The following is a 57671-nucleotide window of genomic DNA, read 5'->3' on the forward strand; positions in this document are numbered from 1 at the left end:
CGGGGAGCGGGGAGCGGGGAGCGGGGAGCGGGGAGCGGGGAGCGGGGAGCGGGGAGCGGGGAGCGGGGGTGGGGAGCGGGGGCGGGGGCGGGGAGCGGGGAGCGGGGGTGGGGTGGGGTGGGGGTGGGTTAGGGGCTAGGTGGGAGCGGATGAGGAAGCGGAGGCCGTCGGGCGCTTCCAGGGAGAAGCCGCTGCCTCGGCCTGGGACCACGTCGACGGTCAGCCTCGTGTGCTTCCACAGCTCCCACTGGGACTTCGACATCCAGAAGTCCACCGCCTCCGGTACACCGTCGACAGCGAGCGATTCGAGCAGGACGTCGGACGAGCCGGTGCGGAACTCGCCCGCCGGGTAGCACATCGGGGCACTGCCGTCGCAGCAGCCGCCGGACTGGTGGAACATCAGCGGCCCGTGCCGCCCCCGCAGCGACCGGAGCAACTCGGCCGCGGCGGGGGTGACGGAGACGACCGGCATCAGAAGAAGCCGAGCTTCTTGGTGGAGTAGCTGACCAGCAGGTTCTTGGTCTGCTGGTAGTGCTCCAGCATCATCTTGTGGTTCTCCCGGCCGATGCCGGACTGCTTGTAACCGCCGAACGCGGCGTGCGCCGGGTAGGCGTGGTAGCAGTTGGTCCACACTCGACCGGCCTGGATGGCCCGCCCGGCCCGGTAGGCGGTGTTCATGTCCCGGGTCCACACGCCGGCGCCCAGCCCGTACAGGGTGTCGTTGGCGGTCTTGACGGCGTCATCGAGGTCGGCGAAGGAGGTCACCGAGACCACCGGTCCGAAGATCTCCTCCTGGAAGATCCGCATCGAGTTGTCGCCCTCGAAGATGGTCGGTTCGACGTAGTACCCGCCCGACAACTCGCCGCCCAGATCGGCGCGCGACCCGCCGGTGAGCACCCGGGCACCCTCCTGCCGGCCGATGTCCAGGTAGGACAGGATCTTTTCGAGCTGGTCGTTGGAGGCCTGCGCCCCGATCATCGTGGCGGTGTCCAGCGGGTGTCCCTGCACGATCTGCTGCGTGCGGGAGACCGCCGCGGCGAGGAAGTCGCTGTAGTGGCCCTGCTGGATCAGCGCCCGGGACGGGCAGGTGCAGACCTCGCCCTGGTTGAGCGCGAACATGGTGAAACCTTCGAGCGCCTTGTCCAGGAAGTCGTCAGAAGCAGCGCTGACGTCGTCGAAGAAGATGTTCGGGCTCTTGCCGCCCAACTCCAGGCTGACCGGCTTGATGTTCTCACTGGCGTACTGCATGATCAGCCGCCCGGTGGTGGTCTCGCCGGTGAACGCCACCTTCGCGACCCGGGCCGAGGACGCCAGCGGCTTGCCGGCCTCCACGCCGAAACCGTTGACGATGTTGAGCACGCCCGGCGGCAGCAGGTCAGCCACCAGCGACAGCCAGTAGTGGATGGACGCCGGGGTCTGCTCGGCTGGCTTGAGCACCACGGCGTTGCCGGCGGCCAGCGCGGGCGCCAGCTTCCAGGTCGCCATGAGGATCGGGAAGTTCCACGGGATGATCTGCCCGACCACGCCGAGCGGCTCGTGGAAGTGGTACGCCACGGTGTCGTCGTCGAGTTCGCCGAGCGAGCCCTCCTGAGCCCGGATCGCCCCGGCAAAATAGCGGAAATGGTCGATGGCGAGCGGGATGTCGGCGGCCAGCGTCTCGCGTACCGGCTTGCCGTTCTCCCAGCTCTCGGCCACGGCCAGCGATTCCAGGTTGTCCTGCATGCGGTCGGCGATCCGGTTGAGGATCAGCGCCCGCTCGGCCACCGAGGTGCGCCCCCAGGCGTCGGCGGCGCCGTGCGCGGCGTCCAGGGCCTTCTCCACGTCGGGGGCGGTGCCCCGGGCCACCTCGGTGAAGGTCTGCCCGGTGACCGGGGTGGGGTTCTCGAAGTAGTCGCCGCCGTGCGGCTTGACGTACTCGCCGCCGATGAAATGGTCGTAACGGGACTGCCAGTGGGTGGGCGCGTGGTAGCGCGTCATGGTTACCTCCGCCGTCGTTGTGCGGGTGTGCCGACGGCGACGCTAGTTTCAGCGACGTTGCAGCGACGTTGCGCGCGGTAGGTCGTACTCCCCGGCAAGCTGGTCGATGTGGGCGAGGGCGAGGGGCCGACGCGGGGCGCCCACCGGCAACGCCCGTGCCAGGGCCTGCCACGCGGCCAGGTCGTCCGCGCCAGCTGGCGTCGCGGTCCAGGCCGCGAGCAGCGCCGCGTCCGCGGTGGCCAGCACGGCCGCGCGGAGGTGGCCGTCGATCAGCCGGCGCAGTCGCGTCACTCCCGGTGCGTCCGAGCCGGGCAGCAACGGCCCGGGGTACGCGTCGAGCGCGCCCGCCGGATCGCCCTGGTCCAACCGGTCCGCCACGATGGTGAAGTCGGCCCGGACGGTGCCGCGCAGCCGGTACGGGCGGGAGTCGAGCAGCTCCGGCCCCAGCACCCGGCGCAGCCGGGACAGCTCCGCGCGCAGGGTGACCGGGTGCAGTCGGTCGTCGCCGTAGAGGTCGAGGCCGAGCTGTTCGCCGGTGCGGCCCTCGGGATGGTGCAGCAGCAGCACCAGCAGCTCGCTGTGCCGACGACCGAGCCGGATCCGCCGTCCGTCGATGCGCAGCTCCGCCTCGTCGCGGCCGAGCGCGGTCACGAAGGCGACGCCCGGCTCCACCGGTCGGTGGACGGCGAGCTGCGCCTCGGCGGCCCGGGCGGTGGCCCGGACCAGCGCCAGGCTCTGCGGGTTGGCCAGGTGGTCACCGCCGGTGATGTCGACCGCGCCGAGCAGCCGCCCGGTCGCCGGGTCGTGGATCGGCGCGGCGGCGCAGGTCCAACGCTGCACCGGCCGGCTGAAATGCTCGGTGGCGAAGATCTGCACGCTGTGCTCGACGGCCAGCGCGGTGCCCGGGGCGTTGGTGCCGGCGTGCCTCTCGTCCCAGAGGGCGCCGGGCACGAAGTTCATCCGCTCGGCGTGCCGGAGCACACCCGAATGCCCCTCCACCCAGAGCAGCCGCCCGTACGCGTCGCACACCGCCATCAGGTGCGCGCCGTCCTGGGCGATGCCGCCGAGCAGGTCCCGGAAGAGCGGCAGCACTCGGGCCAACGGGTGGGCGGCCCGGTACGCGGCCAGGACGTCGTCGGCGAGGTCGACCGGTGGGGTGGCCTCGGGGTCGAGCCGTGCCGAGCGTTCCCATGAGCGGCGGACCACCTCCCGCACCCGGTGCGGCGCGGCGCCCGCGGTGAGGAAGGCTTCGTGGGCGGCACCGACCTCCGCGATCCGCTCCGCCGGATCCACGCCGAACTCCAGGGCGAGCCACGGGTCAGCCATCGGGCGACCTCCTCGGCCCCCATCGTGACGCAGCTCACCCTCGATCGCCAACAGCCAGGGGTCGGTCGGGACGGATCGCGCAGACAGCATGCGCGGGGACGAAGGCGGCAGCGCCCGGGTTGCGATGGCTTGTCCGATGCGCGCTGCCGTGGAGGATGGCTTCGGCGGGTGCTTACAGAACCCTTAACCCTGGCCTGCGACGGTATGCAGGGTAATCCGAACTCGGGGGAGCGGAAATCGTGCGGGTGCTGGTGGCGGACGACGAGCGGTTGTTGGCGGACACGGTGGCCGAAGGCCTGCGCCGTCTCTCGATGGCGGTCGACGTCTGCTACGACGGCGACGGTGCGTTGGAGCGGATCGGGGTGAACCGGTACGACGTCGCGGTGCTGGACCGGGACATGCCCGGGCACACCGGCGACGAGGTGTGCCGCAGCATCACCGACTCACAGGTCGGCACTCGGGTGCTGCTGCTCACCGCCGCTGCCGGCATCCGGGACCGGGTGGAGGGTCTCGGCCTCGGCGCGGACGACTACCTGACCAAGCCGTTCGCCTTCGCCGAGTTGGTGGCCCGGGTGCAGGCTCTCGGTCGACGGTCCACCCCGGCGCTGCCGCCGGTGCTCGCCCAGGACGGCCTGGTGCTGGACGTGGGCCGGCACGTGGCCACCCGGGATGGCCGCCCGCTCGCGCTGAGCCCGAAGGAGTTCGCCGTGCTGCACGTGCTGTTGCGCGCGGACGGCCAGGTGGTCAGCGCCGAGGAGTTGCTGGAGCAGGCCTGGGACGAGTTCGCGGACCCGTTCACCAACGCCGTACGGGTCACCGTCATGACTCTGCGCAAGAAGCTCGGCGATCCGGCGGTCATCCACACGGTTCCGAAGGCCGGCTACCGCATCGGTGGCATGGCGTGAGCTGGACGCCCCGACGTCGAGTGTTGCTGGTTGGCCTGCTGGCACTGCTGGTCGGGCCGGTGCTGCCGGCGGTCGGCAGGTGGCTGTACGAGCTGATCTGGGTCCGTGGCCAGCAGGCCTGCGACCTGCCGGTGCCCGGGCTGATGTCGATGTGCGCGAGCGTGCGCCAGGGGGCGTTCGTGTTGCCCGTGTTGGCCGTGCTGTTCGTGGTCCTGGCCACTCTGATGGCGCTCTGGTTCGGCGCCGCGTGGTGCCTGCGCCCGGTCCGAGATCTGGCCGGGCCGATCGGGCACCTGGGCCCGCAGAACCTCGGTCACCGAATTCGGCCCCGGGGCCGCGACGAACTGGCCCTGCTGTCCCGTGCCATCGACGAGATGATGGAACGTGTCTCCGCCGGGTACGAGGGGCAGCGGCGGTTCGCCGCGAACGCCTCGCACGAGCTGCGTACTCCGCTGGCGGTGCAGCGGACGCTCATCGAGGTCGGCATGGCCCGCACGCTCAGTGACGAGCAGTTGGAGCTGTTGACCAGCCAGCTGCTGGAAACCAACGAGCGCAACGAGCGGCTGATCGAGGGCCTGCTCGCGCTCAGCGAGAGCGACCAGGGCCTGCGCTCACGGATACCGCAGCGGCTCGACACGATCGTCGAGGCGGTGCTCGCCGGATACCAGGACCGCGCCCGGGAGGCCGCGGTCACCATCGACACCCATCTCGTACCCCGGGTCGTCGTCGGTGAGCGGGTGCTGCTGGAACGCCTGATCACCAACCTGGTGGAGAACGGAATCAAGTACAACCGGCGCGGCGGTTCGCTGACCGTCGCGGTGAGCGGCGTGCCCGCGCTGTCGGTGGTCAACACCGGCCAGCCCGTACCGGCCGAGGCGGTGGCTGGTCTCTTCGAGCCGTTCCGCCGGCTCGCACGGGACCGCACCTCGCACGGCGGAGGCGCGGGCCTGGGCCTGGCCATCGCCCGCTCGATCACCCAGGCGCACGACGGCATCATCGCCGCCCGGCCCGCCGAGCACGGCGGCCTGCGGGTCGACGTCCAGCTACCCGACCCCACCTAGCGCTCCCACCCACCGTCCCCGGGGTCCGCGTACCGCTGGATCCCACCTGTGGTGTGCCCGAAAGGAAAAGACGATGTCACGCACCGTTGGGCAGGTCCCGGCCGATGTCGAGGAGGCCGCCCGCTGGCTTGCCGGCCGCGTGGTCCGCACACCCGTGCTGCGGTCCCCGGTGATCGACGGACTGGCCGGGGCTCGAGTCCTGTTCAAGGCGGAGAACCTCCAGTACGGCGGCTCCTACAAGATGCGGGGCGCGCTGCGGGCAGTTGGCCGGCTTGCCACGGCCAGCCACACCGGGGTGATCGCGCAGAGCACCGGCAACCACGCGGTGGCGGTGGCGTTGGCGGCCCGGCAGCACGGGCTCGCGGCGACCGTGGTGCTGCCGGTCGACGCGGCACCGACGAAGGTCGACCGGGCGCGCGCGGCGGGGGCACGGGTGGTGCTCGTCGGCACCGGCGTCGAGGAGCGGGTGGCGGTGGCCAACGGGCTCAGCGACGAGAGCGGTCACCCCGTCATCGACGCGTACGACCACCCGGACGTCATCGCCGGGCAGGGCACCGCCAGCCTGGAGCTGATCGAGGAGGCCGAGCGCGCGGGCACACCGCTGGACGCGTTGGTCGTACCGGTCGGTGGTGGTGGTGGGGTGGCGGGCGCGTGCCTGGCCGCCGCTGGCACCGGCATCGAGGTGTACGGCGTCGAGCCGGTGGGCTGTGACTCGCTCGCCCGCAGCCTGGCGGCCGGTGAGCGCGTCCCGGTCGCGCCGTCGCCCACGATCGCTGACGGGCTGCGGCCGTCGTGCGTGGGTGAGCTGCCGTTCGCCATTGTGCGCAACGCGCTGCGCGGGGTCGTCCGGGTCGACGACGACGAGATCGGGGCGGCGTTCCGGTTGATCCTGATGGAACTCAAGGTGCTCGCCGAGCCGTCCGGGGCGGCTGGCCTGGCCGGCACGCTCCGGCTGGCCCCGGGAGCTGGTGTGGCCCCCCGAGCTGGTGTGGCTCCCGATCGGCTGCGAACGGTCGGCGTGGTGCTGACCGGCGGAAACGTGGAGGCCGCGCTGGTGGCCCGGTTGACGGTCCAGCGGCCCGCCGAGATGACGACTGTGGAAGGGGTGGCGGCGTGAGCGCGCCAACTCGGATCGGAATTCTGTTCGGTGGACCGTCGGCGGAGCACGAGGTGTCCTGCGCGTCCGCGCTCGGGGTGGTCCGGGCGCTCGCTGGTGGCGGGTACCGCACGGTCGCCATCGGTGTCACCCGCAGTGGCGGGTTTCGGCTGCTGCCTGACGCGCTGTTGGCCGAGTTGCGCGACCGGCCGGCCGGCGAGCGGGCCATCGATGACCGTCTGACGGTGACCGGGCCGGCGGTCGAGTTGCGGGCCGGTCCGCGTCCGGGCGTCGTGCAGGTGTCGGCCGGTAACGCCCCCGGCGCGGTGCACGCCGAGCTTGACGTGATCTTCCCGGTGCTGCACGGCCCGTTCGGTGAGGACGGTGTGGTGCAGGGGCTGCTGGAGTCACTGAACGTGCCGTACGTCGGGTGCGGCATCCTCGCCTCCGCGGTGGGCATGAACAAGGTGGCGATGAAGCGGGCGCTGCGCGCTGAGGGCATCCCGGTCACCCCGTACGTCGCGTTCGACGCGCACACCTACCGGGCGGCGGATGACCCGGAGAAGCTGGTGGTCGGGCTGCGCCGGCCGCTCTTCGTCAAGCCGGCCAGCATGGGTTCCTCGATCGGCATCTCGCGGGTCGGCGAGGGCGGCGACCTGGCCGCCGCCGTTGAGCAGGCGCTTCGCCACGACCAGCTCGTCATGGTCGAGCAGGGGGTCAGCGGCCGGGAGTTGGAGTGCGCGGTGCTCGGCGGCTGGCGCCCCGAGGCGTCGGCGGTCGGCGAGGTGCGGGTCGCCGGCGGCTGGTTCGACTACCAGCAGAAGTACTTCGGCGACGCCGACCCGATGATCGTCCCCGCCGTGCTGCCGAACGAGGTGACCGAGCGGATCCGTGAGCTGTCACTCCGGGCGTTCGCCGCGATCGGGGGTTGGGGCCTGGCCCGGGTCGACTTCCTCTACGACGAGACGGCCGGCGAGCTGTACGTCAACGAGCTGAACACCATGCCCGGCTTCACCGCGCACTCCATGTACCCGAAGGTGTGGGCTGCTGCCGGCGTCGGCTACCGGGAGGTGGTGGACCGACTTGTCGAGTTGGCCCGTGTCCGGCACGCGGAACGGCCCGCGACCACTGTCGGGAGCCTTCGATGATCCTGCTCTCCGATCCCCGGGTGGCTGCCGTGCCCAACGCCGACGACGGCGACCCGCTGGTGGACCTGCGTGAGCTGCCGGACCTGCGGCTCGACGGCCGCGCGGCGGACCCCGCCGGGGCGTACGCCCGGCTGCGCGCCGGAGTCGTGGACCGTCTGCTGGCCGCGCAGCGTGCCCTGCCCAGCGGGGTACGCCTGCTGGTCGTCGAGGGATACCGGCCGTACCACGCGCAGCTGGCCGTCTTCACCGGTTACCGGGACGAGTTGCGCCGACGGCACCCGGACTGGTCCCCGGAGCGGCTGCACCGGGAGACCAGCAAGTTCGTCTCACCGGTCGAGGTGGCGCCGCACAGCACGGGCGGGGCGGTGGACCTGACGCTGTGCACCGACGACGGCATGGAACTGGACCTGGGCACTGCCATCGACGCCACCCCGGAGGACAGCGCGGACGCCTGCTTCACCGACGCGCCCGCCATCGGGGCGACCGCCCGCCGGCACCGGCAGATCCTGGTGGACGCGCTCGGCGGCGCCGGGATGGTGAACTACCCGACCGAGTGGTGGCACTGGTCGTACGGGGACCGTTACTGGGCGCTGACCACCGGGGCGCCGCGCACCCGGTACGGGCCGGTTGACCTGGCCGTCGCACGATCGATACCCGTGCCAGCTGAACGGTAGGGCGCTCCCGTCCGTACCAGGGGAGTGAAGGACACCACCGAGGACGGGAGTGACGGCGATGAGGGTGCAGCGCAGGCACGTGCTGGCGGCGACCGTGGCGGTGCTCGCCGCGGCGGGTGTGGCGGTGGGGACCAGCTTCGGGTTCGCCGACACCGCTCCGGCACGCTCGTCCGTCTGCTCCGGCTCGGTCACTTTCTCGGCGGAGGGCGGGGCGCCGGCGGCGACCAGCGACCGTTTCCCGGTGGGTACCCGGCTGCGGGTGACCAACCTGGACAACAACCGGGCGGCCACGGTCACGGTGGCCGGCCCGTCGGGTAGTTGTGTGCTGCTCAACGCCGCCGCGATGGAGCTGGTCCGCGAGCCAGGGAAGAACGTGATCCGCCGCAACGTGGTGGAACGCCTGGACGGTGCGGCCCCGCAGGTCGGGCAGCCGGCCGCCGGTACGGTCCGTCCCGGTGCCGCCTCGCCCGGCGTACCGGGTCCGGCGCCCGGCTCCGCCTGCTCGGGGTCGATCACCTTCTTCGCCGAGGGTGGGGCGCCGACGGCGACCAGCGGGCAGTTCCCGGTGGGCACCCGGCTGCGGGTGACCAACCTGGACAACAACCGGGCGACGACGGTGACGGTGACCGGCCCGTCGGGCAGTTGCGTGCTGCTCAACTCCGCCGCGATGGACCAGATCCGCGAGCCGGGCAAGAACCTGATCCGCCGCAACACGGTCGAAGTGCTTCGCTGATGTGAGGAAGGGCCCCTGTTCAGGGGCCCTTCCTTCGACTCAGCCGAAGGCGGCGTCGAGGATGTCGGCGCCGCGGGTGAGGTGTGCGTCGGAGATCACCAGCGGGGGCAGGAAACGCAGGACATTGCCGTAGGTCCCGCAGGTCAGGGTGAGCAGACCCGCGGCGTGACAGGCGGCCGAGATCGCCGCCGTGGCGACCGGGTCGGGGGTGAGCGTGCCCGGCTGCACCAGCTCCACGGCGAGCATCGCGCCCCGACCGCGCACCTCGGCGACCCGGGGATCCCGGTCGGCGATGGCCCGTAGCCGGGGGACCAGCACGGACTCGATCCGGCGGGCCGCGCCGGCCAGGTCCAGCTCGTGCATCGTCTCGATGGTGGCCAGCGCGGCGGCGCAGGCGATCGGGTTGCCGCCGTACGTGCCGCCGAGCCCGCCGACGTGCACCGCGTCCATCAGCTCGGCCCGGCCGGTCACCGCCGCCAGTGGCAGGCCACCGGCGATGCCCTTGGCCAGGGCGACCAGGTCCGGCTCGACGCCCTCGTGCTGGCAGGCGAACCAGTCGCCGGTACGGCAGAAGCCGGTCTGGATCTCGTCGGCGACGAAGACCACCCCCGCCGCCGTCGCCCAGTCCCGCAGTGCCGGTAGGAAACCCGGTGCGGGCACCACGAAGCCACCCTCACCCTGGATCGGCTCGATCAGCAGCGCGGCGACGTTCTCCGCGCCGACCTGCTTCTCGACCATCTCGATCGCCCGCGCCGCCGCCTCCGCACCGGAGAGCCCGCCGTCGCGCAGCGGGTACGACATCGGCACCCGGTAGATCTCCCCGGCGAACGGCCCGAACCGGTGCTTGTACGGCATGTTCTTCGCGGTCAACGCCATGGTCAGGTTGGTCCGGCCGTGGTACGCGTGGTCGAAGACCACCACCGCCGGTCGTCCGGTGGCGTGCCGGGCGATCTTCACGGCGTTCTCCACCGCCTCCGCACCCGAGTTGAACAGCGCCGAGCGCTTCTCGAAGCCGCCCGGCGTCAGCGCGTTGAGCTGCTCGCACACCGCCACGTACGACTCGTACGGCGCGACCATGAAGCAGGTGTGGGTGAACCGTTCGACCTGCGCCCGGACCGCTTCGACCACCTTCGGCGCCGAGTTGCCGACGCTGGTCACGGCGATGCCGGCGGCGAAGTCGATCCACTCCCGGCCGTCGACGTCGATGAGCGTCCCGCCGCTGGCGCTGTCCACGTAGGAGCTGATGACACTGCCCACGCCCCGGGCGACCGCCCCGCCGCGCCGCTTGTGCAGATCCTCCGAACTCGGCATGGGTCAGCCCTCGATGTTGTGCATGACGTGCTTGATCCGGGTGTAGTCCTCCAGGCTGTAGACCGACAGGTCCTTGCCGTGCCCGGAGTGCTTGAAGCCGCCGTGCGGCATCTCGGAGACGAACGGGATGTGCGTGTTCACCCAGACGCACCCGAAGTCCAGTCGCCGGGTCATCCGCATCGCCCGGCCGTGGTTTCTCGTCCAGACCGACGCCGACAGGCCGTAGTCGACGCCGTTGGCCCAGCGCACCGCCTCGTCCTCGTCGGAGAAGCGCTGCACGGTGATGACCGGGCCGAACACCTCGTCCTGAATGATCTCGTCGGCCTGGCGCAGCCCGGAGACCACGGTCGGCGTGTAGAAGTAGCCGCGTTCGCCCTGCCGGGAACCACCGGTCTGGATCGCCGCGTGGTCCGGCAGTCGGTCCACGAAGCCGCTGACCCGGGCGAGCTGGTTGGCGTTGTTCAGCGGGCCGTAGAGCACGTCGGCGTCGTCCGGGGCGCCGGTCTTCGTGTTGCGGGCCTGCTCGGCGAGCGCCGCCACGAAGTCGTCGTGGATGCCCGGCCCGGCCAGCACCCGGGTCGCCGCGGTGCAGTCCTGCCCGGCGTTGAAGTAGCCGCCCATCGCGATGGCCTCGGCCGCCGCCGCCACATCCGCGTCGTCGAAGATCACCACCGGGGCCTTGCCGCCCAGCTCCAGGTGGGTCCGCTTCAGGTCGGGGGCCGCCGCGGCGGCGACCTCCATGCCCGCGCGGGTCGAGCCGGTGATCGACACCAGCTGCGGGGTCGGGTGCGACACGAGGGTACGACCGGTGTCCCGGTCGCCGCAGACCACGTTGAACACCCCCGGCGGAAAGAACTCGGCGGCGATCTCGGCGAGCAGCAGTGTCGACACCGGCGTGGTGTCCGACGGCTTGAGCACCACCGTGTTGCCGGCGGCGAGCGCCGGGGCGATCTTCCAGACCGCCATCATCAGCGGGTAGTTCCATGGGGTGACCTGGGCGCAGACACCGATCGGCTCGCGCCGCACGTACGAGGTGTGCCCGGCCATGTACTCCCCGGCGGACCGCCCCTCCAACATTCGGGCCGCGCCGGCGAAGAACCGGAACTGGTCCACCGCCGGGGGAAGCTCCTCCTCGGCGGTGAGCTGGCGCGGCTTGCCGGTGTTGCGGACCTCGGCGTCGACCAGCTCGGCAGCACGCGCCTCCACGGCGTCGGCGAGCTTGAGCAGCGCCCTCTGCCGCGCGGCGGGGGTGACCTCCCGCCAGCTCTCGAAGGCGGTGGCGGCGGCACTCATCGCCGCGTCCACGTCGGCGGTGCCGGAGACCGGGGCGCGGGCGAACACCTCACCCGTGCAGGGGTCGATCAGGTCGGCGTAGCCGCCCTCGGCCGGGTCGACGTAGGAGCCGTTGACGAAGTTGCTCAGCTGCTGCTGGTCACTCATACGGGATCACTCCGAGGGGGGCGGGGGCGCGGTTCTGCGGCGGTTATCGCAATCTCTCTGCCATCTTCGCTACTGAATTCGCGGCAGACAAGGGTTCTGGCGACTGTTTCCGTCGGCTGCTCTCTCGTCTACGCTGCTCCGCGTGGAGCCCACAGCCTTCTTCGTCGCCTCCCGCCCCGCCTCCGGCGAGGGGGAGTTGACCGTCCACCACCCGTACGACGGTCGCCCGGTGGGGCGTACCACCTTTGCCACGACCGACCAGGTCGAAGCCGCCGTCGGCGCGGCGGCCGGGGTCGCCGCGCAGGCCGCGGCCCTGCCCGCGCACGCCCGCGCGGCGGCCCTGGACCACGTGTCCCGGCGACTCGCCGAGCGCGCCGAAGAGATCGCCGCCCTGATCACCGCGGAGAACGGCAAGCCGCTGAAGTGGGCGCGGGCCGAGGTCGGGCGGGCGGTGTCGACCTTCCGGTGGGCAGCCGAGGAAGCCCGGCGTTTCTCCGGCGAGTTGCAACGGCTCGACACCGACCCCGCCGCCAGCGGGCGGATCGCGCTGGTCCGGCGGGTGCCGAGAGGGCCCGTGCTGGGCATCGCGCCGTTCAACTTCCCGCTCAACCTCGTCGCGCACAAGGTGGCACCGGCCATCGCCGTCGGCGCGCCGATCATCGTCAAGCCCGCACCCGCGACGCCCCTGTCCGCGCTGCTGCTCGGCGAGCTGCTGGCCGAGACCGACCTCCCGGTCGGGATGTTCTCGGTGCTGCCGCTGCCCAACGACCGCGCCGCCGAGCTGGTCACCGACCCCCGGCTGCCGGTGGTGTCGTTCACCGGGTCCGGGCCGGTCGGCGCGGCCATCCGCCGCGAGGTGCCCCAGAAGCACGTGACGCTGGAACTGGGCGGCAACGCGGCAGCGGTGATCTGCGCCGACTGGGCGGCGGACGAGGACCTGGGATTCGCCGCGCAGCGCATCGCGACCTTCGCCAACTACCAGGCCGGCCAGTCCTGCATCGCCGTCCAGCGGGTGTACGTGCACCACGCGCTCTACGCCGACTTCCTGCCCCGGCTGGCGACGGCGGTGCGTGAGCTGCGGACCGGCGACCCCGCCTCCGAGCTGACGGACGTCGGGCCGATGGTGTCCGAGGACGCGGCCCGCCGGGTCGAGTCATGGGTGGCCGAGGCCGTCGCCGCCGGCGCCACCGTCGAGGTGGGCGGCGTCCTTGACGGCGCGACGTACCCCCCGACCGTGCTCACCGGCGTGCCGGCCGACGCCAAGGTCGTCGCCGAGGAGGTCTTCGGGCCCGTGCTGGTGGTCACGCCGGTCGCCGACGACCAGGCCGCGTTCGCCGCGGTCAACGATTCGGCGTACGGGCTGCAGGCTGGCGTGTTCACCCGCCGCCTGGACGTCGCCTTCTCCGCCGCGCGGACGCTGGAGGTGGGCGGGGTGATCGTCGGCGACGTGCCGTCGTACCGCGCCGACCAGATGCCGTACGGCGGGGTCAAGGGCAGCGGCGTCGGCCGGGAGGGGTTGCGCAGCGCGATGGACGACTACACCGAGCCGAGGGTCATGGTGCTGACCGGCCTCGCGCTGTGATCGGCGGCCTCGGGCTCTGAGCGGCCTCGTGCTCTAGTCGGCCGGCCAGGTGCCGTCGTCGCGTACCCGGGCGGGGGCGCGGCCGAGCAGCAGCGCCGTCAGTGCGGCGTCGATGGTGTCGCCGAGGAACCACTCGCCGGCCTGATCGAGCGCGAAGACCCGGCCGCGTTCGTCCACCGCCAGGATGCTGTCCTGTTGCTCGGTGCCGATCGGGAAGAGTCGTACGCCGAGCACCGCGCCGAAGTCCGCCAGGGTGTCGGCGGTGTGCGCGATGGTGTGCGGGCGGATGTCGAAACGGGAGATCCACACCTGCTCGCCCCGGCCGCGCCGAGCACCGACCAGGCTGGGAAACGCGGTCAGCGCCTCCACGGCGGCGGGAAAGACCGCGTGCTGATGGGTCAGACCCGGCACCGCCGTGACATCCCGCACGGCCGCGGCGGCCATGATCTGGTCCCCGATGTGCGGTGCCCACCCGGCGGCGACCAGCGCGTTGGCAACCTCCGGTGGGAAGCGCCCCGGATCGGGGTCGGGCTGTGTCGGCGCGCGCCAGGTCTCGGTGTAGGCCCGAGCCGACTCCGGCAACACGTTGGCGCGCACCAGGAAGGCGACGCACGAATCGCAGGGCCGGTCGGCGGGGCCACCCGCCGGATCACCCGGCTCACGGATCCGGAAGATCTCGAACCGGGCGCCGTCCAGCAGTGCCGCTGCCTCGGCCCGACCCATCGGCGCAATGCCCTCGGCGGCTCGGCGGTGATCGTATTCGTGCAGGACGTCGGAGACCACGATCAGCTCGGCATGAGCCTCGCCCCCACGGACCAGCTCGCCGGGAGGCAGCTGGTCCAGATAGGTGCGGACGAGCGGGTGATGGTTCAGCGGGACGTCGCTCTTCGTGCCCTGGGCCGTCCAGATTCGCCCGTCGATGGTCAGATGCGCAGCCGTGTTCGGGGTAGCTGCCCGATGGATCTCCCTGGCCAGCAGACTCGACGGATCGACGGTGCGGGGAGCGGTTGGCCCGGCGGGTTGGCTGCGTCGGTACATCTCCGCCACGACCGTGCTCGGCACGCGGGGCCAGGTGGTGACCGTGCCGGTCTGCTTGTCGATGACGGTCGTCGGCAGGTCACCGGGGACCGTCCGGACCTCGGTGGGCACGACGGACGTGATCACGTAGCCGAGGTCGAACTCGTCGACCATCGCCGTGCACTCGTGGCCGAGGCGCTGGGAGTCGCGGCGAGCCCAGGTGGCGGCGAGCTGCTCGGCCTGTTGACGGTCGATCACGTACTGAAACTACCGGACCACACGGATCGATGGCGGCCGGTATCGTCTCGCTCTACCGACGGTGACGGGAGGAGCGGCGGTGAGCGAACAGGTGGACCGGGGTGCCAATCGCGAGCTACGGGCCCGATTCGACGACGTGTATGGGCAATACCAGCAGCTCAGGTCCGGTTTGGACAGCCTGCAAAAGCGGCTCGCCGAGCTGCGGGTGACCCGGCGGTCGGCCGACGGGCAGGTGACGGCGACCGTGGGCGCCCAGGGCCAGTTGATCGAGGTCGAGCTGACGCCGGCCGTCTACCGGGATCGGGACGCCGGGGCGCTCGGCCGAAAAATCACCGAAACGGTCCGCGCCGCCGCGACCGCCGCCGCCGACGCCACCCGCGCCCTCGTCGCCGAGAGCATGCCGGCCGGCTCCGGGTCGGTGGACTTCCTGCGTACCGGCGATTACGCCGCGCTGCTCGGCCGGGCCGATGCCGTGCTCGGCAGGGGTGAGGGGACGGCATGACCGACGGGCAGCTCTGGCTCGATCCGTCCCGGGCCCGTCGGGGCGGTGCCGACCTGGCACTCGCCGGCGAGGCGGTGACGGCCCGTCGAGCGGCGGAGGGTGGTGCGATCGAGGCCGCCAGCGGTGCCAGGCCATGGGGCCGCGACGACATCGGCGACGCGTTCGAGCGCAGCTACCGTGGGTTCGAGCAGACCGTGCTGCGGGCCTGGACGGGCGTCGGGCACCGACTCACCGACCTGGGCAGCGACGTGGTTCGCGCGGTCGATGCGAGCGTGCAGACCGACGGGGCCAGCGCCGCCCGGTTCGGTCGGCCCGCCGACCAGCGCTGACGACCGGCGACCCCGATGAGCGTGCTGCCGAGCCCGATTCCGCACCCACTGGACCACGCACCCTGGGACGTGCCGGGCTGGATCTACGAGGCCCTCGACTGGGTGGTCGGCGTCCAGTGGCCGGAGGGCAACGAGCGGGCCGTCTGGGACGTCGCCGACCAGTGGTACGCGGTAGCGGCTGTGCTTGCCGGCCCACACGCCGACGCCGCGACAGCCGCCGTCGAGGTGCACAGTGGGTACGGAGGCGGCGGGGCGGTCGATGCCGCTTTCGAAGCGGCCTGGCGAGGGATCGCCGAGGGCGCCGACGCCCCGCTGCCCGTGCTGCTCGCGGTCACCGCCGACCTGGGCCGGCTGGTCGAGGAGTGCGGCTGCGACATTGAGGGCGCCAAGCTGGAAGTCTGGATCGAGCTGGGCATCCTCGTCATCGAGCTGCTCTCGGTGGCGGTGGCGGCGGTGCTCACCGCCGGGGCCGCGACCCCGGCCGCCGGCGCGGCGATCACCGCGACCCGGCTGCTGGTCCAACAGATCTTCAGGCGACTGATGGGCCAGCTGGCCAGCAAGTCCCTCAAACACGGGCTCAAGGAGGCCGGCGAGCGGGCCGCCAAGGAGGCCGCGCGGGGTGGCGTACGCGGGCTCGCCAAGCGGGCCGCCCATGAAGGGCTGGAGGAGGCCGCGGAGGAGTCTGGTGTCACCCTGGCCACTCAGGCATATCAGAACTCCACCGGGCGTGCGCACGGCCTGGACCTGACCGACCTCGGCGCATCGGCGGTCGGCGGGCTCGCCGGCGGGGCGGTGGCACCACTGGCCGGCCTGGGCCGGCACGCGACCGGGCGAGCGGCACGGGTCGGGGAGCACCTGGGGCGGGAGATGACCGGCGAGGTGCTCGCCGACAGCGCCGCCGGCCTGGCCACCGGTGGGGGCCTGACCTCGCTGGAGGACGCGGCACGCGCTGCCGCTTCCGGGGCCACCGGTTCGGCGACCGGCCAGACCGACCACGCGTTGCGCGCCCGGCTCGACGCGCAGGCCAACGCCCTCGCCGGAGCAGCACTCGCCGGTCCATCCCTCCCTTCCGTGGCACCTGTCGCGGGGGATTCAGCTGCCGCGGTGGCGTCCTCTGCTTCGTCGGCGGGCGCATCTTCGTCGGCGGGGGCGCTGTTTTCGGCGGCCTCGTCGCCGGTCGCCGCGAGTGCGGTGGGTTCGAGCGTGGTGGCGTCGAGTGGGGCGGATTTGTCTCCGGCCATTCCGGTGCAGGCGGCAACGGCCGTCGTCCCGTCGCAGCCCGACCACGCGGCGCCGCTACAAGCGGAGTTGCCGACCTACTCGGGCGGGGGTCTGTCACAGGCGACCGAGGTGCCGCCATCGTTGTCCGTCGTCTCCTCGTCCGAGGTGGACGGTTGGGGCCGTTCGATGCCCGCGTCCGAGGCGATGCCGTCGTCGGACGGGCCGGGCACGTCCAACCCGGTGGCCGCCGACCCCACGCTCTCGTCGGTCGCCGCCGACCCCACGCTCTCGTCGGTGGCCGTCGATCCGACGCGTTCGTCCGTTGTCGCACCCGTGGCCGGGACCCTCGAATCGACCAGCGGGCCGGCCACCGGTGCTGCTGTGCAGGGCCACCCGACCAGTTCACACCACCACACCACCACCGCCGGCCCAACCGCCTGGTCTCCGTCGGCTGGCCTACCAGCACCGACGACCGCACCCGGCCCGCCAGCGCCGGTCATGGTCGCCGCCCCGACCACGACCAGCGGTACGCCGCCGCCGGGCACCTCCACGCCACCGGTGGTGGGCCGATACGCCGTGCCATCGCGCGTCCCGCTGCGGGAGGCCCTCGCGCCGGTGCGGGCACCCGACCATCCGGCCCGCGGTCGGGCGTCCATCCCCGTCGACGTGGTGGCCTTCGGCGATCCGTCGGTGCCCGCAACCGAGACCAACGACTCGTACGCGGCCCGGTGGGCGGCCGAAGCGGAGGCTGCCGAGCGGCGGCGCTACCAGGGGCACTACGAATCGCAGCGGACCGGGTTCGAGAACAATCGCCGGCAGTCGGAGGCCACCCGACTGCGCGCCCGGGCCGCCGAGCACGACCGCAGAGCCGTCGAGTACGCCACCTACGCCCGACAGCTGCATCAGGCCGGCCACCGGCAGTGGGCCGACGGCTGGCAGCGGGCCGCGAACGACGAGACGCGCGCGTACGCCCAATGGCGTGACCTGGCCGACGCGGTGCTGGCCGGAGCCACGGCGCCCCCGGTCGTGGACATCGGTGCCACCGCCTTCGAGCATGCCAACAGGGACGTGGGCGCCCTCGCGCTCGGCGCGGTGGAGACGGCCGGCCCGTCCCGGCTCACTGGCGACGACGATCCCCCGCCGATCGATGACTCCCGACCGTACGGACGGCATGGAGGCCTGCGTCCACCACTCGCCCTGCACCAGGTCGACGTCGAACGGCAGATGCCCCGCGAGTCGGACGGCACGATGACACGCACCGCCGACCCCCGACAGGGCGGCTGGTTCCGGCTCCTGAACGACGGAGGTCCCAGGGCCGACGCCACCCGGGGGATCAACTGCCTCGACTGCACGCTGTCGTTGTTCGAGACGTGGGTGCACGGGCGGCCACGAGTGTCGGCGCCGCGTACCTTCGACGGCTACCTGGACGGTGACACCCGACGCCCGATCCGTGGTGAGGCCGGCGGCCCGGGCCGGGTGGAGGACGTGACCGGCGGACGCTTCCAGCAACTCCTCTCCCCGTCGTCCGGCCAGCGCCCGCACCCCGAGCAGGCGCGGCAGGCCGCCGACCGGGGCTACCGCAACCTGCACGACCAACTGCTGCTGGGAGGCCACGGCAGCTACGCGTTCCTGGTCACCGAGTGGTCACACGGTGGTTCGCACGCCTGGGTCGCGCTCAACCAGAACGGCACGGTGCTCTACGTGGACCCGCAGAATGGCGTGGTCCGGGACCGGCCGTTGTACCCCGATGTGGTCGGCATCGACGCGCTGGTGCTGAGCGGAGACGGCCGGCCGATGCCGCTCGGCGGGCTGCCCCGGGGCCGGTTCAGCGAGCGGCCCGACCTACCGGACCACCCGCCTGCGCACGACGACGGCGGCCACGGTGACCCGTACATCAACCGGATGTACCTGCTGCTGGACGGCCCAGGTTCGGCCTCGTTCTCGCAGGACGCCGAGCCTGCCGACACGTCGTCTCGAGCTGCTCGGGACCATCCCTCGCCGAGTGGCGGCACGGCCCACGTCGTCTCGATGGCCGGCAGTCTGGACGAGATCTTCGCGGCCGGCGTGAGTCCCCTTGAGTTCGCGACGGCGGTCGATCCACCTGCGCTCCGTCGCCTGGTACCGGATCTGGACGAGGCGTCGGCCCGGGATGTGGTGCGGCTGTTTGCCGACGTCCGGGTCCGCGACATGCTCGACCACGCCCGAAGGGAGCCGCCCGCGAACGAGCCGGAACTGGCTGAGAGCCTGGCCCGGCAGTTGGTGCGGCATCCGGATCTGGCGCGCATGATCCTGTCCACGCCCGAACTCGCGAACTCGCTGACCGCTCGCCCGTTGACTCTGTATCACCTCGCCAGTCATCAGCAGGCCATCGACGTCCTCGCCGAAGTACTCAACGACGTCGCTCAGCAGGAGGAGGAGGGACAGGGCACGGCCCCCCGGAAAGTGCCTCAACCAGAGCCCACACCCCTCACCGACGAGCAGCTGAGAATCAGCGCCAGCATCCAGGTGCGTCGGGGCCCCGTCGCGCAGGCAGGGTTCGATGACGTCCGGCGCGATGACGTTGCCTACCGGGGGCGTTACCTCGACAATCTCTACTCCGCGGCAGCTGAGGCGCAGGCAGATTTGAACGAGCTGGCGGTATCCCTAGCCCATGTCGATGGACTCCGTGTCGGAGAGCCTGGCTGGCGTCCTCAGCCCAAGGACCGACGGCGAGCCGAGGACAAGGTGAACAAGCATCAGGGTGACGCGTCGAAGCTGCTTGACCTCGCAGCCGCGAAGGTCGAGTTCCGATGTCTCGACGATCTCTACGCTGCGCTCGGGCGCATACGTGACCACCCTGACGTCGAGATTGTGAGTTGCCAGGACCGGTTCATGTCTCCCGAAGACAGCGGCTACCGGGACGTGCAACTCGTGCTGCGGACGCGCAACGAGCACCTCGCCGAGTTCCGTCTGCATCTGGCCGCGCTCGACGCGATAGCTCTCTGGGAGCATGCGTTGTATGAGGTACGCCGTGATGTGGATGCCTTGGCTCGAGCCGAGGGGCGAGCTTTGACGAGGCGCGAGGGAGCAATAGCAGATGGGGTCCTCCGTCGCGAGCAACAGTTGTTCTGGCAGGCATTGCAGTCGACCTACGAGGGGAACATCTGATGGCCCAAATGCCTGGTCTGGTGCTCCCGTCTTACTACCTCTACTACCAGTCGCCAGTAAAGATCGTGGAGACGCCCGACGGTGGCGCCAGGGTATGGCGTGTTTCCATCGATACCGGCGGCTGGCAGGAGAAGAACGACCTCTTCACCGATATCGTCTTCGACGTCGGGGGGGATGTATTCCGCCGCACTGCCGAGGATTTCGTTCAGGAAGTGGAGGCGTTCCGGGCTCATTACCTCAAGGGTGAAGGACCCATCTTCGCGCTCTACGAGACGGTGCGGTCGATCGAGGACCTGGCAGACGCCGAGACGCGTCACGAGACACCACGAGAGCAGGCCCTTATCCGGGGAATTCGGCAGCGGTCGTTCGTGATGTTCGAGGAACAACTCCGCGCGGCCGGTGATCCTGGCGCGGACCCCGACATAGGGAAGGCGGCGTAGGTATCGCTCCGCAAGCGAATCGACGAAAGGGCGGGTCGGTGATGGCCGAAGGGTTGGACGCTCGTTTGGTGCGGGCGCAGGAGCGTTACGAACTGGCGGTCTTCGGCGGCGACGCGAAGCCGCTGGACGAGGCCGAGCGGGATCTCGCCGCGCTGGACGCCGATGTGGCTCTGGCCCGGGGCCGGATCCTGCACGCCCGCTTCCTGGACACCGGGTTGGAGGACGCGGCGGAACTGCCGCTCTTCGAACGGGCGGCCGGGCTGTACCGCGAGCTGGGTGACGCCTGCGGTGAGGGCGAGTCGCTCTTCTGGGTGGGCGTGATCCACCAGGTGATCCGTCAGGACCAATCGACCGCTGACCCCGCCTTTGCCCGGGCGCGGGAGCTGGCTACCGCAGCGGGGGACGAGCTGACTCTGTCGTACGTGCTGCGGCACCTCTGCTTCGGTGAGCAGGCCGCCGGTCGCGTCGACGCGGCGCGGGAGCTGCTGACGGAGTCGACCCGGCTGCGCCGGAAGCTGTCCTTCACTCCGGGGGTCGCGGCGAACCTGATCGGCCTGGCGAGCCTGGCGGCGAGCGACGGTGATCGCGAGTCCGCCCGCGAGTTGCTCGACGAGGCGGCCGGGCTCGCGGCCGGCAGCGGTGCGCACGGGGTGGGCCAGTGGATCGAGGAGGCCCGCGAAGAGTTGGGCCTGGCCTGACCGTGGATCGCCGTGCTGCCGTCGGAAGTGAACGGTGTGGGGAGTATGCAGAGCCGAATAGCATCGGCGCATGGCGAGATCCGACACGGAAAGCACCAGGTCCAATGTCTGGGCGTGGCCGGTTGGCATCCTGATCGGCCTGGCGATCGGCATTCCCTCGTTCGGCGCGGCGGGCGGGGTCGCATTCGGTGTCGCCATCGGCGTTGCCTTCGCGGTCGCCTTCGGTGCGAACAGGAGTGGGGCCGCCGGTGGGAGGCCGGGACGGGACGTCAGCTCGGACGGCAGTGCCACCGGGGATGGCGCCGGCGGCTTGCGCCGAGGGTGATCGACTCCAGTTCGGCGACATTGGGGCATCCGGGTCCTGGGATAGCCCCATGTCGGTGATGTGGAGTGGATCATGGCGTGCGGCGGCGGTGCCGGGCAGTGTGGCGGTGCCGGGGAGTGTGGCGGTGCCGGGCAGTGTGGCGGAGGCGGTGGCCGTACAGGAGGAGTTGCGGCCGCTGGTCGACCTGGTTGGGCCGGGGCCGAGCGCGCCCGCGACGGTGGCTGGCCTGGACGTCGCGTACTCCCAGGACGGTGACCTGCTCGCGGCGGCCGTGACGGTGCTGGATGCCCGGACGCTGGCCGTGGTGGACTCCGCGGTCAGCGTGGGTCGGCCCTCGTTCGGCTATGTGCCCGGGTTGTTCGCCTTCCGTGAGTTGCCCGCGCTGCTCACCGCACTGGACCGCCTGACCACCCTCCCGGACCTGCTGGTCTGCGACGGGCACGGGCTGGCTCATCCGCGCCGGTTCGGGCTCGCCTGCCACCTGGGGGTGGTCACCGGGCTGCCCGCGATCGGGGTGGGGAAGACGCCGCTGGTCGGGACGTGGGATCCGCCGTCCGCCGAGCGGGGTGCCTGGTCGCCGTTGTGCGACAGCGGCGACGTCATCGGTCGGGTGCTACGAACCCGGGACGGGGTGAAGCCGGTCTTCGTCAGCGTCGGCCATCGGATGAGCCTGGAGAACGCGACCGCGCAGGTGCTCGCGCTGACCCCGCGCTACCGCCTGCCGGAGACCACCCGCACCGCCGACCGACTCTGCCGCGACGCCCTGGCCCGCACACAACAGCCGAACTGATCGCACGGACCAGCCCGACTGGAAACGCGGATCAGCCCGATTGGAAACGCGGAACAGCCCGACTGGAAACGCGGAACAGCCCGACTGGAAACGCGGAACAGGCAACTGGAAACGCGGACCAGCCCGACCAGAAACGCGGATCAGCCCGGCCGAGGAGGCTCCCACCGCAGGTCGGCGGGCTGGGCCGTAAACCGTAACGCGGCACACATCCGGGCCGCTCTATGACCGGTGGGGTGGGTGGGCCGGTAGTAGCCTGACCCGCGAACCCCACCCGGGGAGAACGGTGAGGTAATCATGACGGTGCGTCGACGCGCGGCACGGCTCGCGACGGTCTGCGGTCTGGTGGGCGGTCTGGTGATGCTCGGTGCGTCGCCGGCGCTGGCCGCCGACGACTCGGTCCGTGTGGGTGCGGCCAGCAGCTTCGCCGCAGGCGGCTCGCCGCAGGGGGTGAACGTCGCGGTGCGTAAGCGCTCCGACGGGTGCGTCCTGCTGCGTACCGCGCTGGGTCTGCGCCTTGAGGGTCTCGGGTCGGACCAGGTGACGGTCGAGGTCAACGCGGGCGGGCGCTGGTTCCCGGTGGCCGTCACCGGCGGTGGCGGCAGCGTCGCGACCGCGCAGACGTCGCCGGCGAAGCCGACCCTGTGCAAGGGCAAGGGCATCACCGTGCGGTACCGGGTGGCGTTCGCCGCGAGTGCCCCGGGTGGCCGGCTCGTCGTCACCGGCGCGGGTGTCAGCGCGGCCGGCCAGGAGTTGGGCCGAGGCAGTGACTCGGCGAAGGTGACCGGCGCTCGGGTCACCCCGTCGCCGACTCCGACGCCGTCGAAGAAGCCGTCGGCCACTCCGAGCCCGACCGAGGCCGCGATCGTTGATCAAGCGGTGAACCCGGCGGCGCCGGGTGGCGTGTCCGGCGCGCCAGACACCACGGCGACCGCCGCCGATTCGTCCGGTGGAGGATCGCCGGTGATGTTCTTCGGCATCGTGATGGTGGCGATCGGGCTGCTGCTCGTCGGGCTGCTGTTCCGTCGCTCGCGACAGGATCGAAAGCCGTCCGCCGAGCCGCCCGGCGTGCTGCCGGGCAACCCCGGCGGCACCACCTACCGCTCCGGCGGTGGGTCGCCGGCCGCGCCCGGTCGCCCTGGGCAGGTGTACGGCCAGCAGCCACCGGCCACCGGTTGGGATGCCGTGCCCTCCCCGCGGCCCGCCACCGGTGGGGTCTACGGTGCCCGGCCAGACAACCCCGGTTCGGTCCCGGAGGCGACGCAGCCGGTGCCGGGGCCGCCCGAGACCCGGCCGCTGCCCGGGGATCCGCCCACCGACGATGGCGGTCACACCGTGCTCATGCCCCGGCTCCCCGGCTGAGCGGGGTTCGACCCGGACCCTCCGTTAGGCTCAGGCTCGGTGTCTAACTTGCGGCCAAGGAGTGGAACACGTGTCTGATCTGTCCCAGATTGTGAAGGCGTACGACGTCCGAGGGACGGTGCCGGACCAGTGGGACGAACGGGTCGCGGAGGCGCTGGGAGCGGCATTCACCCAGCTGCTCAACTCCACGGACGAGCCGGGCGACGCGGTCGTCGTCGGGTACGACATGCGAGCCACCTCGCCCGGCCTGGCCGCCGCGTTCGCTGCCGGCGTACGGGCCGAGGGGCGCTCGGTGATCGAGATCGGGCTCGCCTCCACCGACCTGCTCTACTTCGCCTCCGGCTCGCTCGACCTGCCCGGTGCGATGTTCACCGCCAGCCACAATCCCGCGCAGTACAACGGCATCAAGATGTGCCGCTCCGGCGCCCGTCCGATCGGCCAGGAGAGCGGTCTGACGGAGATCCGGGAGCGGGCCCAGGCCATGCTCGACTCGGGCGAGACTCGCCCGGCCGGTGAGCCGACCCGTCCGGCCGAGCGGCGCGACCTGCTTCCCGACTACGCCGGCTACCTGCGCAAGCTGGTCGACCTCTCGGGCATCCGCCCGCTGAAGGTCGTCGTCGACGCCGGCAACGGGATGGGCGGCTTCACCGTCCCCACCGTGCTGGGCGACGCCGCCCTGTCGCCGCTGCCGCTGGAGATCGTGCCGCTCTACTTCGAGCTGGACGGCACCTTCCCCAACCACGAGGCCAACCCCCTGGATCCGGCGAACCTGGTCGACCTCCAGCGCGCGGTGGTCGAGCACGAGGCCGACATCGGGCTGGCCTTCGACGGTGATGCCGACCGGTGCTTCGTGGTGGACGAGCGCGGCGAGCCGGTCTCGCCGTCGGCGATCACCGCCCTGGTCGCCGCGCGTGAGCTGGCCAAGCACCCGGGTTCCACGGTGATCCACGGTCTGATCACCTCCAGCGCGGTCGCGGAGATCATCCGTGAGCACGGTGGGCAGCCGGTCGTGGCCCGGGTCGGGCACTCCTTCATCAAGGCGGAGATGGCCCGGACCAATGCCGTCTTCGGCGGCGAGCACTCCGCGCACTACTACTTCCGGGACTTCTGGTTCGCCGACACCGGGATGCTCGCCGCGATGCACACCCTGGCCGCGCTGGGCGAGCAGTCGCTGCCACTGTCCGTACTGGCCAGCGAGTACGAGCGCTACATCGCCTCCGGCGAGATCAACTCGACGGTGGCCGACCAGGCGGCGGCGGTGGCCGAGGTGCGGGCCGCGTACCCCGACGCGGTGGCCGACGAGATGGACGGGCTCACCCTGCGTTTCCCCGATGGCGCCTGGTTCAACCTGCGCGCCTCCAACACGGAGCCGCTGCTGCGGCTCAACGTCGAGGCGCCCACCCGGGATCGGATGGTCTCGCTCCGGGACGACGTGCTCGACCGCGTTCGCCGATAAGATCGCCTGCGCCGGTCGGCACCGCCGCCGGTAAGCCGCACACGTGGAAGGAGCCGTGCCATGGCCCTGGATCCGCAGTTGCTCGAGATTCTCGCCTGCCCGGACACGCACCACGCCCCGCTCACCTATGACGCCGAGGCGCAGACGTTGACCTGCACGGAGTGCGGCCGGATCTTCGAGGTCCGCGACGACGTGCCGGTGCTGCTGCTCGACGAGGCGCGTGGCGGCCCGGGGCAGCCCTCATGATCGACGGTACGGCCGGGGTCAGTGGACGTCGCGATGCCGACGAGGCCCTGCTCGACGACCCGGAGGCGCTGGCCGAGCGCGACCCGGGCGGCATGCTCCGGCACACGGCGTCGGCCGGTGCGCAGGTCCGCGAGAGCGCCGCACTGGCTGCCGAGGCGAACCTGGCGGTGCTCGCCGACGACGGGCGGCCCCGAGCCGTGGTGATCGCCGGCATCGGCACCGCCGGGCGGACTGGGGACGTGCTGGCTACGGTCGCCGGGCCACGCTGCCCGGTCCCGGTCATCGCGCACCGCAGTGCCGGCGTACCCGGTTGGGTGGGCGCGGCCGACGTGGTGATCGCGGTGAGCGCGTCCGGTCGTAGCCCGGAGGCGCTCGGTGCCGCCGAGGCGGCGCACCGGCGCGGTGCCCGACTGGTCGCCGTGGGTGCCCCCGACTCGCAGTTGCAGTCGATCGCCGAGCAGGCCCGGGCGCCGTTCATCCCGGTGCCCCGGCGCGCACCGGCCCGGGCCAGCCTCTGGGCGCTCACCGTGCCGGTCCTGCTCGCCGCCCGTTCGCTCGGGCTCGTGAAGGTCAACGAGGCGGACCTGGCGGAGACCGCGGCCCGGCTCGACGCGGATGCCGACCGCTGCCGGTCCGCCGCGGAGTCCTTCGTCAACCCGGCGAAGTCCCTGGCCCTGGCGCTGGCCGGCTCGATCCCGATCGTCTGGGGCTCGTCCCCGCTGGCCACCGTGGCTGCCCGCCGGTTCGGCGACACCCTCTCGGCCAACGCCCGCTACCCGGTGGTCACCGGAGCGCTCGGTGAGGCCGGTCGGGGTCGGGTCGGGCTGCTTGACGGCGTCTTCGGCGGCCTGGCCGAGGGGGAGCGGGACATCTTCGCCGACCCTGCGGAGGACGACGGCGAGGGCACCCGGCTGCGGCTGGTGCTGCTGCGCGACGGCGGGCTGAACGCCGAGGACGACACCGACGAGCCGCTCGCGGTCGAGGAGCGCCGCGCGGACGCGGTGCAGACCCTCGCCGAGCGCCGCGGCGTGCGGTGCGACGTGGTCACCGCCGAGGGCGGCTCCGCTCTGGAGCGGCTGGCCTCGCTGATCGCGGTCCCAGATTTTGCCTCGATCTACCTTGCCCTGGCCCATGGGCTGGACCCGATGGCCGTGCCGGCCATCACCGAGATGAAGGAGCTGTCGAACCAGTGAACGAAAGTAGGGGGCGGTGCGGCATGCGCGGACCGATCGGCTTCGTCGGGCGAAGCGGAGCGGTGGCATGAGCGCCAACGGTGGGACGAAGGCGATTGTCGCCGCCCTGCTGGCCAACGTCGGCATCGCCGTCACCAAGTTCATTGCGTTCCTGCTCTCCGGCTCGTCGTCGATGCTGGCCGAGTCGGTTCACTCGGTCGCCGACTCCGGTAACCAGGCCCTGTTGCTGCTCGGCGGCAAGCGGGCCAAGCGCGCGGCGACCCCGGAACACCCTTTCGGGTACGGCCGGGAGCGCTACATCTACGCGTTCATCGTGTCCATCGTGCTGTTCAGCATCGGTGGCCTGTTCGCCCTCTACGAGGCGTACCACAAGTGGGACCACGCGGAGGGGATCAAGTCCTGGCACTGGCTGCCCGTCGTCGTGCTGGTGGCGGCGATCATCATGGAGTCGTACTCCTTCCGGACCGCGATCAAGGAGTCCAACCAGATCCGGGGCAACCAGTCCTGGGTGCGCTTCATCCGCCGGGCCAAGGCACCCGAGCTGCCGGTGGTGCTGCTGGAGGACTTCGGCGCGCTGGTCGGTCTGGTGTTCGCGCTGTTCGGCGTCGGCATGACCCTGATCACCGGCAACGGCCGGTGGGACGCCGCCGGCACCGCGATGATCGGCGTGCTGCTGGTGATCATCGCCGTGGTGCTGGCCATCGAGACGAAGAGCCTGCTGCTCGGTGAGGGCGCCGAGGCGTCCGAGCTGGCTGCCATCGAGCGGGCCGTCACCGACGGCCCCGAGGTGGAGCGGATCATCCACATGAAGACGCTCTACCTGGGGCCGGAAGAGCTGATGGTGGCCGCGAAGATCGGCGTGCCGTCCTGTGAGAGCGCGCACGATCTGGCGCGCGGCATCAACGCCGTGGAGGCGCGGATCCGCGCCGCCGTGCCGACCGCCCGGGTGATCTACCTGGAGCCGGACATCTACAGCGTCGCCGCCGCCGAGGCCGGCACCGGCGCCGCCGCCGACACCGCTGTGCCGCAGCAACAGGATGCGTCGGGCGAGGCGGCCGGGCGGCCCGGGGGCTGACGGGTGGAGCCACTGTACGGACCGATCCGGGACTACGCCTGGGGGTCTCGCTCGGCCATCGCCCTCCTACAGGGGCGGCCGGTGCCCAGCGAAGGCCCGGAGGCCGAGCTGTGGTTGGGCGCCCACCCGGGCGCCCCGGCCAACGTGGACCGTGCCGGTCTGCGGGTGAGCCTCTGCGACCTGGTGCGTGACGAGCCGGGGCAGTGGCTCGGCCAGCGGGTGTCCGAGCGGTTCGGCAGCCGGTTGCCGTTCCTGCTCAAGGTCCTTGCAGCGGACGCGCCGCTGAGCCTGCAGGCACACCCGGACGCCGAGCAGGCCCGGGTCGGCTACGCGGCGGACGCGGAGCGCCCCGAGGGGGAGCGCAACTACTCCGACCCGCACCACAAGCCGGAGTTGCTGGTCGCGCTCACCCCGTTCGAGGCACTGTGCGGTTTCCGGGAGCCGGCGGAGTCGGCCGAGGCGCTCGCCGCGTTCGGCGTACCGGAGTTGGCGCCGGTGGTCAACGCGTTACGGACCGGGCCGGCGGGGCTGCGGACGGCGGTGCGGACGCTGCTCGGCTGGCCGGTCGCGGAACGCGCCACGTTGCTGGGTTCCGTGCTGGCCGCGTCGGCCGACGGCCCGGACGCGGAACTGGTCCGCCGGCTGGCCGAGGCGTACCCGGCCGATCCGGGCGCGCTGGTCGCGTTGCTGCTGCACCACGTGCGGCTGACACCGGGGCAGGCGATCTGGATGCCCGCCGGCAACCTGCACGCGTACCTGAGCGGGTGCGGCGTCGAGATCATGGCGGCCAGCGACAACGTGCTGCGCGGCGGCCTGACCCCGAAGCGGGTGGACGTCGACGAGTTGCTGCGGGTGCTGCGTTTCGAGGCGCTCGACGATCCGGTCCGGGCCGCGCAGCCGGTCGGCCCGGGTGTGGACTGGTGGCCGGTTCCGGTGGACGACTTCGCGCTGCACCGGGTGCGGGTCGGTGCGGCGGTGCCGTCGGTCACGCTGCCGCTGCCCGGTCCCCGGGTGGTGCTCTGCGGTGGCGGCTCGATCACCGTGGACGACGGTGCCGGCGCGTTGACGCTCACGTCCGGCGAGGCGGCGATCGGTACGGCGGCCGGCGAGCCGCTGCGGATCAGCGGTGCCGGCGAGGCGTACGTGGCGACCTCCGGATTGCGGTGACGCGGACGTTCTGGGCCGACACAAGTCCGACTTTCCCGGAATAGCTTGACGCTGACTTGCCTGAGTGTGACTCTATGGGTACGCAGCGTTATCGCGACGACGGTCCGACAACGTGCGGGGAACCAAACCGGGGGGATGCACGGGGCGGGCGGGACGTGGGCGGGAAAGTCTGTCCATCACCGACCGCCCCGTGCGCTGTCCGCGGACCGTCCCCCGATGCCCGTCGTCGACGCGCGTAAGGTGGAGGATCGGCGTAGACATCGTTCGACAGGAGCTTTCATGACCAGCACCCTCCCGGCGTCCGCCAGCGGTACGCCGTCCGAGGCTCGGCCGAGCACGCTCGCCGAGGGCGACTTCAAGGTGGCGGATCTGTCGCTCGCCGAGTTCGGGCGCAAGGAGATCCAGCTCGCCGAGCACGAGATGCCCGGCCTGATGTCGATCCGTCGAGAGTTCGCCGAGGCGCAGCCGCTCGCCGGCGCGCGGATCACCGGCTCGCTGCACATGACCATCCAGACCGCCGTCCTGATCGAGACGCTGGTCGCGCTCGGCGCGCAGGTGCGCTGGGCGTCGTGCAACATCTTCTCCACCCAGGACCACGCCGCCGCCGCGATCGTCGTCGGCCCGGACGGCACCCCCGAGGCCCCTGCCGGCGTCCCGGTGTACGCCTGGAAGGGCGAGACGCTGCCGGAATACTGGTGGTGCACCGAGCAGGTGCTCGCCTGGCCCGACGGGCAGGGTCCGAACATGATCCTCGACGACGGCGGCGACGCCACCCTGCTCGTGCACAAGGGCGCCGAGTTCGAGCTGGCCGGAGCGGTCCCGCCGGTCGAGTCCGCCGACTCCGAGGAATACAGCGTCATCCTCGAGCTGCTGCACCGCTCGCTCGCCGAGGACGGCCAGCGCTGGACCCGGATCTCCGCCGGCATCAAGGGCGTGACCGAGGAGACCACCACAGGCGTGCACCGGCTCTACGAGATGCACCGCGCGGGCACCCTGCTCTTCCCGGCCATCAACGTCAACGACTCGGTGACCAAGAGCAAGTTCGACAACAAGTACGGCTGCCGGCACTCGCTGATCGACGGCATCAACCGGGCCACCGACGTGCTGATCGGCGGCAAGATGGCCGTCGTGATGGGCTACGGCGACGTGGGCAAGGGCTGCGCCGAGTCGCTGCGTGGCCAGGGCGCCCGGGTCGTGGTGACCGAGGTCGACCCGATCTGCGCGTTGCAGGCCGCGATGGACGGCTACCAGGTCGCCACCCTGGACGACGTGGTCGAGCAGGCGGACATCTTCATCACCGCCACCGGCTGCTTCGACGTCATCACCAACGAGCACATGGCCCGGATGAAGCACCAGGCCATCGTCGGCAACATCGGCCACTTCGACAACGAGATCGACATGGCCGGCCTGGCCAAGCGCTCGGATGTCGAGCGGGTCAACATCAAGCCGCAGGTCGACCTGTGGCGCTTCGCCGACGGGCACGCGATCATCGTGCTCTCCGAGGGCCGCCTGCTGAACCTGGGCAACGCCACGGGGCACCCGAGCTTCGTGATGTCGAACTCGTTCGCCAACCAGACGATCGCCCAGATCGAGCTGTTCACCAAGACCGAGGAATACCCGATCGGCGTCTACGTGCTGCCCAAGCACCTGGACGAGAAGGTCGCCCGGCTGCACCTGGGCGCGCTCGGCGCCAAGCTGAGCATGCTGACCAAGGAGCAGGCCGCGTACCTGGGTGTCTCCACGGAGGGTCCGTTCAAGCCGGATCACTACCGCTACTGATCGACACTTCGGACCGGGTCGGCTGTTCGCAGCCGGCCCGGTTCGTCGTCTCCGCCTGTGGTCCGGTGTGCTCAGCCCGAACGAGGACCGCGGCGGGTGGGGCGGAACCACGTCCAGACGCACCAGGCCAGCCAGCCGACCGATACGACGGTGGCCAGCGCCCGTAGGCGCAGCGCGCTGAGCAGCAGCACCACGGCCAGCACCGTCAGCCACGGCAGGAATCCCTTCACGGCGGGGATCCTTCCACAGTCGAATGGGGGCGGCCCGCCGTCAGGTGGTCCAAGGGCCTGGTCGCGAGGTGAGTGAGCTTGTCGCGAACGACTTGACGAGGACCCTGAGCAGGAGGAAGGTATGGCTGCCCTAAGTTAGCTGAGGCGTGCCTAATGAACTCGGAGCCGGGATGTTCGCCACCTACCTGATCGGCCTGCGGGAAGGCCTGGAAGCCACCCTGGTGGTCAGCATCCTGGTCGCTTTCCTGGTGAAGTCGCAGCGCCGGGACCGGTTGCCACAGGTCTGGGCGGGCGTCGGCCTGGCCGTGGCGCTCTCGGTGCTCTTCGGTTGGCTGATCGAGTACACGTCGACCTCGCTGTTGGCCCGCTCCGAGGATCGGGAGCTGTTCGAGGCGATCACCTCCGTCGCCGCCGTGGTCTTCGTCACCTGGATGATCTTCTGGATGCGTCGGGCCGCCCGGACCATCGCCGGAGAGCTACGGGGCAAGCTCACCGAGGCGCTGGCCGTCGGGTCCCTCGCGGTCGCCGGCATGGCCTTCCTCGCGGTGATCCGGGAGGGCCTGGAAACCGCGCTGATCTTCTACTCGGCCGCCCAGGGTGCGGCCGGAGACAGCGGGCCGCTACTCGCGTTGATCGGCGGCATCGCCACCGCCGTGGTGCTCGGCGTGCTGCTCTACGCCAGTGCTCTGCGGATCAACCTCAGCAAGTTCTTCACCTGGACCGGCGCGCTGCTGATCCTGGTCGCCGCCGGCATCCTCAAGTACGGCGTGCACGACTTCCAGGAGGCCGGTGTCCTGCCCGGCCTGAACGACCTAGCCTTCGACATCACCAGCGTGCTCGACCCGAGCACCTGGTACGCCGCCCTGCTCGCCGGCATGTTCAACGTGACTCCCGCGCCCACGGTGCTGGAGACGGTCGCCTGGGTCGCGTACGCCGCGCCGGTCCTCCTGCTCTTCCTGCGCCCGACCCGTCGCAAGCCGGCACCCGTCGCGGCGCCGGCCGGGCCCGCGAGCGAGGCGGCCCCGACGACCGGCGCGAGCGACACCGCCGCGACCACCCCCACCACCGTCACCGAGCGCGGGGCCGACACCGGCACCGAGGCCGAGGCCGAGGCGGCGTCCACGCCGCAGCGTGCCTGACCCCACGAGGAGAGACAGCTCAGATGCGTAGCACCCAGTTTTTCGCGCTGGCCGCTGCCGGCGTGCTGGCGACGGCCGGTGTAACCGCCTGCTCCGACGCCGACAATGGTGATTCGGCTGCCGGCGGCCCGATCGTGGTCAAGGCCAGCGACACCGCCTGCGAGGTCGGTACGACCGACCTGGGCGCCGGCACCGCCACCTTCAAGATCACCAACTCCGGTGCGAAGGTGACCGAGTTCTACGTGTACGCCGACGGCGACCGCGTGATGGGCGAGGTGGAGAACATCGCCCCCGGGCTGAGCCGTGAGCTGCACGTGGAGTTGCCGGCCGGCACGTACCAGACGGCTTGCAAGCCCGGGATGAGCGGCAAGGGCATCCGGGGTGCGCTCAAGGTCAGCGGGTCGGCGCAGCCGCTCACCGCCGACGCCGCGTTGGGTGGTGCCACCGAGAACTACCAGCGCTACGTCAAGAGCCAGACCGCCGCGCTCCTGGACAAGACCGAGGAGTTCGTCGCCGCCGTCAAGGCCGGCGACGTGGCGAAGTCCAAGGCGCTCTACCCGGTCGCCCGTACCTACTGGGAGCGGATCGAGCCGGTGGCCGAGATCTTCGGTGACCTCGACCCCAAGATCGACGGCCGCGAGGAGGTCATCGAGGAGGGGATGGAGTTCACCGGCTTCCACCGGATCGAGAAGGACCTCTGGCAGTCCGGCGACATCAGCAAGGACGGCCCGATCGCCGATCGGCTGCTGGTCGATGTCAAGGAGATCGTGGCCAAGGCCAACGCCGAGAAGCTCTCCCCGCTCCAGCTCGCCAACGGCGCCAAGGAACTGCTCGACGAGGTGGCCAGCGGCAAGATCACCGGCGAGGAGGACCGCTACTCGCACACCGACCTGTGGGACTTCGCCGCCAACCTCGAAGGGTCCAAGGCCGCCGTGTCCGCTCTCCGCCCGGCGCTTGAGCAGCGCTCACCGGAGCTGGTCAAGCAGTTGGACACCGAGTTCGCCAACGTCGAGGCGCTGCTCGGCAAGCACCGCGACGGCGACGGGTGGAAGCTGCACACCGCGCTGAGCAAGACCGAGCTCAAGGAGCTCTCCGACGGCATCAACGCGCTCGCCGAGCCGATCAGCAAGGTCGCGGCGACCGTCGCCAAGTGACCGGATGGCAGAAAGAGTCGAGTCGATGAGCGGAAGCAGGTTCACCCGGCGACGGGCGATCACGCTCGCCGGTGCCGGGGCGGCCGGGGTCGCCGGGGTGGCGGTCGGCGCGGGGGTGTTGGTGAACGGCTCCCGTGGCCCGGCCGCGGCGAGCGACCACCCGGCCGGGGCGGTGCCCTTCCACGGTGAGCACCAGGCCGGCATCGTCACCCCTGCGCAGGACCGGCTGCACTTCGTCGCCTTCGACGTGATCACCAAGGACCGGGCCCGGTTGGCGGAGCTGCTCGAGGAGTGGACGGCCGCCGCCGCCCGGATGACCGCGGGGCGGGACGCCGGGGTGCTCGGCGCGGTCGGCGGGATGCCGGAGGCCCCACCGGACGACACCGGTGAGGCGCTTGGCCTGCCCCCGTCGCAGCTCACCCTGACGATCGGCTTCGGGCCGACGCTGTTCCGTGACGCCGACGGCCGGGACCGCTTCGGCCTCGCTGATCGGCGGCCGGCCGCCCTTGCCGAGCTGCCGAAGTTTCCCGGCGACGCGTTGCAGCCGCAGCTCTCCGGCGGCGACCTCTGCGTGCAGGCGTGCGCCAACGATCCGCAGGTGGCGGTGCACGCGATCCGCAACCTGGCCCGGCTCGGCATGGGCGTGGTGAGCGTCCGCTGGTCGCAGCTCGGCTTCGGCCGTACCTCGTCGACCTCCCGCGACCAGGCGACCGCGCGCAACCTGTTCGGGTTCAAAGACGGCACGGCCAACCTCAAGGCTGAGGACACCGACCTGCTGCGCGACCAGCTGTGGGTGCAGCCGGGCGACGGGCCGGACTGGATGACCGGCGGCTCGTACCTGGTCACCCGCAAGATCCGGATGCTGGTGGAAACCTGGGACCGGACCTCGCTGGCCGAGCAGGAGGAGATCGTCGGCCGGACCAAGGGCAGCGGTGCCCCACTCGGTCGGACCAACGAGTTCGACGAGCCGGACTTCGCCGCGCGGGGCGCGGACGGTGAGCCAGTGATCGCTGAGCACGCCCACGTCACGTTGGCCCACCCGAGTCGGAACAACGGCGCCCAGTTGTTGCGCCGGGGCTACAACTTCGTCGACGGCTCGGACGGCCTCGGTCGGCTCGACGCCGGCCTCTTCTTCATCGCCTACCAGCGCGATCCGCGCCGTCAGTTCGTGCCGATCCAGACCCAGTTGGCTCGGCACGACGTGATGAACGAGTACCTGCGGCACGTCTCCAGCGGGGTGTTCGCCTGCCCGCCGGGGGTACGCGACGGCGGGGACCACTGGGGGCGGGCGCTCTTCGGCTGACCGTCGTCCGGTTGGCGACACGGGGATCGGCTCGGGCTGCGGTGGCGCCGGGCGCCACCGAAGGGGGATCATGGTGGCAGCCTGGTCGGGGAATCCTCCGTGCGCCCGGCACCGCAGCACGTGGCGCCGCCGCCGTGGGTCGCGGGTGTCAGGTTCCTCGGCGACGTTATGCGTTACCGGCAGACGCCGGTCCCACCGAACTGAATGAGGATGCAATATTAATCCCATGAGAGCCCGCGTACTGGTGGTCGACGATGACCCCGCGCTCGCCGAGATGCTCGGCATCGTGCTGCGTAGCGAGGGTTTCCTGCCCTCGTTCGTAGCGGACGGCGAACGGGCATTGGCTGCATTTCGCGACAGTCGTCCCGATATCGTGCTGCTCGACCTGATGCTGCCCGGTATGAGCGGTATCGACGTCGCCCGGTCGATCCGTGCGGAGTCGGGCGTGCCGATCGTCATGCTGACCGCCAAGAGCGACACCGTGGACGTCGTGCTCGGCCTGGAGTCCGGTGCCGACGACTACGTGGTCAAGCCTTTCAAGCCCAAGGAGCTGGTCGCACGGATGCGGGCCCGGCTGCGCCGGGGCGAGGACGTGGCCCCCGAGATGCTGACCATCGGGCCGCCCGGCAACCAGATCACCATCGACGTGCCCGCGCACACCGTCAGCCGCAACGACGAGGAGGTGAAGCTGACGCCGCTGGAGTTCGACCTGCTGGTCGCGCTCGCCCGCAAGCCACGTCAGGTCTTCACCCGCGAGGTGCTGCTGGAGCAGGTCTGGGGCTACCGGCACGCGGCCGACACCCGCCTGGTCAACGTGCACGTCCAGCGGTTGCGGGCCAAGATCGAGCCGGACCCGGAGCGACCGGAAATCATCCTCACCGTGCGGGGCGTGGGCTACAAGGCGGGGACCGGATAGCCTGGTCGCACTGTGTCGACCTCTCCGCCCCCGCACCCTTCGAGCACGGCTGCCCGCCGGCCCAGCGCCGGCGGGGATTTGTGGCGCGCCGTGAGCGGCCGGGTCGCCCGGGTGGTGGCCCGGGTGCACCAGACCTGGCGCCGCTCGCTCCAGGTCCGGGTCGTGACCATCACACTGGTCGCGTCCAGCCTGCTGGTCGGCGGCTTCGCGTTCCTGATCGCTGACAAGATCACCACCATCCTGCTCGACAACGCTCGCAGCGACGTCCGGCAGCGGGTGACCAGCGGCGCCAGCTACGCGGCCAAGCAGGTCTCCCTCTACGGCCAGCCGCAGGCGGCGCAGCTCCAGCAGACCGTCGACGGCACGGTCAACTACCTGGCCGGTGGCGACCCCCAGCAGACCAGCGGGGTGGTGGTGGCGATCACGGCCGACGGCTACCCCAACGACATCCAGACGCGCACCGCGCCATCCGCGAACGTCCAGTCGCTGATCAGCCCGGAGCTGCGGGCCGCGATCGCCGACGGCAAGGTGGCCAGCCAGATCCGCACCGGGAGGCTCACCGGTGAGTCGACCAAATACCTGGTCTACGGCTCACCGGTGCCCACCCGCTTCGGCCAGATCGAGCTCTACTACCTGGTGCCGCTGACCCGGCAGGATGTCACCGCCGCCGACGCCCGCGCCACCGTGGTGGCCACCGGAGTCGCCCTGGTGATCCTGCTCGGGCTGCTCGCGGCGCTGGTCACCCGCCTGGTGGTCAACCCGGTCCGGGTCGCCGCACGAACCGCCCAGCGGCTCTCCGCCGGGCTGCTCGACCAGCGCATGGTGGTCAACGGTGAGGACGACCTCGCCCTGCTCGCGGCCTCGTTCAACCAGATGGCCACCAACCTGCAACGGCAGATCCTGCGCCTGGAGGAGATGTCCCGGTTGCAGCGCCGCTTCACGTCCGACGTCTCGCACGAGCTGCGCACCCCGCTGACCACGGTCCGGATGGCCGCTGACCTGATCTTCGCCGAGCGCGACGAGTTCGACCCGGCGGTGGCCCGCAGCGCCGAGCTGCTCCAGGCCGAACTGGACCGGTTCGAGGAGCTGCTCACCGACCTGTTGGAGATCAGCCGCTTCGACGCGGGCTTCGCGATGCTGGACTCCGAGCCGACCGACCTGGTGCCGGTGGTGCACCGGGTGGTCGACCGCCTGGCCGGCCTGGCCGAGCGGGTGGGCGTCCCGATCGAGCTCGACCTGCCGGGCACACCGGTGATCGCCGAGGTCGACCCGCGCCGGGTCGAGCGGGTGTTGCGCAACCTGGTCGGTAACGCTGTCGAGCACGGCGAGGCCCGTCCGGTCCTGATCACCCTCGGCGTCGACGAGACCGCGGTGGCGATCACCGTTCGCGACCGCGGTGTGGGGCTCAAGGTGGGCGAGGAGAAGCTGGTGTTCAACCGGTTCTGGCGGGCGGACCCGTCCCGGGCCCGGCAGACCGGGGGCACCGGGCTGGGCCTGTCGATCAGCCTGGAGGACGCCCGGTTGCACGGTGGCTGGCTGGAGGCGTGGGGTGCTCCCGGGCAGGGCGCGCAGTTCCGACTCACGCTGCCGGCCCGGGCTGGTGACCGGCTGACCACCTCTCCGCTGCGGCTGGTGCCGGCTGACGCCGCGCTGCCGTTCGGCGGTCCCCGCGACGGCGGTCCGCTGGCCATCGGGCCCGGCACCGGCGGGGCACTGGCGATCGACCCGGCCTCGGGCGGGGACGCACAGCGGGCGGAGGTGCGCTCATGAGGCGGCCGACTCTGCTCGGGGCACTCGGCGTGGTGGTGCTGCTGAGCGCCGGCTGTGGCATCCCGGCGGCGTCCGACGTGCGGGTGGACGGCAAGGGCGAGGCTGCGACGAAGGCCGGCCGCGTGGACGGCCCGGGCAGTGAGCCGCCGACGCGGACGGCCAGCGGCAGCCTCAACGAGGTGTTCGTGCGCAACTTCCTGTCCGCCGCCGCCGGCGAGCCGGACCGGGCGTACGAGCGGGTCAAGGCGTTCATCGCCCCCGAGGACAAGCCCAGCCTGCAGGACAAGAAGGGCAGCGAGGTCGCGCTGAACGTGGTCCGGCTGCGCGAGGCGGTCTACACCCTCAACAGCGACTCGACCACCACTGTGAAGATCACGGTGCAGCAGATCGGGGTGTTGCGGGCCAACGGCATCCTGGCTCCGCCGGTCGCGACCGAGACGCAGTACGAGTTCGGGCTGCGCAGCGCGGCGTTCGACAGTGGTGTCAACGACGAGCGGGCCGGCCTGTACGTCCTCGACCCGCCGAACGTGCTGCTGCTCAGCGACGAGGCCCTCAAGCGGTACTACCAGGACGAGTCGATCTACTTCTGGAGTTCCGACCGCACCCGCCTGGTGCCCGATCAGCGTTACCGGCCGCTGGCGGTGCCGGACGAGCGTCGGGTCAACGAAGTGGTGAAGTGGCTGGTCGGCGGCCCCTCCGACTGGTTGCGCCCGGGCGTCGTCGGGCTGCCCGACGGCACCGAGCTGATCAACAACGCCACCGGCGCCAACGGTCGGTGGGAGGTCAACCTGGACATGTCCGGTGACGACCAGAACGGGATCGACCAGCTGATCACCCAACTGGCCTGGTCGTTGGGCGACCGGCCGGGCGAGCTGGAGTTGAAGGTCCGCAACAACTCGCAGCCCGTGCAGGACCTGGACGAGCGGCGGACCTTCAAGCCGCTCTACCCGAACGCCGTGAGCCCGCAACGGTTCGGCGTGTACGAGGGTGCGATCCATCCGCTCGACTTCGGCAGCGAACTCAGCGGCGCGGTGCCGTTGGCGCCCGAGGCCAACCGCACCATCGTCTCGGCCGACCTCGCACTGGCCAAGGAACAGCGGGTACTCGCCGCGATGGTGGTCACCGGCAGCAGCAAGAGCCGGTACCGACTCGCGGTGGGCACGGGCACCGAACCAATCTCCGTCATCAGCCGCAGCAGCACCGAGTACTCCTCGATCAGTCGCCCGGTCTGGCTGCGTACGGTCGACTCCCGCCCAGGCCGGGGCCTGGTCGTGGCCGACGGGCAGCTCTACCGGTTCGATGAGGCGGCCCGGATGTACCCGGTACCACTCAACCTGCCCGAGGTCACGGCGGTGGCCGCCGCGCTGGACGGCCAGCGGGTCGCGCTGATCGCCGGCGGCCGGCTCTACGTCGCGGCGGTCAACCCGGACGGCGGCGGGGTCTCCATCGGCCCGCCCCGACAGTTGGTCACCTCGCTGACCGGCCTCACGGCGGTCGACTGGGGCAGGGAGGACCGGCTGGTGGTGGCCGGGTCGGCGGGCCAGCCGGCGATCTACGAGATCAGCGTGGACGGCGCCCTGGAGACGCCCCTGCGGACCGACGTGGGAGCCAAGGTCAACCACCTGACGGCGTACCCGACCAACCGCAACGTGCGGGTGCCCAGCGGGGCGTACATGTTCGAGGCGAACGGGGTGGCCTACCGCAGCAGCCCGTTCGAACGGATCGAGCACGACCGTGTGCGAGACATTCCCCCGACACCGGCCGGCGTCCGCGTGAGCAACCCGTCGGCACCGTTCTTCCTCTACTGACGCCGTGCGCGGGCTCTGGGCGGACCTCGCCGACCTGGTGCTGCCCGTCGACTGCGCGGGCTGTCGGGAGCGCCGGCCCGGCCTGCGGCACGGGGTCTGCCCGGCATGTGTCACGACGCTGGGCGCGCTGCGCCCACGGTCGGTCCGCCCGACCCCCGCCCCGCCGGGCCTGCCGTCCTGCGTGGCACTCGGCCCGTACGCCGGCCCGCTGCGTGAGGCCCTGCTGACCTACAAGGAACACGGCCGGCACGGGTTGGCCCGCCCGCTCGGCGCCCTGCTCGCCGAGGTCGTCGCGGCGGCGGTCGGCGAGGCTCGTCCATTGGCGCTGGTCCCGGTCCCGGACACGGCGGCGGCCGCCCGGTCCCGTTACGGCGACCACCTGGACCGACTGGCCCGGCACTGTGCGGCGCGGCTCACCCAGGGCGGCTGGGCGGTGCAGGTGCACCGTCCGCTGCGTGCCCTACCCCGGCCCGACTCGGTCACCCTGGACAGCGCCGGGCGGGCGGCGGCGGCCGAGGCCGCGTTCCAGCCCCGCTCCACAGCGCCGGGTGCGGGTCGTGCTGGGGGCGCGGCGCCGTTCGTGGTGCTGCTGGACGACATCGTCACCACCGGCGTCACCCTGGCCGCCGCAGCCCGGGTGCTGACCGCGACCGGATGGGAACCGAGCGTTGCCGCTGTGCTCGCGGCGACCGAGAAACGACACCTTTCGTAACCGAGCGTGTTTCCGATTCACCCGTTGGTGTATGAGCTGCGAAAATTCCTGGGCGGTCTCGGCAACATGGGGTGACGGCCGGGTAAACAGGAGCTAGCGTTTCGTTGTCGGGGGTAGGAGGTCTTCCACCCGCCCCTGGCGGTGAGAGGAGGCGTAGCCGTATCAACCGGTCGACGCCAGCGGGTCTCCCCACGGCGCGCGACCGGGTTACCGGATCGAAGACCGTCCGAACAAGGGAGGTCACGTGGACATCGTGGTCAAGGGCCGAAACGTCGAAGTGCCGGACCATTACCGGGTGCACGTAGCCGAGAAACTCGCAAAGATCGAACGCTACGACCACAAACTTATTCGTGTCGATGTCGAGCTGTTTCATGAGCGCAATCCGCGCCAGGCCGACCACTGCCAGCGGGTGGAGATCACCTGCGTTTCCCGGGGCCCGGTGATCCGGGCCGAGGCCTGCACGAACGACTTCTACAGCGCACTCGACGCGGCCATCGCGAAGCTCGACACCCGGCTGCGCCGCGCCGCCGACCGCCGCCGCGTACACCGAGGTCGGCACGCGCCGATCTCCGTCGCCGAGGCCACCGCGGGCCTGCCGGTCGCGGACCTGGTGGCCACCCCGCTGAGCGCGCCGGGTGACGGCGCCCGCGCCGGCACCGCCGTCGCGGAGCGGGTCGAGGAGGAGTACGACGACCAGCAGCCGTGGCACATCGCCCGGGAGAAGGTGCACCCGGCGGAGCCGATGACGATCGACGACGCGCTGTTCGAGATGGAACTGGTCGGCCACGACTTCTACCTGTTCCAGGACAAGGAGTCCGGCCGCCCGAGCGTCGTCTACCGGCGCCACGCGTACGACTACGGCATCATCTCCCTCGCCACCTGATCCGTAGCCCGACCCCTGTCGATCATGGAGTTGTGGTGGGGAACGCCCGCCACAACTCCATGATCTGTCAACGGAGTTCGGAGGGGAGCAGCGCGAAGGTCAGGTCGTCCAGGCGGGCACCGGCCAGCCCGGGCAGACGGCCGCGCTGCAGGGCCTCGCGCTGGAACCCGACCCGCTCCAGTACGCGATGCGACGCGGTGTTGTCCGGCACCGTGCCGGCGGTCAGCCGGGCGATACCGGTGGGGCCGAACGCCCAGCCCGCGAGCAGTCGGACCGCCCGTGTCGCGTACCCCCGGCCGCGCCAGCTGGGCAGCAACGCGTAGCCGACCGACGCCTCGCCAGCGGCCACGTCGGTGAACGACAACCCGCAACTGCCCGCCGGCTCCCCGCTGGCCACGTCCGTGATCAGAAGCCGGGCGATCTCACCGGTCAGCCATCCGCTCTCCGCGAGACGGCACCGACGCGCGATGGCCTCCCGCGTCGGCGGCACGGGCGGCGCCTGGTTCGCCACCACCTCGGCTCGGCTGTGCAGCCGGTACATCAGCTCCGCGTCGTCCGGCGCGAGCCGGCGCAGGGCCACCACCTGATCGGTGAGCACCCCGCCGGGCAGGTCCGGTAGCAGCCGGGTGGCCGGGCCGGGCGGATCGTCGGCGAGGCGTACCCAGGCCAGCAGATCGTGCCGGCCCTCGTCGCGGGTTGACCCGGCCGACCGGCGTACACCCTCGTAGACGAAGCCGGCCGCCAGCGCGACCCGTTGGCTCGGGCCGTTCTCCGCTTCGGTGAGCAACTCCAGCCGGACCGTCCCGGTGGCGAACGCGTGCTCGCTCAGCGCCCGCGTGGCCGCGCCGGCCACTCCGCGCCCACGCGCCGCCGACCGCACCCAGTAGCCGATCTCGGCCTGCCCACGCGCCGGCACCGGGTTGTTCAGCCCCACCGCGCCGAGCAGTCGGTCGGTGGCCGGGTCCGCGATGGCGTACGCCGCGCCGCCCCCGGTCCAGGCCGCCGGGGCGCCCGCGTCGATCCACCAGCGGGCATCCAGTTCGGTGTACGGCGTCGGCAGGTTCGAGACGAACCGCTGGGTGAGCGGGTCCGCGCAGCCGTCGACCACGTCGGCGGTGTCCTCGGCCCGGAATGGACGCAGCCGCACCCCGTGGGCCTCGACGACCGGTAACAGGGTCATCGCAGGTCCTTGGCGAGCAGCGCGCCCACCCACACGTCGGCACGCTCGCCCCGGTGCTGCACCCCACCCCGGGCGGTTCCCTCGAACGTGAAGCCCGCCTTCTCCGCCGCCCGGCGGGAGGCGGTGTTGCCCACGTTGGCCTTCCACTCGATCCGGGCCAGGCCCAGCGTGGTGAAGCCCCAGGCGCTGAGCGCGATCAACGCGCTCGGCAGGTAGCCCCGGCCACGGAACGCCGGGGCGGTCATGAATCCCACGTCGGCCAGTAGCGGGTCGGCGGGGGAGAGTCGCAGGTCGAGCGAGCCCGCGTACCGGTCGTCCGGGTCGGCGATCACGAAGCAGGCGGAGTCACCCCGGGCCCAGGTGTCGCGGCTGTAGACCTGGTAGCCCTGCGCGTCGGCGCGCTCGTACGGGTCCGGCACTGTCGTCCAGCGGATGGTCTCCGGGTCCCGACAGGTCTGCACCACGGCGTCCAGGTCCTGCTCCTCCATGGGCCGCAGCCGCAGCTCCCCGGCCCCGGCCGTGGCGAACAGGATGGGCTGCGGGCGGCCGAAGACCGCGGCCCGCCGGGCGGCCAGGGTGGTCGGACCGGCCGGACCGGCCGACCCGGGAGCGGGCACCTCGCCGGGCAGCAGCGACCCGATCCAACCGTCCGCGCCGGGAGGCAGCGCCGGGTCGGCCAGCCGCAACCGGCCGTCGATCCGGAAGCCGGCGCGAAGTGCGACCAGACGGGAGGCGTGGTTGCCCACCTCGGCCTGCCAGATCAGCCGGCGTAGCCCGAGGGTGTCGAAGGACCAGCGGGCCACCGCCCTGGCGGCCCGGACCATCACTGCCCGCCCGCGCGCCCAGGGGGCCGTCCAGTAGCCGATCTCACCGGTGCCGACGCGGTCGATGGAGATCAACCCGCAGGAGCCGAGGAGATCGCCGGTCGCCGGATCGCAGACCGCGAACGGCGCACCGGTGCCCTCCGCCCAGGCCCGCCCGCTCACCTCGGTGACGAACCTGTGGGCGTGTTCCGGCAGATATGGACGCGGCACCCTGATCCAGCGCTGAATGTCCGGATCCTGGCACGCTCGGTGAACGGCGTCGGCGTCGGCCTCCCGCCAGGGTCGCAACAGCACGCCGTCCTCGGTGATCTCCACGGGCTCCACCCGTGCATCGTGCCGGAACGTTCGCCGACGGCGTAACCGGATATCCTTTGGCACACAACCAGTGCGTGCGTTATGTCGGGTTCGGCGAGGCGGACCGCCGCCACCAGTGACCATCGCGCCGATGGAGCGCCTACGATGGTTCGAGACTGTCTAGGGGAGCGTTGATCCGTGTCGATTCTGGAAAAGGTCCTTAACGCAGGCGAGGGCCGCATGGTGCGCCGGCTCAAGGCCGTCGCCGCTGCCGTGAGCTCGATCGAGGACGACTACGTCAACCTCAGCGACGAGGAGCTGCGCGGCATGACCGAGCAGTTCCGGGAGCGGCTCGTCGACGGCGAGACCCTCGACGACCTGTTGCCGGAGGCGTTCGCGGTGGCCCGCGAGGCGTCCGCCCGGGTGCTCGGCCAGCGGCCGTACGACGTCCAGGTGATGGGCGGCGCGGCGCTGCACTTCGGCAACATCGCCGAGATGAAGACCGGTGAGGGTAAGACGCTGACCTCGGTCATGGCCGTCTACCTCAACGCGCTCTCCGGCGAGGGCGTGCACGTGGTCACCGTCAACGACTACCTCGCCCAGCGCGACGCGGCCTGGATGGGTCAGGTGCACGAGTTCCTCGGGCTGACCGTCGGCGTGGTGCTGCCCAACCGGCCGGCCACCGAGCACAAGGCCGCCTACGAGTGCGACATCACCTACGGCACCAACAACGAGTTCGGCTTCGACTACCTGCGCGACAACATGGCCTGGTCGAAGGACGAGCTGGTCCAGCGGGGTCACAACTTCGCGGTGGTCGACGAGGTCGACTCCATCCTGATCGACGAGGCACGCACCCCGCTGATCATTTCCGGCCCGGCCGAGCACTCGGCCCGCTGGTACGGCGAGTTCGCCGGCGTGGTGGCTCGGCTCCAGCCCGGCACCGACGGCGAGGGCGACTACGAGGTCGATCACTCCAAGCGCACCATCGCGGTCACCGAGCGCGGCGTCGCCAAGGTCGAGGACCGGCTCGGCATCGACAACCTGTACGAGTCGGTGAACACTCCGCTGGTCGGCTACCTGAACAACGCCATCAAGGCCAAGGAGCTCTACAAGCGCGACAAGGACTACATCGTCAGCGACGGTGAGGTCCTGATCGTCGACGAGTTCACCGGTCGCATCCTGCACGGGCGTCGCTACAACGAGGGCATGCACCAGGCGATCGAGGCCAAGGAGGGGGTGGAGATCAAGCAGGAGAACCAGACCCTGGCCACCATCACCCTCCAGAACTACTTCCGCCTCTACGGCAAGCTGTCCGGGATGACCGGTACGGCGCAGACCGAGGCGAGCGAGTTCAACAAGGTCTACAAGGTCGGTGTCGTGACCATCCCGACCCACCGCCCGATGGTCCGCGCGGACCGGCCGGACGTCATCTACAAGACGGAAAAGGCCAAGTTCAACGCCGTCATCGAGGACATCGTCGAGCGGCACCAGATGGGCCAGCCGGTGCTCGTCGGCACCGTCTCGGTGGAAAACTCCGAGATCCTCTCCCAGTTGCTGCGCCGCCGGGGCATCCCGCACGAGGTGCTGAACGCCAAGTTCCACGCCCGGGAGGCCGAGATCATCGCCCAGGCCGGGCGTAAGGGTGCGGTCACGGTGGCCACCAACATGGCCGGCCGTGGCACCGACATCCTGCTCGGCGGCAACGCCGAGTTCCTTGCGGCGAACGAGCTGCGCCAGCGTGGTCTCGACCCACTGGAGAACGAGGAGGAGTACGCCAAGGCGCTGGAGGAGGTCCTGCCCACGTGGAAGCAGGCCTGCGACGCCGAGGCGGACGAGGTCTCCGCGGCTGGTGGCCTGTACGTGCTGGGCACCGAGCGGCACGAGTCCCGGCGGATCGACAACCAGCTGCGCGGTCGTGCCGGCCGGCAGGGTGACCCGGGCGAGTCCCGTTTCTACCTGTCCCTGCAGGACGAGCTGATGCGGCGCTTCCGGGCCGGTGCGGTCGAGGCGGTGATGGAGCGCTTCAACATCCCGGAGGACGTGCCCATCGAGTCGAAGATGGTCAGCAAGCAGATCAAGAGCGCCCAGGCCCAGATCGAGGGCCAGAACGCCGAGATTCGCAAGAACGTGCTCAAGTACGACGAGGTGCTCAACAAGCAGCGCCAGGTCGTCTACGCCGAGCGCCTCCGGGTGCTCAACGGTGAGGACCTCTCCGAGCAGGTCCGCAACATGATCGACGACACCGTCGAGGCGTACGTGCGGGGTGCCACCTCCGACGGCTACGGCGAGGACTGGGACCTTGAGCAGCTCTGGTCCAGCCTCAAGCAGCTCTACCCGGTCGGCGTGACGATCGAGGAGCTGGAGGAGGAAGCCGGAGGTTCCCGGGCCGGCATGGACGCCGACTTCCTGGTCGCCCGCCTCAAGGACGACGCGAACGCCGCGTACGACCGGCGTGAGGAGCAGGTCGGCACCGAGGGGGTGCGCCAGCTCGAGCGGATGGTGCTGCTCCAGGTCATCGACCGTAAGTGGCGCGAGCACCTCTACGAGATGGACTACCTCCAGGAGGGCATCAACCTTCGGGCGTACGCCCAGCGCGACCCGGTGGTGGAATACCAGCGCGAGGGCTTCGACATGTTCGCCACCATGATGGAGGGCATCAAGGAGGAGACGGTCGGCTTCCTCTACAACGTCGACGTCCAGGTGACCGAACCGGAGCCGGACGCGGGGTCGGAAGAGGTCACGCTGCTCGACAAGCCGGTGGAGATCCGGGCCAAGGGCCTCAACCGCGCTCCGCAGCGGCAGGGCCTGCAATACTCCGCTCCCACCATCGACGGTGAGGCCAGTCCTGGCGCGGTCGCCGTGGAGCAGGCCGAGCAGCAGGCTCCGGCGCTCGGTGTGGGTCGACCGGCCCCGGGTGCTCCGGCGGCGCCGGGGCAGAGCGCGCCGTCCGCACCGCAGCGACCGGCCTCCGGGCTGCGCGGCCCGGTGGTTCCGTCGGCCGCCTCCCGCCGGTCGGCGCCGAACCAGGCGGAGGCGAGCAACGGCCCGTCCCGCAACGCGCCGTGCCCGTGTGGCTCGGGCCGCAAGTACAAGCGCTGCCACGGCGCCCCCAACGGCGGCAACTGACAGACAGCACCTGACCAACGGGTCCCGGCCGATCAGGCCGGGGCCCGTCGGCGTCTCCAGCCCCCGGGCCGCGTGCCGGCTGGGGGTACCGCAGCCAGGAGCGCGCCTAAGCTGGGCGGGCGGGCAGGCCGGGGTACGTGGACAGGCCGGGGTGCGTGGCCATGTTGGGGTGCGTGGCCAGGCTGTGGTGCGTGGCCATGCCGGGGTGCGTGGCCAGGCTGTGGTGCGTGGGCAGGCTGTGGTGCGTGGGCAGGCTGTGGTGCGTGGCAGGCTGTGGTGCGTGGCCAGGCTTGTGGTGCGCGCTCAAGCTGGGCGGGCGCCTGGGGTTGGTCAGAGGACCTGCAGCGCGGTGCAGAGCCAGCGGCCTCGGCGATGCTCCAGGCGGAGCGCCAGCGCCCAGCTCCGACCACCCGCGCCGGTGAGAACGGCCGCCGCCTCCACCGCGGCCTCCCGGGGCTCGCAGACTCGCAGCCGGAGCAGCCGGACCACCGGCCGGCCGGCGCGGCGACGAGGTGCCCCGGCTCGCCCGGACGCGCGGGCCAACTCGGTCAGCAGGTCACCCGCCCGGGTCGGGTCGAGCAGTGCCCGCACCTGCGCCGGCGAACGGTAGCCGTTGACCACCTCCAGACAGGTGCCGACGAAGCGATGTGCGGCTCGGGTGGCCTCCGGAGCGGTCGCCGGCGGTAACGGCGTGACCGGGTGAGTGGTGGACCGGCTTGGCACCGGCCGGAGGGCCGCCCGGCGCTCCGGTGGCCGGACCGGGTCTGGCCGGGTCGAGGCGAACAGGTCGAGGGCGAGCTGACCGTGGGTCGGTGCCGGCCAGTACGGCCCGTCGGTCTCGTCCGCGTACGGAGGGTCGATGGGCGGGACGGGACGCAGCCGCACGGGTGGTCGGGATGGACCCGGTCGCGCCTCACTCATCGCTGCCTCCACTGATCTTGCGTTTGCGTTCGTTTGCCTTCGACACCATCGATTCTGAGCGATGGAGCGGTCCCGGTCAATGGCTCGGGTGGAAGGGCGACCCGCAGCACGCGTGATCCACTCCGCTTCGCCGATATCGCGGTATCCGAGCGCCCTGACACCCCAACTTCGGCGATACGGAGTGGATCACGCGCGCGGCCGGGCTGGGCGGGGTCGGCGAGGCTGGGCTGGGCGGGGCCCAGCCCCGCATCCCGGCCCAGCCCCGCATCCCGGCCCAGCCCCGCATCCCGGCCCAGCCCCGCATCCCGGCCCAGCCCCGTCCGGCGCAACCCAGGAGTGGGGGCCGGGCGCGGCGGGGTTGCGCGCGGGCGCGGCTGGGTTGGGCCGGAGTGGGGGGCCGGGTGGGCTGGCCTGGGTGGGCCGGCCTGGGCTGGAGTGCGGGGCCGGGCGGGGCCGGGCGGGCTGGGCGGGGCCGGGCGGGCTGGGCGGGGCCGGGCGGGCTGGGCTGGAGTGCGGGGCCGTGCGGGGCTGGGCTGGGACGCGGGGTCAGGCCGGGGTGTCGGACCTTGCAGGGCTGGGCTGGCTACTCCGGGTCGCGGTCGACCAGCGGGTTGCTCTGCACCCAGTCGGCGGTCTCGTCGTACTTGCGCGCTATGTACTCCTCCAGGCGCGCGCGCTCGACGCGCCACTGGCCGCGCCCACCGATCTTGATCGCCGGCAGTTCACCGCTGCGCACCATGTGGTAGACCTGCGAGTCCGACACGTTCAACTCGGTGGCGACGTCGGAGAGCAGCAGGAACCTCGGCTCCACAGATAACTCCCGGGGTTGATGTCGTTTAGCTCAGTTTGCCATCGACAGCTCCGGCCGCCCAACACCCGGGCGGTCCGGCCGCCCAACACCCGGCCGGCCGGTCGCCCAACACCCGGGCGGTCCGGCGCTGGCCAACAGCGCGTGACACACCGGCCGGGAACTTCCACCGGCCGGAGGCGGGGTGTATGACGGTCACGGCGTGCGGCATGATCTGCGCCCGTGCCGGCGGCCGCCGGTGGAGGACGAAGCGGGGGGAGACGACCGGTGACCAACGAGCTTGTCCGGGTGTACGTGCCGGCGACCGTACCGATGCTGGCCCGACTGCGTGAGGACGGGCTGGCCGCCGATCAGGCGCACGCCGTGACCCCGGCGCTGCGCGAGTGGTACGCCGAGGGCGACGAGGAGGAGCTGGAGTACGTCGCGTTCACCCGGGCCGCCCAGGACGCGCTGCACCTGCTCCGGGCCGATCCGACCGCTCCCCGCCGCCGCGTCGTCGTCTCGGTCGACCTACCGGCGGGCGCGCTCGGGCGGGGTGACGGTGAGCTGGGTTCCAGCACGGTGACGTTGGCCGACGCCGTGCCGGTGGCTGCCGTCGCGGCCCTGCACGTGGACGGCACGGACGCGGTCGAGGAGGTCGCCGCGGCGGCTGACGTGGTGGCCGAGGCAGCCGCTGGCGACCCTGACGCCCAGTTCACCGTCGACGGCGCCGAGGACCACGAGCTGGAGTGGTACGACGTGACAGAGCTGGACCTGCTGCTACGCGCGGCCGGCTGAGCCGGCCGACGTCAGCGGGACGGATCCGCCTTGGCCGGGTCCGCGTCGAATGCCTCGGCCGGGCTGGGCTCGCCCTCCGGGTCGACCTGGTCCACGACGGTGTCGGAGCCGTCAGCCGGTTCGTCGTCGTCGGTGTGGGCCGGGCCGAGCGTGCGACCGAACGCGATGAGCGCGGTCAGCGCCCCCACGAAGAGCACCCAGATGCCGTTGTCCACCCGCGAGGTGCCCAGCGAGGTCTGGGCAACCGCGTCCGCCTCGCTGAGCGCGCTGGCCAGATCGAGCAGCGACCGGCCGCCGATCCGGATGATCACCTCGGCGAGCAGCAGGAGCAGCCCCGGCCCGGCACCGGCGAGCAGGTACGCCGGCCAGCGCAGCGCCGGGGTCTCGGGATCGCGGCGGACGGCCCGACGCCTCGCCCAGGTCAGGTAGCCGAAGGCGAGCAGCCCGGCCAGCAGGCCGGCGACGAGCGATTCGGTGCGGGACACCCACTTGGCGGCGTCGACCACCGACTGCTGGCTGTCGCCGGCCCCGAAGAGGTTGAACAGCGGGTCTCGGGCTCGGCTGAACGCGACCACGAAAGCCAGCGTGCCCAGCGCGGCGGTCACCACCGCACCGACCGCCGGGGCGGTCCGCGCGCCGGCTACCGCGCCACCGATGATCGCCGCAGCCGCGGTGGTGCCGGCGATCACGTTGGTGGTCGAGGTGTCGAAGTAGGTGAGGTTGATGGCCAGCGCGGAGCCCAGCCCGACGAGCATTCCGCCGCCGATCGCCCCGGCGAAGCGCAGGGTGGCCCAGTCGCCGTACCGGCGGGCCAGCAGGTTGCCGACTGCCAGCGCGACGGCCGCCCCGGCCACCAGCGCGGCCGAGATCACGCCGGGCAGGGCGAACGCGGAGAGACTGATCGCGGTGACACCGGCCGCCGCCGAGGTGATGGCCTCCCGCGTGGACCAGAGCATGGCGGTCAGCCACCCGAGCGCCAGCAGCGCGAGCACCGCCGCGCCGGGCGCGGCCACCGGCCGACTGCTGGGGCCGGCCGCGTCGACCGCGGGCTCGTCCGACTCCGCGGCCGGGACGCGGCCGGGCTGCTTGGTCATCGTCTCCCCTTCGAGGCGGCAGGTCACCGACCATTCAGGGTACGCGGGCCAGCTGGGCCGTCCGCCGCCCCGGGACGGCCGGGAGTGACCCGGGACGGCCGGGAGTGACCCGGGACGGCCGGGAGTGACCCGGGAGTGGCCCGGCTGCTCGCCGGACGGGCCACCCCGTCTCCGGTCGGGTCACCCGTCGGGGTGTAGCCGGTAAGGAGAGAAAGGGTGGGCCGGTCCTTGGCGGAGGGCGGTGGCGGAGGTGGGGCGTGCAGCCCTCCATGGGAGAATCAGGGGAGGTCCCGCCGCTGCTCGGCCCTCCCGTGTGGCGTCCGGTGTCCGGCCGTCCGGTCGGTGCCTGCGGGTCCGGTTTCGCCACTGCTGTCGAGATCGCCAGGAGCCTTGATGGATGCCGTGTTCTCCGTTCCCGAGCCGCGCAACGAGCCGGTTCGCAACTACGAGCCGGGCAGCCCCGACCGGGACCGGCTCCAGCGGCGGCTGACCGAGCTCGCCGCCGAACGCATCGACCTGCCGATGACCATCGGCGGCGAGCAGCGGATGGCCGGCGGTGACCCGATCAACGTGGTGCAGCCGCACCGGCACGCGCACGTGCTGGGCGTGACCGCGCACGCCACCCACGACGACGCCCGCGCCGCGATCAAGGCGGCCAAGGACGCCGCCCCGATGTGGCGGGCGTTGCCCTTCGAGGAGCGCGCCGCGATCTTCCTGCGCGCCGCCGAGCTGCTCGCCGGCCCCTGGCGCGACACCCTCAACGCCGCCACCATGCTCGGTCAGTCGAAGACCGCGATCCAGGCGGAGATCGACGCGGCCTGCGAGTTCATCGACTTCCTCCGGTTCAACGTGCACTTCGCCCGCCGCCTGCTCGAGGAGCAGCCGGCGTCCTCACCCGGCGTCTGGAACCGCTTCGACCACCGCCCGCTGGAGGGCTTCGTCTACGCGGTCACCCCGTTCAACTTCACCGCGATCGCCGGCAACCTGCCGTCGGCGCCAGCCCTGCTGGGCAACACGGTGATCTGGAAGCCGGGCCCGACGCAGCAGTTCGCCGCGCACTTCACCATGCGGTTGTTCGAGGCCGCCGGCCTGCCGCCCGGCGTGATCAACATGGTCACCGGCCGGGGCGAGGAGGTCTCCGACGTCGTGCTCGCCGACCCGGACCTGGCCGGCATCCACTTCACCGGTTCGACCAAGGTCTTCCAGCAGCTGTGGCGGACCGTCGGCGACAACATCGCCCGCTACCGGGGCTACCCGCGCCTGGTCGGCGAGACCGGCGGCAAGGACTTCGTGGTCGCGCACACCAGCGCCGACGTCGACGCCCTGCACACCGCGCTGATCCGTGGCGCGTATGAATACCAGGGCCAGAAGTGCTCGGCGGCCTCGCGGGCGTACGTGCCGCGCTCGATCTGGGAGGGTGGGCTGCGCGACCGGCTGGCCGCCACCACCGACTCGCTGACCTACGGCGACGTGGCTGACTTCAGCAACTTCGGCGGTGCCGTGATCGACGACAAGGCGTTCGCCCGGCACACCGCCGCGCTGGATCTGATCGCCGGCGACGACAGCTGCCGGGTGCTGGCCGGTGGCACCGCCGACGACTCGGTCGGATACTTCGTCCGGCCGACGCTCTTCGAGTGCGGCGACGCCGCACACGAGACCTTCACCACCGAGTACTTCGGGCCGATCCTGGGCGTGCACGTGTTCGACGACGCACGCTTCGACGAGGTGGTCGCCCAGGCCGAGTCGATCGCCCCGTACGCGCTGACCGGCTCGGTGTTCGCCACCGACCGCCGGGTGGTCGACGCCGTCGGCGAGCGCATGCGGTACGCGGCCGGCAACTTCTACATCAACGACAAGCCGACCGGCGCGGTGGTCGGGCAGCAGCCCTTCGGCGGTGCCCGGGCCAGCGGCACCAACGACAAGGCGGGCTCCTGGCTCAACCTGGTCCGCTGGGTGTCGCCGCGGACGATCAAGGAGACCTTCGTGCCGCCGACCGACCACACGTACCCCCACATGGGCTGACCGGCGACGACCCGCCGGCGGCGCGCGTGGCGCCGCCGGCGGTCGGCCGAATGTCGCAATCCATCGATAGTCCTCAACGGACAGTCTGTCGCCGACAGTGCACTTAGGAAGTCCTGTCGGGTGGCAAACTGGCAAATCCTGGACGCCGGGTGCGCAAAGTGGCAGCGTGGTGGGCATGGCGGATTCCGGAGTCAACCCTACGGCGGCGGCCCTGCTCGGGCTCCTCCATGAGGGCCCGATGACAGGCGGTCAGTTGATGGCCGCCGCTGAGCGCCGTCTGGCGCCGTACTGGTCAATGACCCGCAGTCAGGTCTACCGCGAGTTGCCGGTGCTGGCCGAGCGGGGTTTCGTGCGGCTCGGTAAGCCGGGGCCGCGAATGAGCCAGCCGTACTCGCTCACCGCCAGCGGGAAACGGACATTTTCTCGTTGGTTGACGGAGAATCCGGGGCGGGACACCATCCGCAACCCGATAGCGCTCCGGATGGCCTTCGGCAACCTGCACTCCGCCAGTCAGCTGAAGGGCCTGTACGCCTCGGCCAACGAATACCACACCGAGGCCCTCGCGCAGGTCCGGGAGCAGGTGAAGAACGCCAAACGGGACGGCGAGACGTACGACGCCAGCGCGCTGGAGTTCGCCGTCGCCTACCACCGGGCGGCCCTGTCGTGGTTGAAGTCCGCCCCCGTCGGGTGACGATCGGCGGGTTCACGCATACGGAACGAGCTGGGCCGCCTTCGGCACAGCGCCGGTTTTGCGCGGAACTGCGGGGCTCGCAAGCTCACTCCTCATCCGCGCAGTACGCTTGTCTGTCGTGACCGCTGCCGATTACGCCGAACAGCTCAAGGAACTCGACGCGACCCTGCGAAACATCGAGGCCGTCCTCAACCTCGACCGACTCCACGAGGACAAGGCCCGCCTTGAGCAGGAGGCGTCCGCCCCCGACCTGTGGGACGACCAGGCCAAGGCTCAGCAGGTGACCTCGCAGCTGTCGTACGTCAACGGCGAGATCAGCAAGCTGGGCAGCCTGCGCTCACAGCTCGACGACGCCAAGGTCCTGCTGGAGTTGGCCGAGGCCGAATCCGACCCGGGCGTGCTGATCGAGGTCGAAGCGGAGATCACCGGGCTGACCAAGGCCATCCAGGAGATGGAAGTCCGCACCCTGCTCTCCGGCGAGTACGACTCCCGGGAGGCGCTGGTCGCCATCCGGGCCGGTGCCGGTGGCGTGGACGCGGCGGACTTCGCCGAGATGCTGCTGCGGATGTACCTGCGCTGGGCGGAGCGGCACGGCTACCCGACCGAGGTCTACGAGACCTCGTACGCCGAGGAGGCGGGCCTGAAATCGGCCACCTTCGCGGTCAAGGTGCCGTACGCGTACGGCACGCTCAGCGTCGAGTCGGGCACCCACCGCCTGGTCCGGATCAGCCCGTTCGACAACCAGGGCCGCCGGCAGACCAGCTTCGCGGGCGTCGAGGTCCTGCCGGTCACCGAGCAGACCGACCACATCGACATCCCCGAGAACGAGATCCGGGTCGACGTCTACCGCTCGTCGGGCCCCGGTGGGCAGAGCGTCAACACCACCGACTCGGCGGTCCGGCTGACCCACATCCCGAGCGGCATCGTGGTGACCTGCCAGAACGAGAAGTCCCAGCTGCAGAACAAGGCCTCCGCGCTGCGAGTGCTCCAGTCCCGACTGCTGGAGCGCAAGCGCCAGGAGGAGCAGGCCAAGCTCGAAGGTCTCAAGGAGAACGCCGCCGGCTCGTGGGGCGACCAGATGCGCTCCTACGTCCTGCACCCGTATCAGATGGTGAAGGATCTCCGAACCGAGCAGGAGACCGGCAATCCGACCGCGGTTTTCGACGGTGACCTGGACGGTTTCATCGAGGCCGGCATCCGCTGGCGTAAGCAGCGGCAGCTCGCCGGCGACGGTGCGTAACGACACGCGGGCGGAGCGCGTCGTCGATCTCCAGGTAGAGGCCTGATTCGACGACTCGCGTCGGATCGGCGGGGCGTGGGGCTTGGCTCAGTTGTTACACCGCGTAGACTCACCACCCGTGATTCAGCTTGAGCAAGTGACGAAGACGTACCCGAAGGCGTCCCGGCCTTCGCTCGACAACGTGTCCGTCTCGATCGAGAAGGGTGAGTTCGTCTTCTTCATCGGTCCATCCGGCTCCGGCAAGTCCACGATCATCAAAATGCTGCTGCACGAGGTGGCCCCCAACAAGGGGCGCGTCGTCGTCAACGGCAAGGACGTCACGTCGATGCGTTCCTGGAAGCGACCCCACTTCCGGCGCTCGATCGGCTGCGTCTTCCAGGACTTCCGGCTGCTGCCGAACCGCACCGCCTACGAGAACGTGGCGTTCGCCCTTGAGGTGATCGGCAAGACCAAGGCGGTTGCCCGCCGGGTCGTGCCGGAGGTGCTGGAGCTGGTCGGGCTCGGTGGCAAGGAGCACCGCTACCCGCACGAGCTCTCCGGTGGTGAGCAGCAGCGGGTCGCCGTCGCCCGGGCGTTCGTGAACCGCCCGCTGATCCTGCTGGCGGACGAGCCCACCGGAAACCTGGACCCGGACACCTCGATCGAGATCATGCGCCTTCTGGACCGGATCAACCGCACCGGCACGACCGTCGTGATGGTCACCCACGACTCCAACATCGTGAACCAGATGCGCCGCCGCGTCGTTGAGATTGAGAGCGGTCGCATCGTGCGTGACCAGGCCCGCGGCGTCTACGGGTGAGCCGGCGCTCCACCCCTGCGCAGCCTGACGACGAACTCTTCATGCCGGAGACCCGGAGGAAATCCCGATGCGCGTGAAATACGTCCTGTCCGAGGTACTGGTCGGACTGTGGCGCAACGTGACCATGTCCATCGCGATGATCATCACGATGGCGGTCTCGCTGACCATGCTCGGCGCCAGCGGTCTCATGTACCGCCAGGTCGACGACATGAAGGACCTCTACTACAAGAACATCGAAGTCTCGATCTTCTTGAAACAGGAGGTGAGCGAGCAGGAGCGCACCGACCTGGACACCAAGCTGAAGAGCGACCCCCTGGTGAAGGAGGTCTTCTATGTCGACAAGGACGAGGCGTACAAGCGCTTCAAGGAGATGTACCAGGACGCTCCGGACCTGGTGAACGCGGTCAAGCCGGACCAGCTGCCCGAGGCGTTCCGGCTCAGGCTGAACAACCCGGAGCAGTACAAGAACATCTACGACCAGTACAAGGACACCGCGGGTGTCGACGAGATCATCGATCAGAGTCGACTGCTCGACAAGATCTTCAACATCCTCACCTCGATCCAGAACATCGCCCTGGCCGCAGCCATCGTGATGGCGGTCGCCGCCCTCCTGCTGGTCGCGAACACCATCCAGGTTGCCGCGTACAGCAAGCGGCGTGAGGTGGCGGTCATGAAGCTGGTCGGCGCGTCCAACTGGTTCATTCAGGCGCCGTTCGTGCTGGAGGCGGTGGTGGCCGGCCTGATCGGCTCGCTGCTCGGCCTGGTCGGCCTGATCGCGGCCAAGTACCTGCTCTTTGATGGATCGTTGAGTGCGTTGCAGGGCCTGCTCTCGCCGATCACCTGGGGCGACATCCTGTTCATCTTCCCGCTGATGGCCGGCGTCGGTGGTCTGGTCAGCGCGGGCACCGCCTGGATCACCCTGCGCTTCTACCTGCGGGTCTAGGCGCCATACGGGTCGTCCCGTCGTCTACCCGAGGACCCTCCCGCGGCCGGAAATAAACGGCGCGGGAGGGTCCTTGTCATTCAGGTAGCATGATCGGTTGTCCGGCCGGGGTGAGCCCGGCCACGGACGTCCGGGGGAGAGGGGGTGGCACCGATGCCACGGGAAAAAGGGCGCAAGGTGGTCGCCTCCAACAAGAAGGCGCGCCACGACTACGCGATCCTCGACACGTACGAGGCGGGCATGGCGCTGACCGGCACCGAGGTCAAGTCGCTGCGGGCCGGGCGGGCGTCGCTGGTCGACGCGTTCGCTCAGGAGCGTGACGGCGAGTTGTTCCTGCACTCCATGCACATCCCGGAATACACCCAGGGCACCTGGACCAACCACGAGCCCCGGCGTACCCGCAAGCTGTTGCTCAACCGGGGTGAGATCGACAAGCTCGTCGGCAAGACCCGCGAGGGCGGTCTGACGATCGTCCCGTTGCAGGTCTACTTCTCCGACGGCTGGGCCAAGGTCGAGATCGCCCTGGCCAAGGGCAAGAAGTCGTACGACAAGCGTCAGGACCTCGCCAAGCGGGACGCGGACCGGGAAATTGCCCGAGTGTCCGGTCGACGTGGCAAGGGCATGGGCGACTGATTCATCCTGTTTGTCCGGGTCGGCGTGCCGGCCCGGGGCTCGGGATGAAAGCTGTTGCGGCAGGCGTTAGTCTTGTCAGTGCCACCACATCGGTGGCCTGTCGAGGGGGTGACTGGTTTCGACTTCGTACGCAGCGACAGGGGAAGCGAGCCGAGGAAGCCGACGTCGTCTCGAGAATCGGTCGTCGGAAACTTATAAGCGCCAAGAACAATCGCGCTGACTTCGCTCTCGCCGCCTGAGGCGAGTAGCTAAGTCTGTCGGCCTGGGAACGCCTTCGTCCCAGTAGCCGGCATCAGCTAGGAGGCTGGCCAATCGGACCCGGTCGCGGGGTCCGTGCGGCGAGATTAATCAGCGACTGGGCCCGTCACACCAACTTGCTCGCGTGAGCGGTGGGGCCGAGTAGAGGCACAGCGAGCTGCGCTCGGAGAAGCCCTGACAAACCGGCGAAGGACCCGGGTTCGATTCCCGGCACCTCCACCACCTCGAAGCGATGCGCCCCGGCCCACCGGCCGGGGCGCTTCGTTGTGTCCGGGGCTTCGCGGGTGCGACGGCGACAGGTTGATCATCACAGCACGGGCTGGGACCACGGCCAGCGGCTCGCGTCACCTACGCTGCCTCCCGTGAGCAACCAGGAGCTGCGCCTGTCGGTCGGTGCGTCCCCCGGCCAGCGCATCGTGGCGGTGTTGGTCGGCGTCTTCCTCGCGACCGTTGGTGCGGCGTTCGTGGCCCTGCCCCTGATCGCCGACGGGCTGCTGCGCCGGCTGACCGGCCCGGGTGACTCGTTCGCCTCCTATGAGGAGGCCCGTGACCTGCCGCCGGGAATGCTGCCGCCCGAGCTGCGGGATGCCGGCGGCGGTGTGGATCAGACCGGCCCTGGTCCGTTCATTGGCCTGTGCGCGCTGCCATTCGTGCTCTTCGGTGTCTACCTCGTGCTGCGGGTGCTCCGCACGGCCGCATGGCTGGACGGCAGCCGGGCACGGGTGCGAGGTGCGTTCCGTACCCGCACGGTCGACCTTGCGACCGCCCGGATCGACGCCGGCATGGTGTCCTATCGCGAGGCGGGGGACGACTACCCGGCGGGTCGACAGCGGGTGCCGACCATCATCGCGACCGACCAGGAGAGTACGAGGCGGGTCATCATCCCGCTGCGCGGCATGGGCCTGGCCAGCCTGCCTTCGTCCGAGCTGCGGGCGCTGGCCGACGCGATCACGACGGGCCGACCAGTCGACGGGCGGGACGGTGACGCGCACGCGGTCGCCGCCCAACTGCACCGCCTGGCGGAGCACCCGCTGGGCGCCTGACCGAGCGGTGCGTGGGGCGGGCGGGGCCGGTGGGGCCAATGGGGCAGATGAGCCGCCCGAAGGCCCTGGACAGGGCGGGCCGGGCAGGCTCACCATCGCGGTATGGGGTAGCAGCGCAGCGCGGGAGGTGCCATGGTCACCGGTCCGGTCCAGCAGCCGTCACTCGTCGCCCGGCCGTCCGCCGCGCACACGCACCCAGCCGGGCTGCCCGGTGAGCCGCACCCGGCCGGGCTCGCCGGTGACGTACACGCGCTCGGCCGGGCCGTCGCCGTCGCCACCACCGAGCCGTGCTGGCGCGAAGAGGTCCTGCTCCGGCTGCGTCCGGTGGGGCAGGGCTTCGCCGAGCACGTCCGGGTCACCGAGGGCCCCGCTGGCCTCTACCGGGAGCTGCTCAGCCAGTCGCCCCGGCTGGACCACGGGGTGCGACTGCTGACCCGGGAGCACGCCGCCATCGTCGCGGCGATCCTGGCGGTTCAGCAGATCGCCGAGCGGCCCGAGGCACACCCCGACGAGCTGCGGCACCGGGCCGGGCACCTGCTGCGGAGGTTGGCCCGGCATCGGCGGCGCGGGGCCGACCTGCTCTGGGAGGCGTACCAGACGGATCTGGGTGGCGAGACCTGAGCCCAGGCCAGGGGAACCGGGGGGTCGACCGCCGCGTCGAACCGTACATGCGTCGTGGACCGGTCCTGCTGCTCGTACTCCCGTTGCTGCTCACGGCGGGCTGTGCCTCCATCGGCGCTGATCGGGCCAGCGGGCCCAGCAATCCGACGGGCCGCGCGGAGGCGTTCGACCAGCGGGCGACCGAGGTCGCCGAGGCGTGGCAGCCCGGCCCCGACTGGCGCACGGGG

General features: G+C 71.2%; 51 protein-coding genes, 1 other RNA gene and 1 pseudogene (1 of these 53 running past the window's edge). 41 read left to right on the forward strand and 12 right to left on the reverse strand.

Going from position 1 to position 57671, the window contains the following annotated elements; genetic code table 11:
- Positions 1-133: 133 nt before the first annotated feature.
- The 3 genes and pseudogenes from ABZS37_RS12055 to ABZS37_RS12065 form a co-directional block, all read right to left on the reverse strand.
- Positions 134-475 (reverse strand): annotated as a pseudogene (locus tag ABZS37_RS12055) (DUF779 domain-containing protein); the annotation flags it as partial.
- Positions 472-1977: an aldehyde dehydrogenase gene (gene adh / locus ABZS37_RS12060; RefSeq protein WP_355168134.1), complete on the reverse strand. Its 1506-nt coding sequence runs from the start codon at positions 1975-1977 to the stop codon at positions 472-474. The gene adh and the pseudogene ABZS37_RS12055, both read right to left, overlap by 4 nt.
- A gap of 48 nt (positions 1978-2025) precedes the next feature.
- Positions 2026-3303 (reverse strand): GAF domain-containing protein, encoded by a 1278-nt coding sequence (locus tag ABZS37_RS12065; protein ID WP_355168136.1) that lies wholly within the window; start codon positions 3301-3303, stop codon positions 2026-2028.
- Between the two features lie 239 nt (positions 3304-3542).
- On the opposite strand from ABZS37_RS12065, the gene ABZS37_RS12070 reads away from it, so the two are divergent.
- From ABZS37_RS12070 to ABZS37_RS12095, 6 genes are all read left to right on the forward strand, one after another.
- Positions 3543-4208 carry a response regulator transcription factor gene (locus tag ABZS37_RS12070; RefSeq protein ID WP_355168138.1) on the forward strand — a complete coding sequence of 222 codons (666 nt, stop codon included), beginning with the start codon at positions 3543-3545 and terminating at the stop codon, positions 4206-4208.
- Positions 4205-5269 (forward strand): HAMP domain-containing sensor histidine kinase, encoded by a 1065-nt coding sequence (locus ABZS37_RS12075; protein ID WP_355168140.1) that lies wholly within the window; start codon positions 4205-4207, stop codon positions 5267-5269. Before ABZS37_RS12070 ends, ABZS37_RS12075 begins: the two co-directional genes overlap by 4 nt.
- 73 nt (positions 5270-5342) lie before the next feature.
- Complete coding sequence (locus tag ABZS37_RS12080) at positions 5343-6386, forward strand: pyridoxal-phosphate dependent enzyme (protein ID WP_355168142.1); 1044 nt, start codon at positions 5343-5345, stop codon at positions 6384-6386.
- Entirely contained in the window at positions 6383-7513 is a 1131-nt protein-coding gene (locus tag ABZS37_RS12085; protein ID WP_355168144.1) for a D-alanine--D-alanine ligase family protein, read from the forward strand. Before ABZS37_RS12080 ends, ABZS37_RS12085 begins: the two co-directional genes overlap by 4 nt.
- Positions 7510-8187 (forward strand): M15 family metallopeptidase, encoded by a 678-nt coding sequence (locus tag ABZS37_RS12090; protein ID WP_355168146.1) that lies wholly within the window; start codon positions 7510-7512, stop codon positions 8185-8187. Before ABZS37_RS12085 ends, ABZS37_RS12090 begins: the two co-directional genes overlap by 4 nt.
- Positions 8188-8245: 58 nt before the next feature.
- Entirely contained in the window at positions 8246-8920 is a 675-nt protein-coding gene (locus tag ABZS37_RS12095) for a hypothetical protein (protein WP_355168148.1), read from the forward strand.
- A gap of 39 nt (positions 8921-8959) precedes the next feature.
- On the opposite strand, the gene gabT is transcribed toward ABZS37_RS12095, so the two are convergent.
- Both gabT and ABZS37_RS12105 read right to left on the reverse strand, forming a co-directional pair.
- Positions 8960-10231, reverse strand: a complete 1272-nt coding sequence (gabT, locus tag ABZS37_RS12100; protein ID WP_355168150.1) for a 4-aminobutyrate--2-oxoglutarate transaminase — start codon at positions 10229-10231, stop codon at positions 8960-8962.
- Between the two features lie 3 nt (positions 10232-10234).
- Positions 10235-11671: a gamma-aminobutyraldehyde dehydrogenase gene (locus tag ABZS37_RS12105; RefSeq protein WP_355168152.1), complete on the reverse strand. Its 1437-nt coding sequence runs from the start codon at positions 11669-11671 to the stop codon at positions 10235-10237.
- A gap of 142 nt (positions 11672-11813) precedes the next feature.
- On the opposite strand from ABZS37_RS12105, the gene ABZS37_RS12110 reads away from it, so the two are divergent.
- The gene (locus ABZS37_RS12110; RefSeq protein WP_355168154.1) at positions 11814-13253 is read left to right on the forward strand and encodes an aldehyde dehydrogenase family protein; all 1440 of its coding nucleotides are present in this window, start codon (positions 11814-11816) and stop codon (positions 13251-13253) included.
- Positions 13254-13286: 33 nt separating this feature from the next.
- On the opposite strand, the gene ABZS37_RS12115 is transcribed toward ABZS37_RS12110, so the two are convergent.
- On the reverse strand, positions 13287-14528 hold the full coding sequence (locus ABZS37_RS12115; protein WP_355168156.1) for an SUKH-3 domain-containing protein: 1242 nt from the start codon (positions 14526-14528) through the stop codon (positions 13287-13289).
- Between the two features lie 79 nt (positions 14529-14607).
- Between ABZS37_RS12115 and ABZS37_RS12120 the strand changes: the two genes are divergently transcribed.
- From ABZS37_RS12120 to ahcY, 14 genes are all read left to right on the forward strand, one after another.
- A complete protein-coding gene (locus ABZS37_RS12120) occupies positions 14608-15030 on the forward strand; it encodes a YbaB/EbfC family nucleoid-associated protein (protein WP_355168158.1) in 423 nt (140 codons plus the stop codon).
- On the forward strand, positions 15027-15359 hold the full coding sequence (locus tag ABZS37_RS12125; protein ID WP_355168160.1) for a hypothetical protein: 333 nt from the start codon (positions 15027-15029) through the stop codon (positions 15357-15359). Before ABZS37_RS12120 ends, ABZS37_RS12125 begins: the two co-directional genes overlap by 4 nt.
- A gap of 15 nt (positions 15360-15374) precedes the next feature.
- A complete protein-coding gene (locus tag ABZS37_RS12130) occupies positions 15375-19727 on the forward strand; it encodes a toxin glutamine deamidase domain-containing protein (RefSeq protein ID WP_355168162.1) in 4353 nt (1450 codons plus the stop codon).
- An 8-nt stretch (positions 19728-19735) separates the two neighbouring features.
- Positions 19736-20167 carry a hypothetical protein gene (locus tag ABZS37_RS12135; protein ID WP_355168164.1) on the forward strand — a complete coding sequence of 144 codons (432 nt, stop codon included), beginning with the start codon at positions 19736-19738 and terminating at the stop codon, positions 20165-20167.
- A gap of 68 nt (positions 20168-20235) precedes the next feature.
- Positions 20236-20865, forward strand: a complete 630-nt coding sequence (locus ABZS37_RS12140) for a tetratricopeptide repeat protein (protein WP_355168166.1) — start codon at positions 20236-20238, stop codon at positions 20863-20865.
- Positions 20866-20935: 70 nt separating this feature from the next.
- Complete coding sequence (locus ABZS37_RS12145) at positions 20936-21190, forward strand: hypothetical protein (protein WP_355168168.1); 255 nt, start codon at positions 20936-20938, stop codon at positions 21188-21190.
- Between the two features lie 124 nt (positions 21191-21314).
- Complete coding sequence (gene nfi, locus ABZS37_RS12150) at positions 21315-21980, forward strand: deoxyribonuclease V (RefSeq protein ID WP_355168433.1); 666 nt, start codon at positions 21315-21317, stop codon at positions 21978-21980.
- Between the two features lie 294 nt (positions 21981-22274).
- The gene (locus ABZS37_RS12155; RefSeq protein ID WP_355168170.1) at positions 22275-23339 is read left to right on the forward strand and encodes a hypothetical protein; all 1065 of its coding nucleotides are present in this window, start codon (positions 22275-22277) and stop codon (positions 23337-23339) included.
- A 70-nt stretch (positions 23340-23409) separates the two neighbouring features.
- Entirely contained in the window at positions 23410-24795 is a 1386-nt protein-coding gene (locus tag ABZS37_RS12160) for a phosphomannomutase/phosphoglucomutase (protein WP_355168172.1), read from the forward strand.
- Between the two features lie 60 nt (positions 24796-24855).
- Positions 24856-25041, forward strand: coding sequence for a Trm112 family protein (locus tag ABZS37_RS12165; RefSeq protein ID WP_030490836.1), 186 nt, complete (start codon positions 24856-24858; stop codon positions 25039-25041).
- Positions 25038-26234 carry an SIS domain-containing protein gene (locus ABZS37_RS12170; RefSeq protein WP_355168174.1) on the forward strand — a complete coding sequence of 399 codons (1197 nt, stop codon included), beginning with the start codon at positions 25038-25040 and terminating at the stop codon, positions 26232-26234. Before ABZS37_RS12165 ends, ABZS37_RS12170 begins: the two co-directional genes overlap by 4 nt.
- 67 nt (positions 26235-26301) lie before the next feature.
- The gene (locus tag ABZS37_RS12175; protein WP_355168176.1) at positions 26302-27309 is read left to right on the forward strand and encodes a cation diffusion facilitator family transporter; all 1008 of its coding nucleotides are present in this window, start codon (positions 26302-26304) and stop codon (positions 27307-27309) included.
- Between the two features lie 3 nt (positions 27310-27312).
- On the forward strand, positions 27313-28476 hold the full coding sequence (gene manA, locus ABZS37_RS12180; protein ID WP_355168178.1) for a mannose-6-phosphate isomerase, class I: 1164 nt from the start codon (positions 27313-27315) through the stop codon (positions 28474-28476).
- Positions 28477-28755: 279 nt separating this feature from the next.
- On the forward strand, positions 28756-30255 hold the full coding sequence (gene ahcY, locus ABZS37_RS12185; RefSeq protein ID WP_355168180.1) for an adenosylhomocysteinase: 1500 nt from the start codon (positions 28756-28758) through the stop codon (positions 30253-30255).
- Positions 30256-30326: 71 nt separating this feature from the next.
- Here ahcY and ABZS37_RS12190 read toward each other — a convergent pair whose 3' ends face one another.
- On the reverse strand, positions 30327-30485 hold the full coding sequence (locus tag ABZS37_RS12190) for a hypothetical protein (RefSeq protein WP_272615629.1): 159 nt from the start codon (positions 30483-30485) through the stop codon (positions 30327-30329).
- A gap of 170 nt (positions 30486-30655) precedes the next feature.
- Here ABZS37_RS12190 and efeU point away from each other — a divergent pair, with 170 nt between their 5' ends.
- The 8 genes from efeU to raiA all read left to right on the forward strand — a co-directional run bounded on the left by efeU (position 30656) and on the right by raiA (position 40170).
- A complete protein-coding gene (gene efeU / locus ABZS37_RS12195) occupies positions 30656-31624 on the forward strand; it encodes an iron uptake transporter permease EfeU (protein WP_355168435.1) in 969 nt (322 codons plus the stop codon).
- 23 nt (positions 31625-31647) lie between these two features.
- On the forward strand, positions 31648-32778 hold the full coding sequence (gene efeO / locus ABZS37_RS12200) for an iron uptake system protein EfeO (RefSeq protein WP_355168182.1): 1131 nt from the start codon (positions 31648-31650) through the stop codon (positions 32776-32778).
- A 25-nt stretch (positions 32779-32803) separates the two neighbouring features.
- Positions 32804-34081 carry an iron uptake transporter deferrochelatase/peroxidase subunit gene (gene efeB, locus ABZS37_RS12205; RefSeq protein ID WP_355168184.1) on the forward strand — a complete coding sequence of 426 codons (1278 nt, stop codon included), beginning with the start codon at positions 32804-32806 and terminating at the stop codon, positions 34079-34081.
- Between the two features lie 226 nt (positions 34082-34307).
- Complete coding sequence (mtrA, locus tag ABZS37_RS12210; RefSeq protein WP_007455837.1) at positions 34308-34997, forward strand: MtrAB system response regulator MtrA; 690 nt, start codon at positions 34308-34310, stop codon at positions 34995-34997.
- A gap of 12 nt (positions 34998-35009) precedes the next feature.
- On the forward strand, positions 35010-36767 hold the full coding sequence (mtrB, locus tag ABZS37_RS12215) for an MtrAB system histidine kinase MtrB (RefSeq protein WP_355168186.1): 1758 nt from the start codon (positions 35010-35012) through the stop codon (positions 36765-36767).
- Positions 36764-38575 carry an LpqB family beta-propeller domain-containing protein gene (locus ABZS37_RS12220; protein ID WP_355168188.1) on the forward strand — a complete coding sequence of 604 codons (1812 nt, stop codon included), beginning with the start codon at positions 36764-36766 and terminating at the stop codon, positions 38573-38575. Before mtrB ends, ABZS37_RS12220 begins: the two co-directional genes overlap by 4 nt.
- 4 nt (positions 38576-38579) lie before the next feature.
- The gene (locus ABZS37_RS12225; RefSeq protein WP_355168190.1) at positions 38580-39287 is read left to right on the forward strand and encodes a ComF family protein; all 708 of its coding nucleotides are present in this window, start codon (positions 38580-38582) and stop codon (positions 39285-39287) included.
- A 244-nt stretch (positions 39288-39531) separates the two neighbouring features.
- Complete coding sequence (gene raiA / locus ABZS37_RS12230) at positions 39532-40170, forward strand: ribosome-associated translation inhibitor RaiA (protein ID WP_354995643.1); 639 nt, start codon at positions 39532-39534, stop codon at positions 40168-40170.
- A gap of 67 nt (positions 40171-40237) precedes the next feature.
- Here the strand turns inward: raiA and ABZS37_RS12235 are convergent, their stop codons facing one another.
- A complete protein-coding gene (locus ABZS37_RS12235) occupies positions 40238-41350 on the reverse strand; it encodes a GNAT family N-acetyltransferase (protein ID WP_355168192.1) in 1113 nt (370 codons plus the stop codon).
- Positions 41347-42498 (reverse strand): GNAT family N-acetyltransferase, encoded by a 1152-nt coding sequence (locus ABZS37_RS12240; protein ID WP_355168194.1) that lies wholly within the window; start codon positions 42496-42498, stop codon positions 41347-41349. The genes ABZS37_RS12235 and ABZS37_RS12240 overlap by 4 nt, the downstream gene beginning before the upstream one ends.
- 168 nt (positions 42499-42666) lie before the next feature.
- Here ABZS37_RS12240 and secA point away from each other — a divergent pair, with 168 nt between their 5' ends.
- A complete protein-coding gene (secA, locus tag ABZS37_RS12245) occupies positions 42667-45594 on the forward strand; it encodes a preprotein translocase subunit SecA (protein ID WP_355168196.1) in 2928 nt (975 codons plus the stop codon).
- Positions 45595-45924: 330 nt separating this feature from the next.
- Here the strand turns inward: secA and ABZS37_RS12250 are convergent, their stop codons facing one another.
- Together ABZS37_RS12250 and ABZS37_RS12255 are read right to left on the reverse strand one after the other, a co-directional pair.
- Entirely contained in the window at positions 45925-46515 is a 591-nt protein-coding gene (locus tag ABZS37_RS12250; protein WP_355168198.1) for an Rv3235 family protein, read from the reverse strand.
- Between the two features lie 583 nt (positions 46516-47098).
- The gene (locus ABZS37_RS12255; RefSeq protein WP_091393976.1) at positions 47099-47326 is read right to left on the reverse strand and encodes a helix-turn-helix domain-containing protein; all 228 of its coding nucleotides are present in this window, start codon (positions 47324-47326) and stop codon (positions 47099-47101) included.
- A 264-nt stretch (positions 47327-47590) separates the two neighbouring features.
- Here ABZS37_RS12255 and ABZS37_RS12260 point away from each other — a divergent pair, with 264 nt between their 5' ends.
- Complete coding sequence (locus ABZS37_RS12260; protein ID WP_355168200.1) at positions 47591-48100, forward strand: hypothetical protein; 510 nt, start codon at positions 47591-47593, stop codon at positions 48098-48100.
- A gap of 11 nt (positions 48101-48111) precedes the next feature.
- On the opposite strand, the gene ABZS37_RS12265 is transcribed toward ABZS37_RS12260, so the two are convergent.
- Positions 48112-49194, reverse strand: a complete 1083-nt coding sequence (locus tag ABZS37_RS12265) for a hypothetical protein (RefSeq protein WP_355168202.1) — start codon at positions 49192-49194, stop codon at positions 48112-48114.
- A 393-nt stretch (positions 49195-49587) separates the two neighbouring features.
- Here ABZS37_RS12265 and pruA point away from each other — a divergent pair, with 393 nt between their 5' ends.
- The 10 genes from pruA to ABZS37_RS12315 all read left to right on the forward strand — a co-directional run.
- The gene (gene pruA / locus ABZS37_RS12270; protein WP_355168204.1) at positions 49588-51216 is read left to right on the forward strand and encodes an L-glutamate gamma-semialdehyde dehydrogenase; all 1629 of its coding nucleotides are present in this window, start codon (positions 49588-49590) and stop codon (positions 51214-51216) included.
- A 175-nt stretch (positions 51217-51391) separates the two neighbouring features.
- The gene (locus ABZS37_RS12275; RefSeq protein ID WP_354995634.1) at positions 51392-51907 is read left to right on the forward strand and encodes a PadR family transcriptional regulator; all 516 of its coding nucleotides are present in this window, start codon (positions 51392-51394) and stop codon (positions 51905-51907) included.
- A 118-nt stretch (positions 51908-52025) separates the two neighbouring features.
- Positions 52026-53147 carry a peptide chain release factor 2 gene (gene prfB, locus ABZS37_RS12280; RefSeq protein ID WP_355168205.1) on the forward strand — a complete coding sequence of 374 codons (1122 nt, stop codon included), beginning with the start codon at positions 52026-52028 and terminating at the stop codon, positions 53145-53147.
- A 118-nt stretch (positions 53148-53265) separates the two neighbouring features.
- On the forward strand, positions 53266-53946 hold the full coding sequence (gene ftsE, locus ABZS37_RS12285; RefSeq protein ID WP_030331491.1) for a cell division ATP-binding protein FtsE: 681 nt from the start codon (positions 53266-53268) through the stop codon (positions 53944-53946).
- A gap of 67 nt (positions 53947-54013) precedes the next feature.
- The gene (ftsX, locus tag ABZS37_RS12290; RefSeq protein WP_354995632.1) at positions 54014-54889 is read left to right on the forward strand and encodes a permease-like cell division protein FtsX; all 876 of its coding nucleotides are present in this window, start codon (positions 54014-54016) and stop codon (positions 54887-54889) included.
- A gap of 153 nt (positions 54890-55042) precedes the next feature.
- Positions 55043-55522 (forward strand): SsrA-binding protein SmpB, encoded by a 480-nt coding sequence (gene smpB / locus ABZS37_RS12295; RefSeq protein ID WP_354995631.1) that lies wholly within the window; start codon positions 55043-55045, stop codon positions 55520-55522.
- A gap of 104 nt (positions 55523-55626) precedes the next feature.
- Positions 55627-56002: a transfer-messenger RNA gene (ssrA, locus tag ABZS37_RS12300) on the forward strand.
- Positions 56003-56142: 140 nt separating this feature from the next.
- Positions 56143-56823 carry a hypothetical protein gene (locus ABZS37_RS12305; RefSeq protein ID WP_355168207.1) on the forward strand — a complete coding sequence of 227 codons (681 nt, stop codon included), beginning with the start codon at positions 56143-56145 and terminating at the stop codon, positions 56821-56823.
- Positions 56824-56955: 132 nt separating this feature from the next.
- Positions 56956-57444 (forward strand): hypothetical protein, encoded by a 489-nt coding sequence (locus ABZS37_RS12310; protein WP_355168209.1) that lies wholly within the window; start codon positions 56956-56958, stop codon positions 57442-57444.
- A 47-nt stretch (positions 57445-57491) separates the two neighbouring features.
- Positions 57492-57671, forward strand: partial view of a hypothetical protein gene (locus ABZS37_RS12315; protein ID WP_355168211.1) — the beginning only. 777 nt of this gene lie beyond the right edge of the window; the window shows 180 of its 957 coding nt (coding positions 1-180); it begins with the start codon at positions 57492-57494; its stop codon lies beyond the right edge, outside the window.

The organism is Micromonospora sp. NPDC005413, assembly GCF_040606435.1.
GTDB lineage: Bacteria > Actinomycetota > Actinomycetes > Mycobacteriales > Micromonosporaceae > Micromonospora.

What these genes read in the sequence shown, in the direction of transcription:
- ABZS37_RS12105 (WP_355168152.1), bottom strand. Translation starts at nt 11,671, where the DNA reads ATGAGTGACCAGCAGCAGCTGAGCAACTTCGTCAACGGCTCCTACGTC.
- ftsX (WP_354995632.1), top strand. Translation starts at nt 54,014, where the DNA reads ATGCGCGTGAAATACGTCCTGTCCGAGGTACTGGTCGGACTGTGGCGC.
- ABZS37_RS12130 (WP_355168162.1), top strand. Translation starts at nt 15,375, where the DNA reads ATGAGCGTGCTGCCGAGCCCGATTCCGCACCCACTGGACCACGCACCC.
- ahcY (WP_355168180.1), top strand. Translation starts at nt 28,756, where the DNA reads ATGACCAGCACCCTCCCGGCGTCCGCCAGCGGTACGCCGTCCGAGGCT.
- efeU (WP_355168435.1), top strand. Translation starts at nt 30,656, where the DNA reads ATGTTCGCCACCTACCTGATCGGCCTGCGGGAAGGCCTGGAAGCCACC.
- smpB (WP_354995631.1), top strand. Translation starts at nt 55,043, where the DNA reads ATGCCACGGGAAAAAGGGCGCAAGGTGGTCGCCTCCAACAAGAAGGCG.
- ABZS37_RS12220 (WP_355168188.1), top strand. Translation starts at nt 36,764, where the DNA reads ATGAGGCGGCCGACTCTGCTCGGGGCACTCGGCGTGGTGGTGCTGCTG.
- efeB (WP_355168184.1), top strand. Translation starts at nt 32,804, where the DNA reads ATGAGCGGAAGCAGGTTCACCCGGCGACGGGCGATCACGCTCGCCGGT.
- ABZS37_RS12235 (WP_355168192.1), bottom strand. Translation starts at nt 41,350, where the DNA reads ATGACCCTGTTACCGGTCGTCGAGGCCCACGGGGTGCGGCTGCGTCCA.
- ABZS37_RS12165 (WP_030490836.1), top strand. Translation starts at nt 24,856, where the DNA reads ATGGCCCTGGATCCGCAGTTGCTCGAGATTCTCGCCTGCCCGGACACG.
- ABZS37_RS12090 (WP_355168146.1), top strand. Translation starts at nt 7,510, where the DNA reads ATGATCCTGCTCTCCGATCCCCGGGTGGCTGCCGTGCCCAACGCCGAC.
- ABZS37_RS12125 (WP_355168160.1), top strand. Translation starts at nt 15,027, where the DNA reads ATGACCGACGGGCAGCTCTGGCTCGATCCGTCCCGGGCCCGTCGGGGC.
- ABZS37_RS12170 (WP_355168174.1), top strand. Translation starts at nt 25,038, where the DNA reads ATGATCGACGGTACGGCCGGGGTCAGTGGACGTCGCGATGCCGACGAG.
- ABZS37_RS12065 (WP_355168136.1), bottom strand. Translation starts at nt 3,303, where the DNA reads ATGGCTGACCCGTGGCTCGCCCTGGAGTTCGGCGTGGATCCGGCGGAG.
- ABZS37_RS12275 (WP_354995634.1), top strand. Translation starts at nt 51,392, where the DNA reads ATGGCGGATTCCGGAGTCAACCCTACGGCGGCGGCCCTGCTCGGGCTC.
- adh (WP_355168134.1), bottom strand. Translation starts at nt 1,977, where the DNA reads ATGACGCGCTACCACGCGCCCACCCACTGGCAGTCCCGTTACGACCAT.
- ABZS37_RS12175 (WP_355168176.1), top strand. Translation starts at nt 26,302, where the DNA reads ATGAGCGCCAACGGTGGGACGAAGGCGATTGTCGCCGCCCTGCTGGCC.
- ABZS37_RS12135 (WP_355168164.1), top strand. Translation starts at nt 19,736, where the DNA reads ATGCCTGGTCTGGTGCTCCCGTCTTACTACCTCTACTACCAGTCGCCA.
- ABZS37_RS12080 (WP_355168142.1), top strand. Translation starts at nt 5,343, where the DNA reads ATGTCACGCACCGTTGGGCAGGTCCCGGCCGATGTCGAGGAGGCCGCC.
- ABZS37_RS12250 (WP_355168198.1), bottom strand. Translation starts at nt 46,515, where the DNA reads ATGAGTGAGGCGCGACCGGGTCCATCCCGACCACCCGTGCGGCTGCGT.
- efeO (WP_355168182.1), top strand. Translation starts at nt 31,648, where the DNA reads ATGCGTAGCACCCAGTTTTTCGCGCTGGCCGCTGCCGGCGTGCTGGCG.
- ABZS37_RS12145 (WP_355168168.1), top strand. Translation starts at nt 20,936, where the DNA reads ATGGCGAGATCCGACACGGAAAGCACCAGGTCCAATGTCTGGGCGTGG.
- ABZS37_RS12095 (WP_355168148.1), top strand. Translation starts at nt 8,246, where the DNA reads ATGAGGGTGCAGCGCAGGCACGTGCTGGCGGCGACCGTGGCGGTGCTC.
- ABZS37_RS12310 (WP_355168209.1), top strand. Translation starts at nt 56,956, where the DNA reads ATGGTCACCGGTCCGGTCCAGCAGCCGTCACTCGTCGCCCGGCCGTCC.
- pruA (WP_355168204.1), top strand. Translation starts at nt 49,588, where the DNA reads ATGGATGCCGTGTTCTCCGTTCCCGAGCCGCGCAACGAGCCGGTTCGC.
- ABZS37_RS12265 (WP_355168202.1), bottom strand. Translation starts at nt 49,194, where the DNA reads ATGACCAAGCAGCCCGGCCGCGTCCCGGCCGCGGAGTCGGACGAGCCC.
- ABZS37_RS12155 (WP_355168170.1), top strand. Translation starts at nt 22,275, where the DNA reads ATGACGGTGCGTCGACGCGCGGCACGGCTCGCGACGGTCTGCGGTCTG.
- mtrA (WP_007455837.1), top strand. Translation starts at nt 34,308, where the DNA reads ATGAGAGCCCGCGTACTGGTGGTCGACGATGACCCCGCGCTCGCCGAG.
- gabT (WP_355168150.1), bottom strand. Translation starts at nt 10,231, where the DNA reads ATGCCGAGTTCGGAGGATCTGCACAAGCGGCGCGGCGGGGCGGTCGCC.